Consider the following 57,671-nt stretch of genomic DNA (forward strand, 5'->3'; position numbering starts at 1 on the left):
ACCTGAACTCGACAACCGCCACGCTGAACCTGTTCAACAACCTAGTAGTAAACCTGAGCACGCCCGTCGGAACGGGCGGCGTTGCCACCGCTATCCGCCGCATCAGCGGCACGGCCGGCACGGTACCCAGCAACCTGTTCGGCAACAATAACCTGTACTACGCCGGCACGCCTTCGGCCACGAACCTGATGTATGTGGAAGGCACCACCACGCAGACCAACGCCAAGCAGACGCTGGCCGACTACAAGGCTTTCCTACTGAACCGCGAAGCGAACTCAGTAACGGAAGCGGCCACGCCGTTTGCCAGCACCACCGGCTCGGACGCCAATTTCCTGCACCTGACGCCCGGGGCGCCGACCCAGGCCGAAAGCGCCGGCCAGCCCTATGCCGGCATCACCACCGACTTCGACGGCGACGTGCGCAACACCAGCACGCCCGATATCGGAGCCGACGAGGGCAGCTTCCAGCTGCTTGACCAGACGGGCCCGGTAATCAGCATCCTGGCCTTTAATGGCAGCGCCGCCAGCACCACCAGCCGGACGCTGACGGTAAGCATCACGGACGTCAGCGGCATTGCCACCGGCGCCAACGCCCCCCGCCTCTACTTCCGTAAGGGCTCCGGCGCCTTTGCTGTCGCGGCGGCCCCCACCGTAGCCGGCTCGGTTTACACCTTCACCCTCGACTACTCCCTGATCGGTGGAGTAGCCGCCGGCGACGTCATCAACTACTACGTGGCAGCGCAGGACGTGCTGGGCAACCTGAGCACGAACCCCACCGGCGGCACGGGCACGACGCCTCCCGGTACCACGGCCCCGCCGGTTTTATACACCTTCACCATTCTGCAGACGTTGAGCGGAACCTACTACGTGAGTGCCAACTCGGCTACCTCGCCGGTTCCCGGCCGCACGTACGCCACCCTCACGGCGGCCGTAGCCGCCTACAATACGGCCGGCCTGGGTGGAGCGGTGACCTTCCTGCTGCTTGACCCGACGTACTCGACGGCTGAGACCTTCCCGATTGCCATTCTCAACAATCCGGACGCCTCGGCTACCAACACCCTGACTATCAAGCCCAGCAACGCCACCGGCACCACGAGCTTCGCCATCACCGGCTCGTCTGCCACGGCCATTCTGCAGCTGCTGGCCAGCGACTACGTGACCATTGACGGCTCCCTGGGCAACACCATCTCGGCCACCGACCCGCGCCCGAGCCGCGACCTGACCATTACGAACACGAACACGGGCACCAGCAGCATCGTGGTGCAGCAGTTCGCGCAATTCACGAACGACGGGGCTACCTATAATACCATTAAGAACCTGACGGCAGTCGGAGCTACCACGGCTACCACGGCCGCTACGCTGTATGGCATTACCCTCTCTGGTACAAGCAACGCCACGACGCCCAACCAGTACACCAACAACACGGTTCAGAACTGCGCCGTGCGGGGCACTCAGGTAGGTATTGCTTCCCTGGGCGGCAGCGTCACGCTGAAAAACCAGAACACCGTCATCACCCAGAATGATCTGAATGCTGCCGTTGGTTCCGGCGCCATCACCCGGAACGGGGTTCTGCTGAGCTTTGACAACAACGCCCAGGTTACGCAGAACACCATCGCCAACATCACCAACTCCTCGGACGTGTCCGGCATCAGCCTGGGCTTTACCATCAGCCTGTTCTCGAACTCCAACTTCACGGGCAACGAGGTAACCAACGCGACGGTGGCCAACAACTCCATCAGCGGGGTAACCAGCACCGGCACCTTCTCGGCGGTTGGGATTGGCGTGGCATCTGCCGCTAGCGGCACGAACACCGTGGTCAACAACTTTGTCGGCGGAGTGGCCGGCAACGGCACCGGGGGTGACTTTGCCGCGGGCATCTACGTCAACGGCTCGGCCGGGGGCGGCGCCACGCGCGTGCTGTACAACTCCGTGAGCATGAGCGGCACCAACCCGGGCTCCTCGGCCGCCACCCAGCCCAACTTCGCGCTGGCCGTTGGTGGCTCCTCGCCCACGGTTGAGATTCGCAACAACATCTTGTACAACAGCCTGACCGTGAACGGCGCGCAGAGCTACGCCATCGGCTTCGCCTACGCCGGCACAACCAGCAGCTACGCCGGCCTTACGTCGAGCAACAACGCCTTCGCCGGAACCAACGGCATCGGCCTCACCGGGAACCTGGCTACCGGCACGGTTCGGGCCACGCTGGCCGACCTGTTCGCCGAAACCGGCCAGGACCGCCCGGTTACGGCCACCAACCCGGCCGGTACCTCGCTTATGCTCAGCGGCTCGCCCTTCGTATCGGCCACTGACCTGCACGTGCTGACGACCAGCGCCGCCGGCCTGGCCCTGAACGGAGCCGGTACGCCGGTAGCCGGCATCACGACGGACATCGACAACGAGACCCGTTCGACCACGCGTCCCGATATCGGCGCCGATGAGTTTGCAGCGAACCTCGACGTGAGCGTATCCGCCCTGACGGCACCGGTAGCCACCAGCAGCTGCTTTAGCGCAACGGAAGCCGTAATAGCCAGCATCACTAACTCGGCCTCGGCCGCCCTGAACTTCGCCGTTACGCCCGTAACGGTAACCGTGACCATCACCGGCAGCGGGGGTACGCAGACGTTCTCGACCGTGGTAAACACCGGTACCCTTGGCGCCGGCGCCAGCCAGACGGTAACCCTGCCGGGCACCATTGACCTGAGCGTTCCGGGCACGTATACCGCAACGGTTACTACCTCGGTAGCAGGCGACGACAACCTGGCCAACAACACGCTGACCCCGGCCGTTACCATCACCTCCACGACCCGCTCGGCGGCCTTCACTTTCCCTTCGGGCACCATCTGCGCCGGAGGTTCGGGAACGGTGGCTCCCACGCTGGCGGCCGGTGCCACGGCTGGTACCTTCAGCTCCACTGCGGGCCTGACCATCAATGCTACCACCGGGGTTATTACGCCCGGTACCAGCACCGCCGGTACCTACGTGGTATCCAACACGCTGCCCGCCACGGCTACCTGCCCGGCGCTGGTAGTTACCCAGTCGGTAACCATCACCCCGGCAACGACGGCCACGTTCAGCTACCCGGCCGCTACGTTCTGCGTGAGTGGCACGAACCCCACCGCGACGGTGATGGGTACGGCCGGCGGCACGTTCAGCTCAACGGCTGGTCTGAGTGTTAACGGCACTACGGGCGCCATCAACCTCGCGGCTTCGACGCCCGGCACGTACACCGTGACCTACAGCGTGGCAGGCACCTGCTCCTCGTCGGCCACGCAGACGGTGACCATCACGGCGGCTCCGCTGGCCTCGTTCAGCTACCCGGCCACGGGCACCTGCGCAGGTTCGACGGGCACGATTGCCCCGACGCTGGCAGCCGGCGCTACGGCCGGTACGTTCAGCTCGACGGCAGGCCTGACGCTTAACGCCACAACCGGCGTTATCTCGCTGGCTACGTCGACGGCCGGTACCTACACCGTGACCAACACGGTAGCCGCCGCTGGTGGCTGCGCGGCTACGACGGCGACCTCGACGGTGACCATCAACGCCACGCCGGCTCGTCCGACGGTCTCGGTGGTGTACAACGGCACGACTACCACGCTCACGTCGAGTGCTACGACGGGCAACCAGTGGTACCTGAACGGCACCCTCATTGCCGGTGCTACCGGCCAGAGCTACGTGGTGAACACGCCGGCTCAGTTCGGCGCCTATACCGTGGTGACTACCTCGGCCCAGGGCTGCGCTTCCCAAGCCTCGCTGCCGCTGACGGTGACCTCCAGCGTCAGGCCGCTGGCCGGCGCGTCGCTGAGCGTGTTCCCCAACCCCACCCATGACGGCAACCTGACCGTGAACCTGGACGGCTACCGCCACAACGTGGAGCTGACGGTGTACACCGCGCTGGGCCAGGAAGTGTACAAGGTAACTGTGAAGCCTTCGGCCTCGGGCCAGGTGCAGCAGGCCATTAACCTGAGCAGCCGGCCGGCCGGCGTCTACATCCTCCGCGCCAAAACGGAAGGTGGCCTCGACACCCGCCGCATCGTCCGCGACTAATCCACGGATTACCTGATATGAAAAGCCCCGCCATTCGGCGGGGCTTTTTTGTTTAAATCAGCCTGGCTCTGACCGGCAGCTGACCTGCTTTTCTTTTCCCACTTCACTACGTGTCAGGCTCCCAGGCTGCGCGCAGCTTTTGCCCGAATTCTGAAATTGCCGTAGCTTTAACCCTATGGCAACCTTTGAGGCTCCTTCCCGTCGACCGTTGTACCGCTTTGTGCTGGTGGCGGCGGGGTTTTACCTGGTTTGGTTTTTTGTGTATGAGCTGTGGCTGGCGCTGGACGGCCGGCTTGATGATGCCCTGTGCGCCAACATTGCCGCTGCCAGCGCCGCCACGCTCCGCCTCTTTGGCTTCGACGCCTCCATCCACGGCCTGGATTCCCACCTGCTGCTGATTGCGTCCCAGCCCGTGGTCACGGTGGGCAACCCCTGCAACGGGCTGGTGCTGTATGCGCTGTTCACCGGCTTTATTTTAGCCTTCCCCGGGGCCTGGCGGCACAAGCTCTGGTTTATCCCGGCGGGCGTGGCCAGCATCTACCTGCTCAACATTATCCGGGTGGTCGCCCTGGCCATCAACCACCATTACTCTCATCACACCGTCGAGTTCAACCACCACTACACCTTCACCTTCATTGTGTACGGCTGGATTCTGCTGCTCTGGATGTGGTGGGCTAACCGCCGGGCCGGCCTTTCCGCCGGGGTGCCGCGTTATGAGTGAGCTGCCCCGGACCCGGTTTCTGCCCGTCCGCTGGACCGGCCCCACCTACTGGCGGGCAGCCGGCATTGCCGGGCTCATCGTGCTGGTGTACTGCCTGGGGATCTACGCCGAGGAAGTGTTTGCCGGGCTGACCTCTCTGTGGCAAACCATCCTGCGCGGGCTGGGGCTCGATGAAACGCTGAGCGCCGTGCAGCAGGGCGTGAGCGGGCAGGTCACGACCCGGAGCCTGCCGGCCATGCTCTCCTATGGGCTGCTGTACACCGCCTGCTGCCTGGCCTTGCTCGGGCTGCTGCTGGGCTCGGTGCGCCGCCTGAAGGCAGCGCTGCTTTTGTACGCCGCCGTGTTTGGGGCCTGCACCCTGCTGGTGGTAGGCGGGAAGCTGGGTGGCGACGTGCGCTGGGCCTACCAGCTGGGCCGCCGCCTGATTGACTTTATCGTCTCGCCGCTGCCGGTGATTGTGCTGGCCCCGCTGCTGCGCCTGCTGCTGCCCGAGCCGGTGCCGGCCCTTCCCCACTCGGCGGCTCACCCCGCAGGCGCCGAAACTGTCGGCCGGTCCTGACCGGATAGCTAAGCTAAAGCCTACGCCGCTGCCGTTGTCAACAATGCTTCCCACCGCGGAGCGGCATTGTTCCGGGCGGCGTACTGTAACAGGAGTTCGGAGCTAAGCTCGTACTGCCCCCGTAAACTTGACAAGGCCGCCAGCAGCACCTGGTCCGACGTCGCCGCGGTTAGTTCGGGCAGCGTGCTGACATCCACCAGGAGCTTTTCCAGCCGGGCCGTAGGCACGCCCTGGATGCGCCGGACGGGGGACGCCCGCTGAAACGACCGGAGCACCACGATTTCCCGCCCTCCGGCTGCCAACGGCTCTATGCCCGCTTCGGCCAGGCAAAACCGGGGGGTGGCCTTCACCAGGCGGGAAGCCCACTGCAACTCGGCCCAGTTTACTTCCACCACCAGCCGGGCCGGAAGCTGAGGAAGAATAGCATGCAGCCACTGCGTCGACCACAAACAGCCCATTGGCAGCGACAGGCTGGCCTGCAGGTGCTGCCAGAGCTCCACCCACCCGGGTTCGAGCACGGGCTTGAACAACGTCTGCGCGACTGGTCCCCCGAAGGCCAGAAGCCCGGGCGCGACCTGGTGCAAAAGCTGACTGCGCACCAGACCCTGCCGAACCGAGGGCCACACCTCAGCCGTGACGGCGGGCAGGGCCTGGTCGAAAAAGGCCTGAAGCTCCGCCTCCGTAAACCGGGCCCGGTCGCGGAAGTGGCCTCGCAGCTGGGGCCACGCCCGCAGCACCTGTTCGTACGGGATAAGAAAACGGCTCATTTACCTGCAACTTCGCCATTCCAGTGGAATTACCACTTAACGGCCAGCGTCAGGAAAAAGCTGCGCCCATCGGAGGGCAGAATGCCAGGGCCCGGGTAGCCGGTGGCCCGGCGGGTGAAGTAGCGGGCGTTGCCCAGGTTGTTGACGCTGCCTTCGAGCTTAAACCAGCGCCGTTCCCATGCCACCGAGGCATCCAGAATCTGGTAGGCCGGAATCAGCCCGATTACGGCCGAGGTGGGGTCCGGACGCGCGTCCCGAGGGCTATTTTTGGCGTTGGTGGCTTCCGAATACTGGTCGGACAGGTAGGTAAACTGCACCGATGCCTTAACCGGCCCGAAGCCACCCTGCATCCCGGCCTTCAGGTTGACGTTGGGCACAAACTCCACCTGGTTACCCACCACCTGCACGTTCTGGCTCTGGGTGTAGCGGCTCCGGATCAGCGACACGTTGCCGAACGTGGACCAGCGCCAGCGCCCGGCTTGGGCATTAGGCTGCAGCACCTGTAGAATATCCGCCTCGGCGTAGGACTCCACGCCCAGAATCAGGGCCCGGCCGATGTTGTCGCGGTAGCGGAACGGGCGGTTGCCGGCATCATAGGTTCCGATTTCACCAATGCGGTTGTTGTAGGCCAGGGCAAACAGACTGATGTCGTACGTCAGCCACTGCCCCTGCTCCCCGCGCAGCCCCAGGTCGGCGGAGTAGCCGCGCTCATCTTCCAGATTCGGGTCGATAACCAGGGAGTTGTTCACAATCTGCATGTCGCCGAAGGTGATGGACCGGTAGTTCTGCGACACGTTGGCGTACAGCTCCCGCTCTTCAGTCGGCTTGTAGCTGGCTCCCAGGCCCCCGATAACAAAGGCACGCGGGCTGGTGCGCGTCTCCGGCGTAGTCCGCACGTCGGTGATGTTGCCGGCCAGGTCCCGCGACACGGTCTGGTAGGAGCCGTCGGCCCGGGTACGGATATACTCGACACGCACCCCGGGCGTCAGCGACAGATGCTCGCCGAAGTAGAAGATATTTTCGGCAAAGACGGCTCCGTTGTAGTTTGGAAACCGGTAGTCCGACGAGCCCGTGGGGGCATTGACCCCGGCGGCCGGCGCCTCGAACCGGAACTCGGCGGCGCGGCCGGCCGGGCCGGCGCCCTGAATGCTGTGGTTGTAGCCGCGGTACAAGCGGGTACCCACCAGCAGCACGCCACTTTTGGTTTCGCTCAGGGCGTAGCGGGTCAGGTAGCGCGCTTCGAGGCCCACGTTGCGAAAGTCGCCGGTGATAAGCTCCCGCTGCTGGGTGTCGGCGTCGGGGCGCTCCACGTAGCTGGTCCGGAAGCCGAGGGCATTGCGGGAAGCCAGCAGGCCAAAGGTGGTCAGGTTGAGACTGGAGCGCGGCGTGATCTTCCAGTCGGCCGAAAGGTTGAACAGGTTCCAGTCGACCTCAAACCAGTTGCGGGCCCGGTTGGACTGCCGGGGGTTTTCGGCAAACTGCTTGTCGCTCAGCCCACCCGGCTGCTGGGCCAGGTAGTCCATGTGCGTGACCTGGGCGCCCACCCGGAAGTTCTCGGTGAACTGGTAGCGCAGGTCGGCGTAGGCAGTTTTGCTGTTGAAGCCGGAGTTGGGCCGCCACCCGTCGCCGCGCTTGTACTGGGCAAAGGTGTAGTAGCTCAGCTTTCGTACCGTGCCGCTGACGCTGTTAAAGGAGTTGAAAAAGCCAAAGGAGCCGGCCGTCTGCCGCGACACGACCGATACGGTCTTGTCCGGCTCGGGAGCCCGCAGTTCGAAGTTGAGCAGCCCGCCAAACTGCGTTCCGTACTGCAGCGAGGCGGCCCCGCGCACGAGCTGAATCCGCTTAACGGCTTCCACCGGCGGAGTGTAGTAACTTTCAGGGTAGCCCAGTGCGTCGGCGGAGATGTCGTAGTTGTTCTGCCGCACGTTGAAGTTGCTGGTGCGGTTGGGGTCGAGGCCGCGGCCCCCGATGCTGAGCTGCAGGCCGCCCTGGTCACTTTCCCAGATGTTGAGCCCGGCCACCCGGGAGTACACCTGCCGGGCGTTGTTCGTAGCTAGGTTGGCTACCAGATTGTCGGGCACGATAACCTCGGTTTTCTTGGCCGCGAAAATGGCCGTGCCTTCCACTTCGCGCAGGCGCTGCTGGCCGAACCGGGCCTGGGGCGCGGCCACTACCACCTCCCGGAGCGTGCGTTCCCGCCGGGCGAGGGTAAACTCCAGAACGCCGCTGTCGGAGCTTACTTCGACCTCCGCTTTGGTGGTTTCGTGGCCGATAGAGGAAAACTGCAGCTGCTGCCGGCCGGGCGTCAGCCGGTTCAACGTAAACCGGCCGGCCGAGTCGGAGCGGGCAATCTGGCGGGAGCCGCGCACATACACCTCGCAGCCCGCCACCGGCAGGTTCGTGCCGGCTTCGCGCACCCTCCCCTGCAGGCTGAGCTGCTGGGCCACGGCCGAAAACGAGGCCAGGGCGCTGACGACCAGCGCGGCGCTATAAACCGGTAATTTCATCGTCGAAAGGTAAGATCCAAGGCTTGGGGCGCAGGTCGTCGGACACGCGGGCCAGGTCCACGGTGGGGTCGATAAAGCTTTTGCCCAGGCGCCCGTTCAGGCTCACGTAGGCATCGGCGTATACTTTGGGTGACTGTACGCCGCGCCGGGCGTAATAGTCGCGCAGGTAGTGGGCAAACTGCACCAGCATGTCGGGCTGGGTGCTCATCATCTTTTCCTGCAGCACGGTCAGGTGCTCGTAGTTGTTGACCAGCCGGGCCCGGCCCGTTGCGCCGTCGACCACCTTGAACTGTACCTGCCCCATCTTTTCCATGAGCATCACCCGCCAGGAAAACCGGTAGCCTTCCTCGGTCCAGAACAGCTCCCGCGGATACAGCAGGTACCGAAACGGCACGGCCAGCTGCACCACGAAAAACACGCCCAGCCCGATGAGCAGCAACTGCCGCCGGGCCGGGCTGTACTGAAGCGGAGCGGCTTGCGGAGCGGCCTCGGGGAGGCGCAGCAGGCGGCGCAGGCGGTCAAGGGCCCGCTCGTGCCAGGTTGCGGGAAAAAAGATCAGAGCCGCTACCATCATCACGTAGGGAAACATGCCGATGGGAAACAGCACTGCCGTGAGCACGTGGAAGATGACTACCGTAGCATACGCCCAGGCCCGGGTGCGGCGGTTCAGCAGAAAAAAGGGCACCGTAAGGTCGTAGAAGGCCCCGAACCAGCTGAAGGCATAGGCCACCCACACCTGCCCCAGCAGCGGGCCGATAAGCGGCAGGTCGTTTTTGGCCGGCAGCCAGATGCGCAGGGGCATGGCGTGCACGAGCCAGTCGGAGTTGAGCTTGGCCAGCCCGGCGTAGCAGTACACGATGCCCATGAGCAGGCGCAGCGCGTCCACCGTCCAGCGCGGCACCTGGTTGCGCCGCCGGCTGGGGTTCAGGCTGGAATCCAGGGAGAAGTAGCGCCCGGCCGGCAGCAGCACCAGCAGCAGCGCCACCAGGCTTACAAAATAGTAGTGGTTCAGGTAGGTGCTTTTGTCCATGAGCTCGATGTAGGTGAAGCTCAGGAACAGCCCGGCTGCCGCGGTGCGGTACCAGTAGCCCACGGCTACCAGTACGGCGCACAGCCCGCAAAGCGCGAACAGCCCGTAGGTGTAGGGCCCCAGCGGCCGGACCCACTCAAAGCCGTAGTAGGGAAAGAAGAACTTCGGCTTCAGGTAGAGCTCCTCAATCCAGCCCTTGGCCCAAAAACGCACCACGCTGGCCAGTACCAGCAGGCCAAAGGCCAACCGGAACGTAGCCAGCGGGGCAGCTGGAAGGTAGGAATGGAAATAGCGCCGGAGCCCTTCGCCCATTAGTCGCCGTCGTTGTCCACGTAGGTCACCGTCACGCTTAGGGCCGAGGTCATGTCCACCTTGATCAGGCGCACGGCCTTCTGCATCTCGTTGTAGGAGGCCACGGCGTCCGCGTTACGGCTGGTGATGGTGGCGAACAGGTCGGGGCCGAGGGAGCTGAGCTGCTGGGCCGACACGCCGAACTGGGTGTTGATAAGGCTGGTCAGGCTTTCTCCCGAGCGGCTGTCCTTGGCTCCCACGGCGTCGAGGTAGCTTTTCAGGGAAGGCTGGCCGGGCCGGCCATTGAAGAAGCCCTGCACCGTGGCGTGGGCCGTGGTAGCCAGCAGCAGCGGCAGGCTGCCCCGGTGGTAGTAGGCTTCAATCCGGGTCGGCAGGGGCGTCCCGGTCATAACGCCGGCCGGAATACCGATTTTACCGGCCCGCAGATACCGCTCGTAGTACAGGGAGTACGCGTTGATAACCCGCGAAAGCGAGGAGCTGGCGTCGGTGCCGGAATTGTTGATAAAGGTGTCGCGGTACGAGCCGTTCCACTGCGTGTACACCGTGCCAAAGGTCTGGTCCATCTTGGCCATCACGTCGGTCAGGTAGCGCCGGTGGGCGGCCGAGGAAGCATACTGCTGCACGATGGCGTCGTCGCCGGTGGCAATGCCGTTGAGCAGGTAGTCCAGGGCCGGGAAGCCCTGCTGCGGAATGGCCGTCGACAGCTCGAAGTTATAGGAACCTGAGCTGATGTTGCGGTTAATGCCGGCGGCATCGGCCGGGTAGATGTTGAAGTGGTTGCGCAGGCTTACCGCTTCGGCCGGGCCGAACTCGTACAGCTCCACCTTCTGCCACTCCACGTACGCGGCCTGCCAGGCCTGCCGCACCTCGGCCAGCGTAGCCGTCGTGGGCGTTGTCGTAAAGGCGGCCGTTTTGCTTTTCAGCGTCGTCAGCTTGCCATTAAAGCGCTGGTAGCCTGGCTTGATGAGGCTGTCGGCCCACTGCGTGAGCAAGGCTTTGCGGTCGGGACCGGTGGTGGGCTCTACGGTTTCGCCGCCGGGGTTTTTCTCGCAGCTGAAGATGCCCAGCGTCAGGAGCAGCAGCGTCAGGACAGACAGGAGTGACTTTTTCATGAAGAGCTGATTTCGCGGCGAAGGCCAACAAACCACGCAGCACCGCTACCCGATTTGTTGGCCCTGAGCCCGCCGGTGAGGCGACTACTGAATGTTGAACTTGGCTTTGATGGCGTTGATGGCTACATCGGCCTGGGCGTTGGTCAGGCTCCAGGCGCCGTTGGTACCCGAGGTCAGGCCATTAAGCAGGTTGTCGGAGAAAGCGGCGTCAGCACCATACTTGGTGCAGAAGCGCAGCGAGTAGATAAAGCCCAGCCCTTCAGCCAGCGCATGGGCCTTCACGTCGAGGGCCGGAGCAGCTTTCCAGTTCGTCAGGTACGACACGGCCGATAGGGCAATGGTCTTTTCCAGCTCGGTCCGGATGATAGCAGCCTGGGCCTGTACGCCGGACAGGTCGTTGTTTACAATGGCGGCACGCCCTTTCAGGAAAGCCATGTACACGCCCGGCGAGGCCGGACCGTTTTTCTCGTTCAGGTAGCCGGCCAGAAACCGCTCCCGGGGGGTCAGGGCAATGTCCGTAGTCATGATGGCGTTGCTGGTCATGTAGCCGTAGGCCAGATCCCAGTTGTGCTCCAGCTCCGAGTAGGTTTTGCCGCTAACTACTTTGCTGTTGTCCGCTTTCAGAGCCTGGTCCGTGAGCAGCACGTTGTCGATCTGGTCCAGCAGCAGGGCTCCGATCAGCGCCTTCTGAATGACCTGGTTTACTTCGATGCCGTTGCCATCCACCAGGTAGCGGCCCAGGCGACCGGCCGAGCCGGGCGTAGCGACGCTGTTCACCGACTGGCTGGCTACGGCCAGCTTGGTGATGTTCTGGTCGATATAGCGCCGCACCACATCCGCGTTGGCGCTGCTGAAAGAAGCCGCCGTGGTATTCCGCAGCTGCAGCCCCGACGCGTTCAAAGCCGGGGCCGTGAAGGTAGAGCCGGTATAGAGGCTGTTGAGCCGGTTCACGTCGAGCGTGGAAGGCGTAGCCGGGGGGGCCACTGCCACCTGCGCCATGTAGTTGTTGAATTCCGTGAACATGTCGAGCCGCGTCGTCGACGTGCTCAGGTCCACCGTAGAAGCTCCGCTGGCATCTTTAAACGACTCCGTGTAGCGCGACGTGGCCGTCAGGGAGCTGGCATCCATCTTGGTGCGCAGGGCCGGTACTGCTTCGTTGTCATCATCACAGGAAGTGAAGCCGAAAGCGAGGGTGATCAGTGCGAGCGATGCGAATTTAAGGGACATGAAGCCTGTTGATTAAGGTGATTGATGCGACAAAGGTATAGCTTATTTGGAAAGATTACAGATAAGCGGAAAGAATTTATTTATAGCTGGTCTAAATAAGACCTGCTGCGTTCTTTCATCAGGCTGCCCGTCCATTTTGCTTCCGCTTGACAGGAAGAACCCGCAGGGAGTTCGTACCGCGGCCTGAGCCTGAACCTTTATGGTTTGTCCTGCCCGCAATCTGGTTGGGGTAGGTCCTCGTTATCAGAGCGGGCAGTTCCGGGGACGTTTGCTGCCTGTTGCGCGGCGCCCCGTGGCTTACCCGTAAGCAGCTGCTTTGCCCGTTCCTTGCCTTTTAGGCTTGCCAGCGCACAAAAAAGCCCCTTTACACACGGTAAAGGGGCTTTATCGTACCAGAGACGGGAATCGAACCCGTACGCCTATTCGGCAAGGGATTTTAAGTCCCTCGTGTCTACCAATTCCACCACTCCGGCAAAAACGGGGATGCCACAAAAGTAAAAAGACGTTGCGGGCGGGCAACGTCTTTTTACTTTTTTACTTAACTGAGCGGGAGACGAGGTTCGAACTCGCGACCTCGACCTTGGCAAGGTCGCGCTCTACCAACTGAGCTACTCTCGCTTGAGGTAAGCCACCGTAGTGGCTAATGGTGCGACAAAGGTAAGCACGTTTTTTCTCGTGTCAAGACCCTGCCTGAAAAAAATTTGCTTTTACAGCCTGCTGAAAGCATTTCTACCTCATTTTCAGGGCCTTTTTTTACGCCTTGCCCGCGGCGGCCAGCTTCAGCTCGTTGAGCTTGAGCAGGGCTTCGATGGGTGTCAGCGTGTTCACATCGAGCTGAGTTAGCTGCTCCCGGATGCGTTCCAGGGTGGGATCGGCGGGCTCGAACATACTGAGCTGCAGGGTCGGGCGCGGGGCGGTGGCTACGGCCGCAGCGGGGCGGGCTGCCGGCTTACGCCCTCCCGCCGGGGCAGAATCAGCCTCCAGTGGCGCCGCTTCCAATCCAGCCAGCACTTCGTCGAGCAGGGTGCTGCCTTCGCTGGTGCTGGTGCGCTCCTGCTCGAGATGGTGCATGATTTCGTTGGCCCGCAGCACGACGGCGGTGGGCATGCCGGCCATGCGCGCCACGTGGATGCCGAAGCTGTGCTCCGATCCGCCCGGCGTGAGCTTGCGCATAAACAGGATGCGCCCGTCGGCTTCCTTTACGGCCACGTTGTAGTTGCGCACCCGGGGACACTCGTCGGCCAGCTGGTTGAGCTCGTGGTAGTGGGTAGCAAACAGGGTTTTGGCCCGGGCCTTGGGAGCGTTGTGCAGGTGCTCCACAATAGCCCAGGCAATGCTGATGCCGTCGTAGGTGCTGGTGCCCCGCCCGATTTCATCCATCAGCACCAGGCTGCGGTCCGAAAGGTTGTTGAGAATGGAGGCCGTTTCGGTCATCTCCACCATAAAGGTGCTTTCGCCCTTGCTCAGGTTGTCCGAAGCACCCACTCTGGTAAAGATCTTGTCAATAACCCCGATGGTGGCTGCTTCGGCCGGTACGAACGAGCCGATCTGGGCCAGCAGCACAATCAAAGCCGTCTGCCGCAGCAGGGCCGACTTACCCGCCATGTTCGGGCCCGTGATGATGACGATCTGCTGCTCGTCCTGGTCCAGGCGGATGTCGTTCGGGATGTAGGCCTCACCGGGCGGCAGCTGCCGCTCAATCACCGGGTGGCGGCCCTGGCGGATGTCCAGCACGGTGGAGTCATCCACGACCGGCTTCACGTACCGGTGCTGCCGGGCGGTGGTGGCAAACGACGCCAGGCAGTCGAGCACGGCCACGGCACGGGCATTCTGCTGAATCTGCGGTACGAAGTCCATGGCTGCCAGCACCAGCTCATTATAAAGGCTCTGCTCGATGCCGAACAAACGCTCCTCGGCCGTCAGAATCTTCTCCTCGTAGGTTTTCAGCTCCTCAGTCACGTACCGCTCGGCGTTTACCAGGGTCTGCTTCCGGATCCAGGATTGGGGTACTTTGTCCTTGTGGGCGTTGGTGACTTCGAGGTAGTAGCCGAATACCTTGTTATAGGCCACCTTCAGGGAGCTGATGCCGGTGTTCTGCTGCTCGCGCTGCTGAAGCTGGAGCAGGAAGTCCTTGCCCGAAAAGGCAATGCCGCGCAGCTCGTCCAGCTCGGCATCCACCCCGTCGTTGAGCACGTGGCCCTGGTTGGTGAGCACGCCCGCATCGGGCCGGATCTTGGCCTTGATTTCGTCGCGCAGGGTGGCGCAGGGGTTGAGCTGCTCGGCCAGCTTTTGCAGGGCCCGCAGCTCCGAGCCGGCCAGCAGGTCGCGGATCGGGCTGATGGCCTCCAGGGCGCGGCTTAGCTGCAGCAGCTCCCGGGGGTTGATACGGCGAACGGCCACCTTGGAAATCAGCCGCTCCAGGTCGTTGATCTGCCGCAGCTGCTGGGTGAGCTCCCCGAGCAGGTCGGGGTTGGCCAGCAGTCCTTCTACCGTGTCGAGGCGGCGCTGAATCTGCACCGGCTCCTTGAGGGGCAAAACCACCCACTTACGCAGCAGGCGGGCACCCATGGGCGTAATGGTCTGGTCGAGGATGTCAATGAGTGGCACGCCGCCCGCGTGCTGGGGCTGCACCAGCTCCAGGTTGCGCACCGTAAACCGGTCGAGCCATACGTACTTGTCTTCTTCCAGCCGCCCGATGTTGGCAATGTGCCCGACCTCGCTGTGCTTGGTTTCGTCGAGGTAGTGTAGGATGCAGCCCGCCGCCACGATGCCCTCCCGCAGGCTGTCGATGCCATAGCCCTTGAGCGACGTGGTTTTGAAGTGACGGGTGAGCGTGTCGTGGCAGTAGTCGAAGCCGAAAACCCACTCATCCAGCGCGTAGTGGCAGAAGTCGGGACCAAAGTGCTGCTCGAACTCGGCCCGGCTGCGCTTGCAGAACAGCACCTCGGCCGGGGCAAAGTTCTGCAGCAGCTTGCCCAGGTAGTTCAGGTCGCCCTGAGCCACCAGAAACTCGCCGGTGGAGATGTCCAGAAACGAAATACCGGCTTCGTGCTTGCCGAAGTGAATGGCGGCCAGGTAGTTGTTGCTTTTGCGCTCCAGCACATTGTCGTGGTACGACACGCCGGGCGTTACCAGCTCCGTAATTCCGCGCTTGACTAGGCCCTTGGCCAGCTTGGGGTCCTCAAGCTGGTCGCAGATGGCGACGCGCTGTCCGGCCCGCACCAGTTTGGGCAGGTAGGTGTCGAGGGAGTGGTGCGGAAAGCCGGCCAGGGCTACCTCCGAGGGCGTGCCGGCCCCGCGCTTGGTCAGCACGATGTCGAGGATGCGGCTCGTCGTGACGGCATCCTCGGCAAAGGTTTCGTAGAAGTCGCCCACCCGGAACAGCAATAGCGCCCCGGGGTGCTGCTGCTTGAGGGCGTAGTACTGCTTCATCAGGGGCGTGTCGCCCACCGCTACGGGCGTAGTATGGTCCGGACCGACCGATTTAATGGCAAACTTGGACTTGGGAGCAGCAGTAGACAAAACAGAGGAAATAGCGCGCCGGTAGGCGCCGGGTCGAAATCAGAGAAGCTGGCGACCTGCAAGACACGGGTTGCGCGGCCGCCAGTTCCTACCTTTGGGAATGCGCAAACTCTCGATGGAAGAGCTGAACCGGCTCTCGGTGCCAGACTTCAAAAATACGCAAAAATTCCCCCTTACCCTTGTGCTCGACAACGTCCGCAGCCTGCATAATGTAGGGTCGGCGTTTCGTACGGCCGATGCCTTTGCCATCGAGAAAATCTGGCTGTGCGGCATTACCGGCCGCCCTCCCCAGCGCGAAATCACCAAAACGGCCCTGGGCAGCACCGAGTCGGTAGCCTGGGAGTACGCGGCCTCCACCGTAGAAGCCATCGGGCAGCTTAGGGCCGCCGGCTACGCCATCATTGCCGTGGAGCAAACCACCGGCAGCCAACCCCTGCCAAGCTTCCGGCCCGAGGCCGGCCGGGGCTATGCGCTGGTGCTGGGCAACGAGGTATTCGGCGTGGACGACGAGGTGCTGGCCTTGTGCGATGCGGCCGTTGAAATTCCGCAGTTTGGAACCAAACATTCCCTGAACGTGTCGGTGGCCGCAGGAGTAGTCCTGTGGGACTTCCTCACCAAAATAAATATGCGTCAACCGGTTAACCCGGTGAAATAACATCGGATAATCACTATTTTTACGGTACCCCGACGCAACTCTTCTTCCCCGGCCCGGGTCATTGCAATATCCCCGAAACCTGTGTAAATTTGGAACGGCCAGACGCTTAACCCCTTCTGACCTTCCCCTGATTCTTCTTTTTTCCACTTCCAATTTTATTCTATGAAATCACCCTTTACCGCATCAGGGTGCCGTGCTCTGGCCGTAGCTGCTATGCTAGCTATTCCGGGTCTGGCCTCTGCCCAAACTGCTCCCCTGAGCAGCGCGTTGAGCTACCTTGGCGAACAGCGGACCCGTCTGGGTCTGAGCGCCAACGATGTAGCCAGCCCCGCCGTTACCAGCCAGTACACCGATGACCACAACGGCCTGACACACATTTACCTGCGTCAGCGCTACCAGGGTATTGAAGTGTACGGCGCCGTAGCCGATCTGCACGTGAACCGGGCCGGCCAGGTGATTTCGATGCACAGCAGCTTCCTGCCCAACCTGGCTGCTGCCGTTCGGGGCACTTCCCCGAGCCTCTCGCCCGAGCAGGGCATTGCCGCCGCCGCCCGCAGCCTGAACATGCCCGCTCCCCAGGGACTGCGCGTGGAAAAGGAAGGCACCCCGGCCGAGGGTCTGGTTTACAACGATGGTGGCATCTCGCTGGAGAAAATTCCGGTAAAGCTGATGTACCAGCGCACCGCCGACGGTTCGCTCGTGCTGGCCTGGGACGTAACGCTCTATCCCCAGGACGCCAAAAACTACTGGAATGCCCGCGTTGACGCGCAGTCCGGCAAGCTGCTCGACAAGTATGATTACACCGTAAACGATGCCCTGTCGTTTTCGGCACTGACCCGGCGTGCCCTCGCTACGCCTTCGTGGCCGGAGCCCGTTACCACTACGGCATCCCGCGGCAGCGGCGTATCAGTGCCCAACAGCTACAATGTAGTTCCCCTCACCATTGAAAGCCCCAGCCACGGCGTACGCCGGGTAGTGGCCAACCCCGCCGACGTAGTTGCCTCGCCCTTCGGCTGGCACGACGACAACGGTGTAGCCGGTCCGGAGTTTACTTACACCCGCGGTAACAACGTAAACGCCTACGACGACCGTCTGGGACGTAACCTGTTCCTGGCCAACCGCGGTCAAAGCCCCGACGGCGGCGCTAACCTGGAGTTCGACTTCAACTTCAACCCCGCGGTTCGGCCTGCCAACAACCTCTCTTCAGCCGTTACCAACCTGTTCTACTGGAACAACCAGATGCACGACGTGATGGCCCGCCACGGCTTCACGGAGTCGGCTGGTAGCTTCCAGATCACGAACTACTCGGGCCGCGGCCTCGGCAACGATGCCGTGAACGCAGAAGCCCAGGATGGTGGCGGTACCAACAACGCCAACTTCTCAACTCCCGTTGACGGCAGCCGCCCCCGCATGCAGATGTACCTGTGGTCGGCTCCGGCCGGCAGCGGTAGCCTCACCATCACGGCTCCGGCTTCCGTAGCCGGCACCTACCCCGTTGGTCAGGCTGACTTTGGCAACCCGCTGTCGGTACTTGCCGGTCAGCTGAATAACCTTGTACTGGTTGCCGACCGCTCGACCAAGCCCACCCGCGGCTGCGACGGTCCCCTGCTCAACGCTGCTGCCCTGAACGGCAAAATCGCGCTGATTGAGCGCGGCAAGTGCACGTTCGCTCTTAAGGTTAAATTGGCTCAGGATGCCGGCGCCACGATGGCTATCATCATGGACAGCCTGGTAACGGCGACGCCGAACGGCATGACGGGCTCGGCTCCTGATTCCATCGGAATCCGGATTCCCTCCCTGTTCATCACGAAAGCCCTCGGCGACCAGTTGAAAGCTATTCTGACCGCTGGCGGTACGGTAACGGCTAGCGCCGATGGTGCTCCCGGCCGCGATGGTGACTTCGACAACGGCATTATTGCTCACGAGTACGGCCACGGCATCTCGAACCGCCTGACCGGTGGCCCTGGCAACTCAAGCTGCCTGCCCAACAACACGGGCTACGAAACGATGGGCGAGGGCTGGAGCGACTTCTTCGGTCTGTGGATGACGACCAAGCCTGGTGACGTTGGAACTACGCCCCGCGGTATCGGAACCTACGCCACGGGCGAGCCGATCACCGGCCTTGGCATCCGTCGCTATCCTTACAGCACGGACATGACGATTAACCCCTCGACCTACGCCCTGATCGGTGCTCCCTACACGCAGACCCACGACGTTGGGGAAGTATGGGCCGCAGTGCTGTGGGACCTGAACTGGGCCCTGATTCAGCAGTACGGCTACAACCCGGACCTGAGCGGCACCACGGGTGGCAACAACATTGCTCTGCGCCTGGTACTCGACGGCTGCAAGCTGCAGCCCTGCACCCCGGGCTTCCTCGATGGTCGCGACGCTATCCTGCTGGCTGACCGCCAGGCAAACGGCGGCGCCAACCAGGCCCTGATCTGGCAGGTATTCGCCCGCCGGGGCATGGGTTCCAACGCCGTACAGGGTTCGTCGACCAGCGTAACCGATAACACCGTCGGCTTCTCCATGCCGACCCTGAGCACCAAGAACGCTCTGCCCGAAACTGCGCTGGAGGTATATCCCAACCCGGCTAACAGCCAGCTGACGGTTCGTACCCAGCTGAACAGCAGCACCCCGGTGCAGGTTACGGTTCTGAATGTACTCGGCAAGACCATGATGACCACCTCTATCCCGGTTGCCCGCATGCAGCAGGATGGTGTGAGCCTGAACACGGCTGAGCTGTCGGCTGGTATCTACCTGGTGCGCGTAAGCACTTCGGAAGGTACCGTCACCAAGAAAGTGGTAGTTCAGCATTAAGCTGCGCCGCTTCCCGTTAAAAACCCGTCCGGCCCTGCGCCGGGCGGGTTTTTTCTTGTCCTTGGTTTACTACTCCAGCCCGCCCAGGAAGCTGCCGCCGGGCGCAGCCGGGGCCGGAACTACCCATCGGCGGCCGGTCGTTTTGCGCCGGAGCCGACTGCTGATACCCGATATGGCTGACCGGTCGAAACTTCCGTTTATTCTTTCCGCTTGCTATTCTCCTGATGCCCTGCTATTCTGAGGGGCGCAATTGCCTGCTCTGCCCCTGCCCGCCGCCTGCTGCATGAAAAACTATTACCAGATTCTGGGCATACCGGAGCAAGCCAACGCCGCCGTTATTCGCCAGGCGTACCGGCGCCTGGTTTTGCTTACCCACCCCGACCGCACCCCCGATCCGGCCGCGCACGCCCGCTACCTGGAGGTGAACGAGGCCTACGACACGCTCAGCAACAGCAGCCGCCGGTTTCACTACGACGCCCGCCTGGCGGCCAGCCGGCGGCCCCGGCCCGTAGCTGCTCCTCCCCCACCCGATGTTCCTCCGCCGGCAGCTTACCCGCCCCCGCCCCGCCGGGCAGGACCGAAGCCCGAGCCGTATGCCGAGCACTACCGCCGTCTGCGGCCCTACGGCCGCGCTGTAGGCTGGCTGGGACTTGCAGTGGTTCTGCTACTCACCATCGACGGGTTCTGGACCCGGACCTTTCCGGATGAGCCCATCTTAGCGCTGGAATACTCCCGGCCCCACGGCCGACGGTCGGAGCGTTATTTCACCGTTCACACGCCTAACGCGAAGTTCAGGGTATCCAATATAACCGTGCTGGAGCAGTATGACCGGCTGCGCATCCGGCGGAGCGCCCTGTTGCGGCAGGTCCGGCAGATTGTGGTTTTGTCGGGGCGGGGGGCCGGGCAGAGGGTTGCGTATCCAAACATCTACGACTCGCTCTGGCTGCTGCCCCTGCTGCTGGGTGCCAGCTCGCTCGTCACTATCCGGCCTACCCTGCCCAAGGAGCACGTCTTCAACCTGGCTTTCGTTACCATCATTCTGCTTGTAATTGTAGCATTTTCGCTGACCGGCTGATTGCGGAAAAGCTTAAAAGAAAGCCCCTGCTTTCCCGCTGAGCGGAAAGGCAGGGGCTTTCTGCACGACGGCCCTGCTTAGTCGAAGCGGGAGTCGCGGAGCTGAACGGGCTCGGCCTTCTTGCGCAGGCGCATATTGAGCAGCTCCACCAGCAGGGAAAAGAACATGGCGAAATAGATGTAGCCCTTCTCGATTTCCTTGTGGAAGGCCTCCATCACCAGCATGACCCCGATCATAATCAGAAACGACAGCGCCAGCATCTTGATAGTGGGGTTGCGGTTTACAAACGTGCTGACCAGGCCCGAGAAAGCCAGCATCACGGCCATGGCCAGTACCACGGCCAGAATCATGATAAGCACATTGTCAACCAGTCCCACGGCCGTCAGGATAGAGTCGAAGCTGAAGACAATGTCGATGATGATAATCTGCAGGATAATGCGCGACATAGTACCATACACGGGTGCACCACCCTCTTCTTCGCCTTCGCCCTGGAGCTTGGTGTGAATCTCGGTGGTGCTTTTACCGATCAGGAACAGGCCACCGAACAACAGGATAATGTCGCGCCCGGTCACCCCGAAGTCGTGGTCGGCCCACGGCACGTCGAGGTGGAACAGCGGGGCCTTGAGGCCCACCAGCCAGGAAATACTCAGCAGCAGCGCCACGCGGAACAGCAGGGCCAGGATCAGGCCGATGGTGCGGCCCCGGGCCTGCTGCTCGGGCGGCAGGCGGTTTACCACAATCGAAATGAAGATGATATTATCGATACCCAGCACGATTTCCATGAACGTGAGGGTCAGGAGGCTTACCCAGGTATTGGGGTCGGAGAAAACCGAGAAGTCGAACATTCTTTCTTTTGTAAGCTAATGCGTTTTAAATCGATTGCCGGGCGACCTGCGGGGCGCTGAACGTGAACCGGAGCCGGCAGCCAACCAAGCTGGCTGCCCCGGCGCTGGCCCGGTGGTTTATCAGGACTTCATGTTCACGAACTGCAGGGGCTGGCCGATATCCGCTTTGCGCAGCAGGGCAATAACCTGCTGCAGGTCGTCAATCTTCTTGGCCGTGACCCGCACCTGCTCGTCCTGAATCTGGGCTTCCACCTTCACCTTGCTGTCCTTGATGAGCTTCTGAATCTTGCGGCTGGTATCCTTGTCGATGCCGGCCCGCACCTTCACTGTCTTTTTCACCAGGGCCCCGGCCGCCTGCTCGTCGGCCGAGAAGTCGAGGCAGGTGCCGTCGAGGCCCTGCTTTACGACGCGGCCCAGCAGAATGTCTTCCAGGGCAGTGAGGCGCATGGAGTTTTCCGAGCTGAGCTGAATGGTGTTGGCCTTTTTGTCGAGCTCGATACCACCTTTGGTGTCGCGCAGGTCGTACCGGGTCTGCAGCTCTTTTTTGGCCGTATTCACCGCGTTTTCCAGCGTCTGCGGATCTACTTTGCTTACGATGTCGAAGGATGCCATGGGAGAGAAAGTGGGAAAGTGGAGGCGTAAGGGCAGCCCGGCGCCGGGCGGGGCCAAAGGTAGCCGTTTGCCCGTACCGGTAAACACCCTGGTTTGAAGCTACGCCTCCCTGCTACGGCAGTCCGCCCGGCCAGGGTTGTCCGAATTCACCGTTCCCTTACCTTGCACCACCAGACGTTTCACGCCGATGCCCGTTACCTCTCCCCGCTCCGCTGCCGAGCTTGACGCCTGCTATCAGCTGCGCTACGCCGTGCTGCGCCAGCCCTGGGGCCAGCCCCCCGGCTCGGAGCGCGCCCCCGACGATGAGCTGCCCGAAACGGTGCAGGCCATGTACACAGCCGACGACGGCGCCGTGGTGGGCGTGGCCCGCCTGCACGCCTCCGGCCCGGGCGAGGCCCAGGTACGCTACATGGCCGTTCACCCTGACTGGCAGGGCCGGGGCGTGGGCCAGCAGCTGCTGCACTACCTCGAAAACCAGGCCCGGCAGCAGGGGCTGCATACGTGCGTGCTGCACTCCCGCGAGTCGGCGGTGGGCTTTTACGAACGCCTGGGCTACTCCGTGGTAGAGCCGTCGCACACCCTGTTCGGCACCATTCCGCACTTTCTGATGCGCAAAGCCTTATGAGTTGACCGGCCCGAACCGCTCCCGTCCGCGCCACAGGTCGAAGTACAGCTTAAAGTCGCCGCGCAACGACAGCCAGGGGTGCTGAAAGGTGGCCGGGCGGTTGTGCTCAACGAAAAAATGCCCGACCCAGGCAAACCCGTACGCGGCCATGACCCCGGCCAGGATCAGCCAGGGCTGCCGCAGCACCAGCGTCAGCACCAAAGCCAGCAAAAACAGGGAGGTGCCGATGAAGTGCAGGATGCGGGTGCCGCGCTGCCGGTGGTCGTGCAGGTAGCGCGGGTAGAATTCCTGAAAGCTGAGTGATTCGGAAGAAGCCATGGCGTAGAGACAGAGGAAGGTGGCAGATTCCCGTAAAATAGCAGTTTCCCGGGCAAGTGGTAGGTTTGCGCTGCGCACCTTCGCCCTCACCTTCCCAGCTTGCACCGTATGGAGCAGTTTCCCGACGTGGCTACCCTCGTGGCCATTTACAACCAGATCAACCACTACGGCCGCACCAACGGCATGCAGCTCACGCTGACGACGCCCGGTGAAGTCACCTACACCATGACGGTGCGCGAAGACCACCTTTCCTCGCCCGGCACCTGCCACGGAGGCGTGCTAGCCGGCCTGATGGACTCGGCCCTCGGCGCGGCGGCCCTGTCCCTGGCGTTTAAAGCCGGGGAGCTGGTTTCCACCGTCGAGTTTAAAATCAACTACCTGCACCCGGTTCGCCTGCACGACCGCCTCGTGGCGTATGGCAAAGTGGAGCATTCCGGTAAAACGCTGATTGTAGCCAGTGCCGAGGTTCGCTGCCCGGAGCGGGAGCTGGTCGTGGCCCGGGGCATGGGCACCTTCAACCGCTACCCGGCCGACAAGCGCGACTTCCACCGCCTGCTCTTCCCCGACTCCGAAGCCCCGACGGAAGGCTAAGCGCTTCGTGGCGCTGGAACCCGATAAAAACACCAACGCCGGATGCTCTGCCTGGGGGCAGAATCATCCGGCGTTAATAACGAAGCCCAGGCCCGCGGCCCGGCGGCGAATTAAAGTACGTCCGAGGAGCTGGCCGAGGCGTGCTCGTGGGTTTCGTCTTCGTAGTCGTCGCCCTCGTTGTCGATCTGGGGCGGCTGCACCTTGCGCACCTGACGGGCACAGTCCTCGTCGCGGTGGTTGCGGCCTACAGTAAACTCCACCCAGTCGCCCTCGCGCAGGTCGTTGAAGTCGCCCTCGGCCATGTCGGCGTAGCTGAAAAACAGGTTGTTGGGCGGCATTACCACGAAGCCGAAGCCGTTCTTCAGGTTCTTGATGGTGCTCATGCCGATGGTGCCGACCGGGCCGGCGGCCGTGGGGCCGGTGGGGCGCACGGGCTTCACGCTGGGGAAAGCGGCGGGCTCCGGCTGGTTGACGAACAGGTTTTCCACCACTTCATCGGCATCGGCCAGGCCGCGGTCAATTACGTCGTGCATGGCTACCGGGTAGGTAGCGTGGTCGAGCAGCAGCTGGGAGGCGCGGGTCACGCGGTTCTCGCCTTTAAAGTCGACGTACTTGAAGTCCCAGTTCAGCAGCATCACCCGGGTACCGATGGTGTTGAGCTTTTTGATCAGGGGCACAAAGTCGGAGTCGCCGGCAATCAGCACAATCACGTCGAAGCTCTTGTGCAAAGCCAGCTCCAACGCTTCCAGAGCGAGCCACACGTCGATGCCCTTTTCCTGCAGGCGGCCGTCGCGGGTTTTCAGGGGCATGTAGTGGGTGCTGATACCCATGTTCATGAGCACGTCGTCGAGCAGACGGTCGTGGAACAGGCGGTCTTTGTCGCGGGCTTCGGTGGCGCTGAGGCGGCCCCGGAAAAAGTGCGCGTCGGTAACCTGGCTCAGACGAACGTCTACATCCTCCTCTTCGGCTACCTGGTGGCGGATAAACTCGTGGAGACCTTCGAGGCTGATCCGGGCTTTGCGTTCGTGCTGGAAGTAGTAGTAATCACTGATCTTAAGGAAATAATTGCCGTCGTAAAAGACGCCTATCCTTATCAGAGGGCTATTCATCTGGTTCATACAAAAAGGGCGTTTGTGCGCAAAAGGTGAGGTGAGGATGGGAAGAGCGGGTTGAGAAAACGATTTTGCCTGTCCGGGCGAGGCCGCAGGACGAGGAGGGAGCAAGCAAACTCCGGTGATAGTGGCAGCGGTCGTAGCTGAAACTCGACGGTAAAGGCTAGCCGAAACCTAATAAAATAAAGCAAGTTTCCATTCTATCCAGTTGCATTAATATGTGATTAACCATAGCCACCTAACCCAGCAGCCGCCTGCTGTCCCGGTATTGTGCTTCACCGGGCAAGACTACCAACTTCCGTTTAATGATACAATATACAAAAATAATATATCATAAAATATATTATCAATAAAGCGTGGTAGCAGGCTAACCAACTTCATTTTACCCGGCTGGGCTGCGAAGCTAAACCCTGGGCGCGGCCCAAGCAAATTTTAGGGCTTCATCTTTTTATCCAACTACGGTGATCCTCCCGTTAATCCACGGGCGTAGTGCCATAATCCAGTATAATTATATTTCTGAAAGATTAAAGTAGCACTAATTGGCAGGGAGACTGCCGCTAACTGAACAACCGCCCCCTATGCACTCGACCCTCTCCGGCGAGGCTTCACCCCAGCGCTGACCTGATCTTTGCAACCTGTTAGCAGGCAGCCTCCATTCCGGTGCGGCCAGCAGGTCAGAACTGCATGCGCCCCACCACCAGCCCCAGCACCAGCAGTCCGTAGCCAATGCAGACGACTACTTCCAGCAGGTTGCCCATCCTGGAGCCGGTCGAAATCAGAGGCACCTTAAAGGCATAGTCCGACAATGGCAGAAACCAGCGCACTCCCGATTTGGTGAGCGTATCGGCCAGTAGGTGGGAGACGTAGCCGGCCCCGGCGTAGTGGGCCACCCCATGCCAGCCCAGCGACTTATTGGCCAGAAACCCGATGTAGGTCCACAGGGCCGTAGCCCAGATGGTGTGGGTCCAGGACCGGTGGGTGGTGAAGGGAGCCAGCGCCACGAAGGTACCCAGCAAGCTTACCCACAGAAATCCGAAGTACAGGCCCGCTACCACCGTGCAGCCGCCGGTGAACAGCAGTGCCAGCTTGCGGGCCGAGCCGCCCTGCAATGCCACGCCCAGCAGCCCGAAGGCCAGCGCCGCCGTGAAGCCCATGTTCCGGTCGGGGCCGGGGGGCAGCAGGAAGTGGGTGTACGCCGCCACGCCCGCCCCGGCCGCGGCAAAGGCCCAGCGGACGTAGCCCTGGGAGAAGCCCAGGCGCTTGCTGAGGCGCGACTCGGGATGGTCGAGGTCGGCAGCCAGGGCCGAGAAGCCGGCCAGGGCAATGCCGGGGGCAGAGAAGGGCACGCCGGGCACGAGCCCGCCAATGGCCACGCCGGTAATAAGGCCGATGGCCAGGTGAGAAGAGCCGCGCACGAAAACGAAAAGTTGAGCAGAAAGGCCGGGACGAACACCCGGCTTCCGCAGGAAACCGGCGCGCTGGCCTCCGCGAAGATACGAGCGGGGCGTGGGGCGGCTACAGTCCGGCTTCGCCCGACGGCTCAGGCAGCTGCAGCCACAGCTCCTCGCCGTTGGGCTGCCGGTACCCGTCGTGGCGCTTGGCGGCAACCCGCAGCGCCAAGGCGGGTACTACGCGCTTCGGGCTGACTTTCTGATACGCCATGGTCATGCGCTGCCAGTTGTCCCAGGCTTCAAAGTTAAAGTCGTGGTCAAGAGCAGGATTACGGGTCGGATCCATAGGGAAGCGTTTTTCCAGTTTAACTACACAAAAGTAAAAAACTTCCGGATATAGTCGAGCCTGCCCGGGTTGCCAGAAACCTTCCCGCCGTGGGCTCTGTATTCTTCCTTTCGGGGGCAACGCCGGCGCCGCCTACCTTTGCCCCTCTCCTCTTTTAGCTTTCCGAACCCCGTTGAAGGTCACCGATTTTCTCCAGCTCTACCGCCTCGACCCCACCGTGCTGACGGTGGGTGCCCGGCTGAACCCGGCCACGGCCCGCTCCTTGCGCGCGGGGGCCCCGGCCGAGACCCTGCCCCGCCTGCACCTGCGCGGCCTCGTGGGCAGCCAGGACGCGGTGCTGGCCGCCGCCGTGCACACCCTGTTTCCGGACCAGCACCACCTGTTCGTGCTGCACGACCGCGACGAGGCGGGCTACTTCCTGGCCGACCTGCAGCACCTGTTGCCCGACACCGAGCCGCTGGTATTCCCGAGCTCTTACAAGCGCCCCTACCACTTCGACGAAACCGAAAACGCCAATGTGCTGATGCGGGCCGAGGTGCTCAACCGCCTCAGCAGCAGCCGCACGGCAGCCGAAACCAAGCCGACGACCCGCGGGGAGCTGATCGTGACCTACCCCGAGGCGCTGTTCGAGAAGGTTATCAACCGCAAAAGCCTCGTCGCCAACACCTTTCTGGTAAAGGTGGGCGAGAAGCTCGACGTCAACTTTATCAGCGACATGCTGGCTGAGTACGACTTTGAGCGGACCGACTTCGTGTACGAGGCCGGGCAGTTTGCCGTGCGCGGCGGCATCGTCGACATCTTTTCCTACGCCAACGAGCTGCCCTACCGCATCGAATTGTTCGGCGACGAGGTGGAAAGCATCCGCACGTTCAACCCTGAAACCCAGCTGTCGGTGGAGGCCCGCAGCCTGGTCAGCATTATCCCGAACGTGCAAACCAAGCTGTTGCAGGAAACCCGGGAAGCCTTCCTGGACTTCATGCCCCGCCACACGGCCCTTTGGATGAAGGACGTGCGCCAGACGCTCGACATCGTGGACGAGTCGTTTGACCGGGCCGAGCTGAACTTCAAGGAGATGCTGGAGTCGGCGGCCGGGGTGCAGATCGTGAGCAAGCCGGCGGACCTGTTTGAGTCGGCCAAGACGCTGAAGAAGCTACTCGACAACTTCGCGGTGGTGGAGTTCGGCAAGCGGTTTCACTTCAAGACCGGGTCCGAGGAGTTCCTCTTCACGGCCAAGCCCCAGCCCTCGTTCAACAAGGACTTCAACCGCCTGGTCAAGAACCTCAAGGAAAACCAGCTCAGCGGCCTGACCAACATCATTGCCGCCGACTCGGTGCGGCAGGCTGACCGGCTCCGCACCATCTTCGACGAGCTCGACAACAACGTCAAGTTTCAGCACATGCTGCTGGCTTTGCGCGAAGGGTTCGTGGATGAAACGCTCAAGCTCGTGGTATACACCGACCACCAGCTGTTCGAGCGGTTTTACCGGGCCCAGGAAACCAAGAAGTTTTCGAAGAAAAAGGCCCTCACCCTCAAGGAGCTGCGCACCCTGTCGCCCGGCGACTACGTGACCCACCAGGACTACGGCATTGCCCGCTTTGCCGGCCTGACCCAGGTGGAAATCAACGGCCATTTGCAGGAAGCCATCCGCCTCGTGTACCGCGACGACGACGTGCTGACCGTCAGCATCCACGCCCTGCACAAGATTGCCAAGTACAGCGGGGCCGAGGGCACCCCGCCCACGATGAGCAAGCTGGGCTCCCCGGAGTGGGAAAACAAGAAGAAGTCGGTTAAGAAAAAGGTCAAGGACATTGCCGCCGAGCTGATCCGGCTGTACGCCAAGCGCAAGACCGCGCCCGGCCACGCCTTCGCGCCCGACTCGTTTATGCAGGCCGAGCTGGAGTCGAGCTTCATCTACGAGGACACCCCCGACCAGGCCAAGGCCACCGAGGACGTGAAGCGCGACATGGAGGTGCCCCACCCCATGGACCGCCTCGTGTGCGGGGACGTGGGCTTCGGCAAGACCGAAGTGGCCATCCGGGCGGCGTTCAAGGCCGTGGCCGACGGCAAGCAGGCCGCCGTGCTGGTGCCCACCACCATCCTGGCCATGCAGCACTACAAAACCTTCCGGGAGCGGCTGGCCAACCTGCCCGTGACGGTGGAGTACGTGAACCGCTTCAAGACCACCAAGCAGATCAAGGAAACCCTGGGCCGGGTGGCCGAGGGCAAAACCGACATCCTGATCGGTACCCACCGCCTCACCAACAAGGACATCAAGTTCAAGGACCTGGGCTTGCTCATCATCGACGAAGAGCAGAAGTTCGGGGTGAAAACCAAGGACAAGCTCAAGGAGCTGAAGGTGAACGTGGACACGCTGACCTTGTCGGCCACGCCGATTCCGCGCACGCTGCACTTCTCGCTGATGGGCGCCCGCGACCTGAGCGTGATTGCCACGCCCCCGCCCAACCGCCAGCCGGTGCAGACCGAGCTGCACGTGTTCGACGAAATCCTGATCCGCGACGCGGTAGCCCGGGAGCTGAAGCGGGGCGGACAGGTCTTTTTCGTGCACAACCGCGTCAAGGACCTCGACGAGCAGGCCGCCATGATTCTGCGCATGGTACCCGACGCCCGCATCACCACCATTCACGGGCAGATGGAGGGCGACCAGCTTGAAAAGCGGATGATGAAGTTCGTGGACGGGGAGTACGATGTGCTGGTAAGCACCAACCTGATTGAGTCGGGCCTCGACATTCCCAACGCCAACACCATCATCATCAACCGCGCCCACCTGCACGGCCTTTCCGACCTGCACCAGATGCGGGGCCGGGTGGGGCGCTCCAACAAAAAGGCGTACTGCTACCTGCTCACCCCGCCCGTGGCCGGCCTGCCCTCCGACGCCCGCAAGCGCCTGAGCACGCTCGAAGAGTTTTCGGACCTGGGCGCGGGCTTCAACGTGGCCATGCGCGACCTCGACATCCGCGGGGCCGGCAACCTGCTCGGCGGCGAGCAAAGCGGCTTTATCAACGACCTGGGCTACGAAACCTACCACCAGATCCTGGACGAGGCCGTGACCGAGCTCAAAGAAACCGAGTTCCGGGACCTGTTCCTCGGCGACACCACCCAGCGCCTGCAGGAAGCCGTGGGCAATAAGGGCCCCAAGGAGTGCAACATCGAAACCGACCTGCAGATTTTGATTCCCGACTCCTACGTGAGCAGCGTGTCGGAGCGCCTGCAGCTGTACAGCAAGCTCGACCGGGCCAAAAGTCCCGAGGAGCTGCGCAAGCTGGTAGCCGGCATGGTGGACCGGTTCGGCCCCCTGCCCGCCGAGGTCGAGCAGCTGGCCGACATCGTGAAGCTGCGCTGGCAGGCCTGCCAGGTAGGCTTCGAGAAGCTCACGCTCAAGAAGAACCTGCTGAAAGGCTACATCCCGGCCCTCAACAACGAGGCATACTTCCAGGGCGAGCAGTTCGGCAACATCCTCAACTACGTGCAGACCCACTCCCGCACCGCGAGCATGAAGGAGCGCAAGGAGCAGCTTATCGTCAGCATCGAGGAAGTGAAGAGCGTACAGGCCGCCAAGCGGATTCTAAGCGAGCTGGGGAGCGAGGAAAAGGTGGGGGCGTAGGCTGACTTCCTGACTGAAATCAATAGGCGCTGTTTCCTCGGAAATAGCGCCTATTTTTATTGTCCCCGATTGCTACCGCCTCTATCCTTGGTCTGCTTATGCTCGACTTCTCCCAGCCCGATGCCCCACGCCCGCTTCAAAGGGAGTCATGGCTGAAAAAGCTCGGCGCCGTTGCTGTTCTGGTGGCAAGCTGGGGGATTATTCTGTGCGTCATTGGAGTAGCCGGGCTTGACTTTTTACAAGATCGGGCCAGTTCCTTGGAAATGCCCGGTATCGTGCTGCTGTTTGGCTGGGCCACTGGGATTGTGTTGCTCTACCAGCTTCTCGTTGCGGTACACGAAGGCGGGCACGTCGCCGGGGCCTTGCTGGCGCGCTTTCAGATCCTGACCTTTTCGGCGGGCTGGCTTCGCCTTACCCGGCAAGCAGGTGGCTGGAAAGCCCGCTTCCAGCGGCCCGAAAAAGGATTAGGCGGGATGGTGCAGGCGCTTGCGCCGGATGCGCGGAATCTGCGTGGCCGCTATAGCCTGTTTGTTGCCGGTGGTCCCGCCGCTACCTTGCTCACCGGAGCAGCCGCCCTCTGCCTGGGTCAGAAGCTGCTCGGGCATTACGGACCGGAATACGCTGTTCAGCTATCTGCCTACCTGCTGGTCAATGCCCTGCGCGCGTTTGGCTGGCTTTCCCTGATCGTGGGCGGGCTGAACCTGATTCCGATGGTATCCAAGTCGGGGTATAGCCTGGACGGCAAGCACCTTTGGGAGCTGCTACGGGGTGGCCCGGCCATGCACCAAACGCTTGGCATGCTGCAGCTGCAAACCCTCTCCTACGCCGGTATCCGCCCGCGCGACTGGGACCCGGCCCTGCTGCAGCATTTGCTGAGCAATTCCAGCGGCGGACAACTGGACTGCTACGGTCACTACTACGCCTATGCCTATTACTACGACCGCAATGAGCTTGAGCTTATCCGGGAGCACCTCAACGAGGCACTGGACCGCCGCCACCTGACCCCGGTTACCATGCAGCAGCACGTGCTGTGCGAAGCTGCCTCTGTGGCAGCCTTGCTCACGCGCAACACCGAGCAGGCCCGCTACTGGCTCGACAAAGCCCAGCAGGCAAAACCTTTTACCAAGGAGGAAGGCCTATTTGCCCGCGCAGCCGTGGCGTACGCCGAAGGCCATCTGCAGGAAGCCGAAAAGTGGCTGATAGCCGTTCGCAAGCAGGTAGATGAGCTGCCGGAGGCCAGCATGCGCAGTTTGTCGACGGAGCGACTTAATGAGTTTGCAGACCTGCTTCGGCAGGCCAATGAACAGCTTCAAACGGCTTAGCTTCTTCTTTCTGCCGCCAGGAATGCTTTTTCCGGTTTCGGCCTTAGCCGACGCCCGGCTCTCCAGCGCGGGGGTGAGGCGCAAATCCGTAGGTTTGGGCCTTACGATTCAAGCCTCTTATGCCCGCCTTTCGTTATCTTACCTTCCTGCTCTTAAACGTCGCTTTGCTGCCGGCCTGCAACAAGGCTACTCCACTCACCACCCAGGCCCGCCCGCAAACCGGGTTTGACCCGCGCCTCCGGCGGGAGCTGGACAGCATCGACGTGGAGGACCAGAAGTACCGCATCCTGCTGATGGAGGCCATGGGCTCCGACGACAGCCCCGGCCTTGACTCGCTGAAGAAGGCCGCTGGTATTGCCGACGCCCAGGTAGGCCCTTATCTGGCGGAGCAGATGGTGAAGATTGACTCGGCCAACATCAAGCGGGTAGGCGAGATGATCCGCCAGGGCGGCTACCCCGGCAAAACCCGGGTGGGCGAGCCGACCAACGAGGTGGCGCTGCTGGTAATTCAGCACTCGACCCGTATTCCGCGCTACCTGGGCCTGATCGAGCAGGAAGCCGCCAAGGGTGAGGTGCCGTACTACCTGTACGCCCGGATGCTGGACCGCCACCTGATGCAGCAGGGCAAGCCCCAGCGCTACGGCACCCAGGGCCGCAGCTACCACGTGCGCAACGCCCAGGGCCAGCCCGAAACCATTAGCCTGATCTGGCCCATCGAGGATGCCGCCCACGTGAATGAGCGCCGCAAAAAAGCCGGCTTCGACTCCACCGTGGAAGCCAATGCCGAGCGGCTGCGCATCCCCTACCGCCCCGTCACGATGGCCGAGGTCCAGGAGATAGAGCGCCGGGCGGCCGCAGCCGCGCACCCGTAGCACCAAAGCTTCGTGGCGGTTTTAGCTGGGGCTGATGCCCGCAAGCTCAACCGTGAAAACCGCTTTACTGCTCGTCGGTTCGTAACTTGCCCATGCAAACGGCGCCTGCAAGGCTGTCCGATCTTTTATGCATGTACCCAAAGCGCGCGGGCAGGGGCGCTTGTTACCAGATGAATCACATCGTTTATATGAGTCGGGCCGTGCGGCCGCTTTCCGACTACGACCTGCAGGATCTGCTGGCCCAGTGCCGCCGCGACAATTCCCTGCACCAAGTGACGGGCGTGCTTTTTTACAGCCACGGCAGCATCGCCCAGCTGATCGAGGGCGACCCAGCCGTCATCGAGCCCCTGTACGACAAGATCTCCCGGGACGGGCGCCACTCCAACGTGATGCAGCTGGTGAACAAGCCCATTGCCGCCCGCAGCTTCCCCGACTGGTCGATGGCCTTTCATCCGCTCGAAGCCAAGGGCTTTGCCACGCTCGAAGGCTTTTTCATGCCCAGCCACCTGCCGCCCACGCCCGACACCCTGAGCATTGCCGACGCTATGCTGATCGACCTCGTGCGGCAGGCCGTGTTTGGCGCCGACGAGCCGGCTGCTGCCAACCTGACTGCCTGATTGCCTTTCCATGCGCGAACAGCAGCTTCAAACCATTCTGCGGCACATGCCGGCGGGTATCGCCACCTTGCTGGGCCCCGAGCTGCGCTTTGGCTTCGTGAACGAGGCAATGCAGAGCCTGCTTGGCGGCGACACGCCCGAAGGGCAGCCTCTGGCCGACCACCTCGGCGTATTAGCAGCCGACCTGCTGGAGGTGATGCAGCAGGTGTATAGCTCGGGCCGGCCCTACGTGGCCAAGGCCTACGCCCTGCCCGTAGCCGGCAGCGACCCTACGTCCCGACGCTACCTCGACGTGGCGCTGGAGCCGCTGCAGGACGACGAAGGCCAGCCCCAGGGCCTGCTGCTGTTTGCCGTGGACGTAACCGGACAGGAAGAAGCCCGGCAGCGGGCCCACGAGCTGGCTCTGGAAACCCGCCGACTGGACGCCCGCCTGCGCGTGCTCACCGAAACCGCGCCCCAGATTACCTTTTCCATCGACGCCGCCGGCCAGTTTGAGTACGTGAGCCCGCAGTGGTACTATTTTACCGGCCAGCCGCCCACGGCCGATGTAAATGCCATCTGGCCCCTGCTCATTCATCCTGACGACCGGCTGCGGGTGTTGTACCAGTCGGATATGGCCCGGAGCAGCGGCATCGGCTGGAACTTCGAGTACCGCCTGCGTCGCCACGACGGGCAGTACCGCTGGGTGCTGAGCCGGGCCCTGCCCGAGCACCATGCCCCCGACAAGCCCGTGTTCTGGCACGGGGCCGTAACCGAGGTCCACGACCAGCGGGAACTGGCCGAAGCTCTCCGCCAGGGCGAGGCTGAGCTGCGCTTCCTGGCCGACAGCATTCCCCAGCTGATCTGGACGGCATCGGCCGAGGGCTTTATCGACTACTACAACCAGCACACCGCTCAGTACACCGGCCTCTCCACCCAGGAGCTGGGCCCCACCGGCTGGGTCAACTTGCTGGACCCGTCCGAGCAGGCCGGGGCCGCCCGGCGCTGGGTGCAGTGCGTAGCGTCGGGCGAGGATTATGAAGGCCTGTACCGGATGCGCCGCCACGACGGACAGTACCGCTGGCACATCATCCGGGCCCGGCAGCTGGCCGATGCCCGGGGCCCGCGCTGGTTTGGGGCCTGTACCGACGTGGACGACCAGCACCGCCTGCGCGAAGTGCTGCAGACCCAGTACGACGAGCTGGCCCGCACCAACCGCGACCTGGACACCTTCGTCTACACGGCCTCCCACGACCTCAAGCAGCCCTTGTTTAACCTGCGCGGACTGTTTGAGGAGCTGCGTAGCTCCGCTACCTTCCACGACCCCGAGCAGGCCACCCTGCTGGAAATGGTGGACGACGCCCTGCTCCAGCTCGACGGCACCCTGCAGGAGCTGGCCGCCACCGTACAGGACCAGCGGGAGCTGGCCGCCCCCACCGAAGAGCTGGACCTGCAAAGCGTAGCCCAGGAAGTGCTGCTCGGCCTACGGGCTCAGGTAGAAGAAGCGCAGGCCACCATCGACCTCGACGTGGCCGCTGCCCCGACCCTGGTGTATGGCCGGGCCAACCTGCGCAGCGTGCTGCACAACCTGCTCAGCAATGCCCTTAAGTTTGCCCACCCCGACCGGCCCGCTCACATCACCATCAGCAGCTCCTTGTCGGAAAGCGGGCAGCCCCGGCTAACGGTGCAGGACAACGGTCTGGGCATGACGCTGGTGGGGAGTGCCGGGCCTTCCTTTCTGCTCTTTGACCGGCAGCACCCCGGCGTGGCCGGGGCCGGCGTGGGCCTCTACCTCGTGCAGCGCATCATTGACAGCCGGGGCGGGCACCTGGAAGTTGGCAGCACCGTGGACCAGGGTACCACCTTTACCGTGTACTGGTTTGAATAAAATGCCCCGGCTGCACCCCACGAAGGGCACGGCCGGGGCATTTGCGCTGCGTTTAAACGGTTACTGCTTTACCACCCGCAGCGTCTGCGACTGGCTGCCGGCCTGGTACTGCACCAGATACAGCCCGGCCGGCAGACTTTCGCAGCGGAACGACGCCCGCCCGCCCTGCACCGTTTGCACCTGCAGCAGGCGGCCGTCCAGGTCGAGCAGCCGGACCCAGGCCGGTCCAGCGGCCGGCTGCTGGGCACGGACGGTCAGCACGTCGGTGGCGGGACTGGGGTAGGCGTGCAGCCCGAAGTCGGCGCGGGCGGGGCGGGTACTGAGCGGCACGGCGTTGATGGTAGCGGCCATTACGTTGAGCACGCCCGTAGCTACCGTTTTGTTGATGGTAATGGTCCGAATCGTCTTGACCTGGCTGGTCAGGGGCAAGATCAGGCGCAGCTGGTAGAGGCGGGGGTCGGACGTACTGTTGGTAATGGCGTTGTTGTCGCGGTTTACCCGGCCGATGCCCTGAATAGCGAAGCCGCTGCCCCCAAACCAGTCAGCCGCCGACTGGCCCGCGAATACGTCGGAGCTGTTGTCGGTGTAGCCGACGGTGACGGTGAACGTGCTGGCTCCGTTGCCCGAGGTGACGAGCAGGTACAGTTCCCGGGCAGGCTGGGGTGCGGTTACGGTCAGCACCCCGGAGTTGATGTCGGCCAGGCGCAGGGTGTTGCTGGCCGTATAGGGCGCGAGCTGGAAGGTGAGGCCGGGGGTAGCCGCGCTGCTGATCAGGCCGGAGGCGGGCAGAAAGGTCGTGGGCACGGCTCCGGTCGGGCTCACGAAGCTGGGCGCCATAAAGGTAAACCGGTTGTTGAGCGCGCCCCCATCGACGTCGGCGGTGGTGGAAGCCGTGACGGCGCCGGCGCCGTTGGCTACTACATCCTGGTTGAAGCCGGTAACGGCGAGCGGCAGGTAGTTGGCGGTCTGGGCCCGGGCGGAGGTGGCGCTAGCCAGCCCGAGGGCAGCGAGAAATAAGGAAGCAACGAGCGTAGAGGTTTTTTTCATACCGGATGTCAGGTGTAAATGGCCGGCTAAATATATCCACGCAACCGAATAAAGCTGATACTCAAATCTTTTTCAACGAAAAACTTTCAAATCCCGCCCGGCGCGGGCGGCTGCTGGCCTTTCCGCGTCGGAGTCCGGCGGCCGGCTGCTTAGCGGTTGCGGTGGTAACGGCAATGGTCGTATTTTCGCGGTTGGTCTTTTTCCGCTGCGGCTGCATTATGTCACTTCTTCGTACGCTTTGCCTGCTTTCTGCCCTGCTGACGGCCTTTGCCGGCGCGGCTTCTCCCCCACCCCGGGCGGAAGACAAGGCTGGCTGGCACCTGGAGACGGACAAGGACGGTATCCGGGTGTATTCACGCTTTCTGCCCAACAGTCGGCTCAAGGAAATCAGGGTGCACTGCGAAATGCCCGGCACCCTCAGCCAGCTGGTGGCGCTGTACTCCGACGTCGACAACTACCCCCAAGTAATCAGCCGCACCAGAACGGCCCGGCTGCTGCGCCGCCCGAGCGAAACCGAGCTGTACTACTACCTCGAAACCGACATGCCCCCGCCCGTGGCCGACCGTGACCTGGTGATGCACCTGCAGTTTGCCTACGACGCCGGGCAGCAGGTGCTGGTGATGAATACCACGGCGGCCAACGGTCTGGTGGCCCCTCAGGCCGGGCTGGTCCGGATTCCGTACTGGTCGGGGAAGTGGCAGGTGCGGCCGGTGGGCTCCAACCGCCTGCAGATCGACTATACCTTTCTGGTGGACCCGGGCGGGGAGCTGCCCGCGTGGCTGGTGAACATGGTGGCCCCGGTGGCACCCTACCAGTCGTTTGTACAGCTCCGCGACGCCCTGCAGCTGCCCCGCTACCAGGGCCGCTCGTTCAGCTTTATCAGTCCGGCGGCCCGCCGCTAGCCGGGGGTAGCGGCAAGTTGCGGTAGTTGCAGACGCGTGCTGTAGCTTTGCCGGCGAATATCAACCCCGCGCTTTTTATGTCTGCTTCCTCTATCACGGCCGTCATCTTTGATCTGGGCGGAGTGCTCATCGACTGGAACCCGCGCTACCTCTACCGCAAGCTGATTGCCGATGAGGCGGAGATGACGCGCTTTCTCGACACCATCACCACGCCCGACTGGAACGAGGAACAGGATGCCGGCCGCTCCCTGGCCGAGGGCACGGCCCTGCTGGCCGCTCAGCACCCCGAGCACCGGGAGCTGATCGAGCATTTCTACGGCCGCTGGCCCGAAATGCTGGGCGGCGCCATCCAGGGTACCGTCGACATCCTGGCCGAGCTGCGCGACGCGGGCAATTACACGCTCTACGCCCTCACGAACTGGTCGGCCGAGACGTTTCCGGTAGCCCAGCAGCAGTTCGGGTTTCTAAGCTGGTTTGAGGGTATCGTGGTGTCGGGCACCGAGAAGATGCGCAAGCCCGCGCCGGCGTTCTACCAGCTGCTGCTTACGCGCTACGACCTGGAGCCCGGGCAGGCGGTGTTTATCGATGACAACGAGCGGAACATCCGGGCCGCTGAAGCCCTGGGGTTGCACGCGCTGCTGTTTCAGACGCCGGAGCAGCTGCGCCAGGACCTGCTGGCCCTGGGCGTGCTGGCGTAAAACCGTCGTTGCCCGGTTTCCCGTATAGCTTCGGACCTGCCCTTCTACCGCCCCTCCCCCTTTCTCCATGCAAAAGCTAGGCTGTACCCTGTTGGTTGATGACGACCAGACCACCAACTTTCTGAATCAGCTGCTGCTCCGAAACCTGGCTGTTACCGACAAGCTCCTGGTAGCCCGCAACGGGCAGGAGGCGCTGGACATGCTGCAGGACTCCAGCAAGCAGGGCGAGTGCCCTCAGCTGATTCTGCTCGACGTGAACATGCCGGTCATGAATGGCTTCGAGTTTCTGGAAGCCTACGAGCAGCTGAGTTTGCCCCAGCGGCAGTCGGTCGTTATTATCATGCTGACGACGTCCTTGCACCCGCGCGACGTGCAGCGCGTGCAGGAAGCCAGCATTGCCGGCTACCTCAGCAAGCCCCTCACCAAAGAGAAAGTCAACGACATCCTGAAAACCCACTTCCAGCGGGAGCTGCCGTAAGGCAGGAGCCAGGAGCTAGAATAAAAGGCAGTAGTAGCGCAGGAACAGCAACATCGTTCCGCAACACGCGAATCTGGCTGCCTAAATCAAACCGCCCGGCCGGCCTTCTTTCCGAAGGACCCGACCGGGCGGTTTGATTTACGCAGCTCCGAACCTACTGCTTGTCCGGCTCCTCGTTGCGGTCGGCGGCGCGGCGGGGGGCCGGGCCATAGTCGGCATCGTCGTCCTGCTTGGGGGTCTGCTGCGCGGTTTGGTCCTGCCGGTCGCGGCGGTAGTCGTCCTTGGTTGGCGAGGCGGCGCCGGCGGCCGGGTTCATGGTATCGACGGGGTCGTTGTAGGAGCCGCCGCGGGAGCCCACGCCGGCAGTCTCACTCCCCTGGAAGCTGGCCTCCCCGGCTGATTTGGTGTAGCCCGTGCGGGAGCCGGCGGCTTCCTGCCGGTCGGCTGCGGGACCGGTGGCCGGGCGCCCCGCCTCGTTTAAACCGTTCAGCCCTTCTCCCGAGCCGTGCCGCGTGGGCTCCGGGGTATAGGATACGCCGGGGTTCAGGCCGCTGCCGTCGGGCTGGGCCGGAATGTAGTCTTCGGTCTGGTTGCGTACCGGCTCCCCGGCTTTATCGGCCGCCGGACGGGCACCAGCAGCCCCACCCAGGGACGTGCGGCCGTAGTCTTCGCTGAAGCCCGAGCTGGGAGCCTGGGGGGAGGCGTTGTCGTTGCGGTAGTGCGGGTCCACGGTAGTGCCGGCCTGGGGGCTGCCGGGCTGGTGCCCGAACGTGCTGCCCTGAGGGTCCTGCTCTTCCGAGCCGGTGTTGTTGATTGGGTGGCCGCCGTCGTAGCCCCCGCGGGTAGCGCCCTGCCGGCCCAGCTCACCGTTGTAGGTTTCGTCGCCGCGAAACTGGTCGCCGTAGCCGCCCTGGGTGCTGCCCGGCCCCTGGGGCCCGAACTCGCCCCGGCCGGGGCTGCTGAGCTGATTCTCGATCCGGTCGGAGTCGCGGTAGCTGCCCTGGGTGCTGTTGCTCATGTTGCCCCCGTAGCTCTCGCCTTTGGCGCCAGAGTCCTGGCCGGAGTCAAGGCCCTTTTGCGGCACCTGGCGTTGGGTGAGGGCTTCGGCCTCGGGGGCTGGCTGCTGGTCGTCGGTGCCGGGCAGGCGGCCGGGGCCATCGGAAGGCGGGCCAACCAGCGGGTTGGTCTGCGGGGCGTCGTCGGCGGGAGAAGCGGAGTTCTGAGGGTCAGTGGTCATGGCAGGGGGTGTGTTGGGCAGAAAGCAGCTGCTTCTTCCCCGGCATACGGGGCCCCGGAAACAGGGTTTTTCGGCCTGATTGGCAACCAGACCCTGCATCAATAAAACTTGCGACTGACAGCCGGCCATAACCTTCGGCTGCCCGGCGGGGTTAACCCAGTTCGTCGCCGGCCCGGGAGCCGGCTTTATCATCTACTAAAACACCGTATTCAGATGGAGTATATTGAGCTGGGCTCGTCGGGCCTTACCGTTTCGCGCATCACCTTCGGCTCCTGGGCGGCCGGGGGCTGGATGTGGGGCGGCACCGAGCAGAACGATGCCGTCGGCGCCATTCACGCCTCGTTCGACCTGGGCGTCACGAGCATCGATACTGCCCCGATCTACGGGCAGGGGCTGAGCGAGGAAATCGTGGGCGAGGCCATCAAAAGCCTGCCGCGCGACCAGGTGCAGATCCTGACCAAGTTCGGCATGCGCTGGGATCTGGCGAAGGGCACCCTGTCCATGAAAAGCAGGAACAACGAGGGCCAGGACATCGACGTGTACAAGTACGCCGGCCGTGAAAGCATCATCAGGGAGTGCGAAGACTCGCTGCGCCGCCTGGGCACCGACTATATCGACCTCTACCAGATTCACTGGCCCGACGTGACCACGCCCATTGCCGAAACGATGGAAGCCGTGCAGCGCCTGATCGAGCAGGGCAAGGTCCGGGCCGCCGGCGTCAGCAACTACAGCGTGGCCCAGATGCAGGAAGCCGAGCAGGTCCTGAACCTGGCTTCCAACCAGGTGCCCTACAGCATGGTGCGACGCGACATCGAAAAGGACGTAGTGCCCTACTGTGTGGAGCACGGCAAGGCTATTCTGGCTTACAGCCCCCTACAGCTCGGGTTGCTGACCGGTAAGATCAGGCCGGGCCAGCCTTTCGACGAAGGCGACCTGCGCGCTACCCACCCGCTGTTCAAGCCCGAGTTCGTGACCCGCGTCAACCGGTTCCTGGACAAGATCCGGCCGATGGCCGAAAGCAAGAGCGCCACGCTGGGGCAGCTGGTGCTGCGCTGGACGCTGGCGCAGCCGGGCATTTCGGTAGCCCTCGTCGGAGCCCGCAACGCCGAGCAGGCCGTGCAGAACGCCCGCGCCATCGACCTCACCCTCTCCCCCCAGGAAGTGGACTTCATCACGCGGGAGCTGGAGGAGGGCTTAGGGGCTTAGGGGCTTAGGGGCTTAGGGTGGGTACTGCCCTGCTAATGTCAGGTTAGAAAAAGGGCCCGCAACTTCCGTTACGGGCCCTTTTCTTTTGAACGACCTAAGCGCCCTAACAACCTTCCGGGCCGCAGGCGGGGCCGTCGGTGGCTACGTGCTGGAGCGGCTTGGTTTCTTCCCACACCTTTCCCAGCACTTCCTGGAACAGCTCACTGGGCTGGGCGCCGGATACGGCGTACTTGTCGTTGAACACGAAGAAGGGCACACCGCGGACGTTGATCTGCCGGGCCTGGTACTCGTCGTGGCGCACGGCTTCGGCGTAGGTGCCGTTGCTCAGCGCGGTGCGGGTTTCGGCTTCGTCCAGACCGATTTCCGCGCCCAGCCTGACCAGCGTTTCCAGGTCGCCGAGGTTCTGACCCTCGGTGTAGTAGGCGGCAAACAGCCGCTCCTTGGCCGCGCCCTGCAGGCCGTGCTCAGCGGCCAGGTGAATAAGCTGATGACCGAGAAAGGTGTTGGTCGGCACTACGCGGTCGAAGTCGTACTGCAGGCCAACTTCCCGGGCTACCTGCGCCATGTGGTCGTTCATCTGCCGGCCCTGGGCCACCGATATGCCCTTGCGCTCGGCCAGCAGCTCATGAATGCTCTGCCCGGGCTTGTTCTGCATGGACGGGTCCAGTTCGAAGCTGCGCCACACAATATCAACTTCTTCGGAGTGGGAAAACTGCTGCAGGGCAGCTTCAAAGCGCCGCTTGCCGATGTAGCAGAACGGACACATGATATCAGACCAGATTTCGACTTTCATAGTGGGGAGGGGAAAAAGGAATACGCAGAAACCAGCCCTGTAGCAAAAGGTTTCATCAGGTGTGGTTGTTGGTTGTTGGTTGTTGGTTGTTGGTTGTTGGTTGTTGGTTGTTGGTTGTTGGTTGTTTAGAGAAGATACTGACCGATGCCGCAGAATCAATTCTTAATTCCTGATTCTTAATTACTAATTAATCATAGCTGCCTCAGGATGCCTCCTCCGCGCCGGGGTTGATTCTCGCCCGGCCCTGCTACCTTTCCGGCTATGGAAATGCCCTCCGTCACGATGCCGACCCGCCTGGAAAAGGGCGGCCCGAGCTTTATGCCCACCCAGATTGTGGTGGTGCCCGCGTCGGTGGTCGAAGAGCTGGGCGGCAAAGCCGTGAAGCGCGTGCTCGTGACCGTGGACGGCCAGACCCTGCGCCTGGGCTTGCTGCCGATGGGCGCCGGGCAGCGGTACCTGATGCTCAACAAAGACCTCTGCCAGCGCCTGGGCCTCCGCCCCGGTCAGGAGCTGGTCCTCACCCTGTCTCCCGACCCCAACCCCGAGCACGTGGAGCTGCCGGCGGAGCTGAGCGAAGCCCTCGACGCCTGGCCGGAAGCGGAAACCGCCTTTCAGCGTCAGAGCGGGGCCATGAAGCGGGCCATGGCCCGGCATGTAAACGAGGCCCGGCAGGCGGACACCCGTGCCCGGCGGGCCGTGGAGTTGGCCGGGCGCCTGGCCCGGGGCGGGCATCCGTTCCGGAGCAGCTGACGGCTGTGGCGGAAGGTTCCGGGTTAGTTAGTATAGCTTGCTTTCAGCAACTCCGGCTGAGCTTCTCCGTTCGAACAAGCTGGCAGCGGCCAAGAGCCAAAAGCAACCTTCACCATCATGCAAACCTACTTTCAGCAGTTTCAGCGCATTGCCGAGGCTGGCAGCTACCAGGAGCTTGATGAGCTGCCGGTGCCTAAGATTCAGCACTTCAATTGGACCACCGATATCTTCGAAGGCCTGCACGTGGCCCGGCACCCCGAAAAAGCCGCCCTGCTCCTGGTCGATGACGAAAGCACCCGGGAAATAAGCTACGCGGAGCTGGCCGCCCGGGCCAACCGCCTGCTTTGCTACTGGCAGGACCAGGGCGTGGCTTCCCAGGACGCGGTGCTGCTGATGGTGCCGGTGTGCGCCGAGCTGTGGGACACCTACGTGGCGGGCATCAAAGGCGGGCAGGTTTTGATTCCCACGGCTACTATCATGACGGTCAAGGACCTAAAATACCGCTTTGGCCGTTTGCTACCGACGGTGGTTGTTGCCGACGCCGAAAATGCCGCCAAGATTGACGAGGCCGAGCAACGTATCGGCAAGCCTATTCTGCTCAAGATGCTGGTGGGTGATGCAACCCGGCCGGGCTGGGTGAGCTTCAGCGAAACGGCGGGCTATGATGGTACCGCCCAAGCGGCCCGCACCCGCCCCGACGACCCGTTGTTTCTGTTCTTCACCTCCGGCACCACGGGCCTGCCCAAAGTCGTTACCCACACGCATTTCTCCTACCCCGTCGGCCACCTGAGCACGGCAGCCTGGATTGGCCTGCGCCCTTCCGACCGGCACTGCAACATCGCCCAGGCGGGCTGGGCCAAGTTTGCGTGGAGCAGCTTTTTTGCCCCGCTCAACGTGGGCGCGACCTTGGTGGTGTACCAGAATGCCGGCCGGTTTGCGGCTCCTCCCCTGCTGGCCGCTTTGGAGAAGCACGGAGTTACCAGCTTCTGCGCCCCGCCCACCGTGCTGCGGCTGCTTATCCTCGAAGACCTGACCCGGTACCGGTTCAGCTTCCGGGAGTGCGTCAGCGCCGGGGAGCCGCTCAACCCCGAGGTGATTGACGCCTGGCAGCGGGGCACCGGCATTCAGATCCGCGACGGGTACGGGCAAACCGAAAGCACCGCCATGATCTACAACCTGCCCGGCTCCGAGGTGCGACCGGGCTCCATGGGCCGGCCGTCGTTTATGTACGACATCGTTATTGCCGACGAGGAAGGCAACATGCTCCCGCCGCTGGAAGAAGGCCATATTGCCGTGCGCACTGATACGGCCCGGCCCAACGGCATCTTCAAGGAATACTTCGGGGAGCCGGAGCGCCGGGCCAGCGTGTTTCACCACCGCCTCTACTACACCGGCGACAAAGCCTACGCCGACCGGGACGGCTACCTCTGGTTTGTAGGCCGCGACGACGACGTTATCAAGTCCAGCGACTACCGGGTGGGTCCGTTTGAAGTGGAAAGCGTGCTGGTAGAGCACCCGGCCGTGGTGGAAGCGGCCGTAGTCGGCTCTCCCCATCCTATCAAGGGGCACGAAATCAAAGCGTTTGTGATTCTGCGACCAGGAACGGAGGCTACTGCCGGGCTGGCCGCCGAGCTGTTCGCTTACAGCCAGGAACACCTGGCACCGTATAAGATGCCCCGCATCCTGGAATTCGTGCCCGAGCTGCCCAAGACCATCAGCGGCAAGATCCGGCGGGTGGAACTCCGGGCCCTGGAAGAAGAGCGGCGCCGCACCGGCAAGCAGGGAAAGTCCGAGTTTCTCTACGAGCGGTAGGGCTTAATTCTTAGGACCTTAGAATGGTACTGCCCTCCTGACGTCAGGTTACAAAAAGGGTCCGCAACCGAAGTTAAGGTCCCTTTTATTATTGGGCGTTTGCACTAAGACCTAAGTCCCTAAGCCCTAAAACCGAATATTAAACGCCAGCGGCTCGACTACCCAGGTTTTGCGGTAGGTGTTGTAGACGACCCGGACGCCGCCTTCGAGCGGGGTGCGCAGGCGCAGCACGTTGAACAGGACCAGCGCGTCGAGGCCCACGTTGCGGTAGTTGGTTTGCCGGCTCTGGGTTTCACCGCGGGCCATATCGAGGAAGGCAGTGGCCCGCAGGCGCTGGATGTAGAGCAGGCGGCCCAGGTTCCAGTGCGTGTAGGCCAGGGGCAGGTAGTAGTCGGCGCTGCTGGTACGAAGGCGGTCGAAGCTCACGTAGCTTTCGCCCCGCGGAAACGACACGGCCGGCGCAAACTGGTACTGGCGCTGGTCCTGCCACTGGTAGCCGGCCCGCAGGCGCAGGGCATGGTGCCGACCCAGGCCGGGCAGAAACAGGCTGGCCTGGGCTGCCCGCTGCCCGGCCTTCAGGCCGGTCCCGAACGGCGTCGTGCGCCAGGTTGCCAGCAGGTTTCCCCCGGCCCGGGGAGCCACGTCCCGGGCGCTCTGCCTGAGCTGACTGGCGTAGAAAAGGGTCGTCTGCACGGCATGCAACGGGCGGGTGGCGCTGACTTCGGTACGGCGCCGTACCGGCAGGTCGTAGTCGTACACCCGTTCGTGCAGGTAGTACGACCCCAGGCTCAGGCCCTGCAGAAATCGGGAGCGTGTGAGCGTGAGCGGTACCCGCATCCCGGCCGTCACCCGGGCGTAGCGCCACTGGTCCCGCACCAGCGTATCGAGCGGCTGCACCCGGTCGGTGTACAGCGCGGCGTTGCGCCCCCCGTAGGTTACGTCGACGTCGAGCACCGGGAATTGGCCCTGGTAGCTGATGCCCCCCGAAACGCTGCCGGTGCGTTCCACCTGGTCGTAGCCGATGCCGGCAAAGGCCTGGGTGGTGCTGAGCAGGTCCTGGGACCGGACGCCAAGCGTCACGCCATTACCGGTCGGGCTTTGCACCAGTCCCCAGCTGAACACATTAAAGGCGTGGCGCAGGGGCGAGTAGCGCTGCACGCCGTAGCGCACCGTGCTGGTATCGGGTTGGGCCAGCAGCGCCGCAATGCCCGCCCCGGCCGGCTCCTGGGCCGACAGCTCCGCCGCGTAAATGCCGGGGGCATCGGCCGTGGCGGTTGGTACCGGCGTCCAGGCGGCGGGGTCGAGGGGCATTTCCACAACCCGGCTGCCCGTGGCGCGGTAGTCGTGGAACGCCAGGTGGCGGCCGTCGGGAGCAACGGCCGCTTGGTAGGCGCCGAACGGCCGGGACGTGACGCGGTAGGTCTGGCCCGAACTGATGTTTACGGCAAAGATGTTGTCGATACCGGCCTGGGGCGAGTTATAGAGCACAAAGTCGTCCCAGGGCTGGGGGTTGGTCAGGTTCACGTTGGCCACCGGCAGCAGGGCCCGGACCGAGCCGTTGGCCGGGTCCAGCACCTCAATAGTCTTCCCGGCCTTTTTGAGCGTGACGGCCACGATGCGGCGGCCGTCGGGGTGCCAGCGGGGCTGCAGGTAGAAGTCGTTCTGCGGGTTGGGCAGCACCTGCTCCACGGCTCCGGTGCTGGTATTCAGAACGACCAGGGAATGATGGTAGCCGGGGTCGGTCTGCACGGCCACGAGGCGGCTGCCGTCGGGCGAGAGGGCCGCGGCCGAGTAGCGTCCTTCTTTGCCGATGCGCGTCAGCTTACCCGAGGCCAGGTCCAGCACCTTCAGCTCCGACCAGATCTTCTGCCCCCAGCGTGGGTGCACCCGAAACTCCGGCCACACCGCCCTGCCCCCGTTTACCGACAGCATCTCGGGCAGATTCAGCAGGCCGGGCACAAACACCTTTTCCTCCCGGCCGCGGCGGCTAAGCTTTACCAGCTGCGGAATATGGCCCAGGCCGCTCTTGAAGGCCAGCACCGTACTGTCGGAGACATACTGCGGGTATTCGTACTGCGTGAACACCCGCTCCGATTCCCGCACGACAAACTCCCGTACCGGCGTTTCGGCCGGCTGAGCCCGCTGCTGGGCCCGCCAGACCGAGTCCAGCTCGTGCATGGTGCGGTTGTACAGCTGCTCTACCCGCAGGCCGGTGGTGCGGCGGACGGCGTGGGAAAAGGAGAACGGGTAAAACGGAAACCGGTAGTACCTATCGAACACCGACGACCACACCCCCGGGCCGTGGTGCACCTTCAGGTACGACGTCATGAAGTAGCCCAGCACGTACCAGTTGGGCACGTTGTCGCGCAACGAGCCGTTCACCGACTTCGGATACGCGTACCGCCGGCCGCTGAGCAGGTTGGCGCGCAGGCCTACCCCGAAGCTGGGTACCCGGCCCCGGCCGCTGCGGGTCAGGGCGGTTTCGGTGCCCACGGCGTCGCCCTCGAAAAACCACTGCGGCACGCCCACCGCGGCAATGCCCAGGGCGCCGTCGCCAAACAGCGGCCCCAGGATGCGGCCCACGCCCTGCCGGGCCTTTTCAAACTGCCCCACGTGCCGGTATTCGTGAATGACCAGCCCGTCGAGCCAGTCTACCGTGCCCAGGTCCATGGCCTGCTGAGGCGTGATGAAAAACTCGGAATGCCGAGGCAGAAAGGTGACGAAACCGTTGCTGACGGTGGTCTGGTTCTGAAGCACCACGGCAATCGGGCGGGGCTTTACGCCCAGGGTGGCGGTGCCCGGCTCCCGCACCTGCTCCAGGCGGCGGGCAGTGCGCTGAGCGGTCGAGTCGAGCCCGGCGGGGTAGAGCACCCGGAAGTGGGGAGTGCGTACTTCCCGCCATGGCAGCGAAGGCGGGTTCTGCTCGAGCAGCGGCAGGCTTTGAGCACTTCCGGTCAGGGCCGCAAACAGACTCAGCACCCCCGGAGCAAACAGTTTTAAATGTTGAAGGCTAAGTTTTCCGTGTAGTACGCCCATCCGATTCATTCAGCATTCAACAATTAGCATTCAACATTTTCCACGTTACCTGTCCCGCACCAGCACCGTGCCGGTACCCCGGCCCGGCTGCCCGTTTGAAGTCAGGCCCTCAGCGGTAGCCTGAAAGGTACCCCCGGCATCGGCCGTGTAAAACGTAAGCTGGGTGCGGCCGGTAGCATCGGTCTGTACGTTGGGCGCCCAGAAGAGTGTGGTCCGGCGCGGGTCGGGCCGGGGAGCTTTGGCCGAAGCCTCGTACCGGGGCGCGTAAAACTCCCGGGCCCGGTAGTAGCCCGGCATGCGCAGGGTCAGCAGGCCCGGGGTAGCCTCCTTGCGGTAGTTGTAGCTGGGGTTGCCGCGGCGGGTGAGAATGGCAATTACGCCGTTGGCCCCGTTGCCGCCGAAGGAAGCCGCCGACCCGCCCTTCAGGATTTCCACCGATTCCACGTCGGCAGCGGGGTAGTAGGCAATGGCATCAAGCGTAACGGGCACGCCGTCGAGCAGGATAACGGGGCTGTTGTCGCCCTCAATGGACGAGGCGCCGCGAATCTGAATGCTCATGTTGGGCTCCTGCCCCGTAATGGCCACGCCCGGCACCCGGCCCTGAAGCAGCTGCAGAATGGAAAACGTCGAGGACTGCGGAAAGTCGGCGGGCTTTACTACGGTGGCGTTGGCCAGGGAATAGATGCGGCGCGGGTCGGTGGGTTCCTCCTGCTTTTTACCCTGAATGGTAACGCCCTTGAGCAGGGTGCTTTTGGTGGTATCGAGGCGGAAGCTGCGCTCGGCGCTCTGCTGCTGCTGGCTGCGGCGCACGTAGTCGGTTACCGCTGCGGGAGGCGTGGGCGGCAGCGGCGCCAGCACCACACCCGCGGCGCCGGGGGCGTCGGTAAGGCGGATGACGAGGTTGCGCCCGCCCTTGGCGGTGCGGGCCTGCAGGGTAATGCGGGCCGTGTCGCGCCCGGTGAAGCCCCGAAACAGAAACCGCCCCTCCGCGTCGGTGGTAGCAGTCAGGAACAGCTTTTCGGGCCGGTCCTGCAAAAAGGTGAGCTGGCTGCCGCCGGCGGGCTTCTGGTTGGGAGTGGTGACCTGCCCGCCCAGGTTCAGGGCCTGCTCCAGCACGAAGTCGCGCGGGGGCTGCTGCCCGGCCAGCACCTGCTTCCACACAAACCGCCGCCAGCCCTGGGTTAGCAGCAGGTCGTTGAGGGCCTGCCGCACGTCGGGCGTATTTTCCTGGAAGTAATAGTCGGGGCTTTCCACCCGGCCACCCAGGTCGGAGGTCAGCAGCAGGTTCGAGGCAATAGACTCGCCCGCACTGCCCGCGCCGGCATCGGCCACGGCCACCGACAGCCGGGCGGCCACGGGCTTACCGGCCGCATCCGTCGCGCTGACGGTGAGTTGCACCGCTTCCCGGGGGCCGTAGCTGGGCTTATCAGGCGTGAGCGTGACGCGCACGGGCTGCTCGGTCAGGGCAAACGCCAGTCGCTCACACTGGGGCTGGCCCTGCTCGTCGAACACGGTGAAGTGCACCACGCCGGCCGGAAACCGGCTTTTCGGCACCCGGGCCACGAACGGGTCGGCCCCGCTGACGGCTCCCTGCCCCACGAAGGCCAGCTGCCCCCGCACGTGCGACACCAGCAGGATGTTGCCGCCCGCAGCGGCTCCGGCCGGAACCCGGCGGCGCACAATCACCGTGAAGAAGTCGTTGGTTTCCACTACCCGCAGGGCGTAGCCGCTGGGCTGACCAGCCGGCAGCGGGTACTCGGCCGTGGTGCCGCCCGGCAGCGTGACGCTGGCCCGGTAGCGCTGCCCCGGCGCGGGCGTAAACCGGAACGAGCCCATGCCCAGGTGGTGGCTGCTGAAGGTGGTAACCGCTTTGCCCTGGGCATCGAGCAGGGTTCCTTTCACGTCCACGCCCCGGCCGTAGGCGTCGGTGGCCTTAAAGCCGACCACGCTTTCCAGCTCATCCACCAGGGTACCACCTTCGGGAAAGAACTGCACGTTGGTGCGGGCCGCTACTGCGGGTACGGCGGCGCTGCGCTTGCCGGCTTTGCCGACCGGAGTGCCCGTACCGGCCGGTGCGGTACCGGCCGGCCAGATGGCAAGCTGCCGGGAATAGAAGAAGTCGGGACTGGCATTGCGCATCCAGTTGGTATAGGCCCGGATCAGGTAGCTGCCGGCCGGCAGCGTATCGGGCAAAGCCAGGTCACCATGAGTTAATCCATTCTGCAGCCGCAGCGTCCGGCGAGCCACTACCTGCTTCCCGGCCGAAACCAGGTCCACGTACAGCACCTTGCTCAGGGTATCGGGGCGGTGCTGGCCGGCGTCCACCACATACGCCTTAAACCAGATGGTTTCGCCGGTGGCATAAAAGGCTTTGTCGAGGTGCAGATACGCCTTTTCGGGCAGGGCTGCCTGGTAAAACCCCACGACGCTTTTCAGGATTCGTTCCACTACCTCATCGGCGGCGGGACGGAACGCGGCGGTGCCCCCGACCATGGGCAGCAACAGCAGAAGCAGGAATTGGCGAAAGACCCGGGAGCGGCCCGGCGCAGAGGGTAGCGGCATAGCAGTAGCGGTAAGTCCCGAAGGTAGCAGCCCGGGCGGACTAGCTCCGGCGACAGCTGTCTGAATAGAGCCCAGCCAGTGCCTTTGGAGGAAGCTTAACCGTAGCTTTTCGCAAGCTAAATTCTTTTAACTCAGTAATAAACACTCTGAACTAACCCTCGTACACGTCACTGCTTTGCCTTTCCGGCAGGCTGCCAGTCAACCACCCTAACCAACCACCACTATGAAAAAGACTTTCCTCCTTGTTGCGGCCCTGACGGCCGGCCTCACCGCCGCTTCGGCCCAATCGACATCCGGCACGGGTGGTACTACGTCGGGCGGCTCCACATCCGGCCGCACCACCGCGGGCTCAACGTCGGGCACCACCTCCGGAAGCTCGACCAGCGGGACGATGGGCTCCACCACTGGCCGCAGCGGCGGTTCGATGGGCACCACTTCCGGCTCGACCGCAGGCTCTACCAGCGGCTCCACGAGCGGCTCGGGTGGCGGCCGGAACGGCTCCATGACGACGTCGGGTTCGGGCGGCTCTACCAGCGGCAGCGGCTCGATGGGTACGACCTCCGGCTCGGGCTCCGGCAGCGGCTCGATGGGCTCGACGTCGGGCACCAGGGGCAGCTCCACTTCGGGTTCGATGGGTACGACTTCCGGTTCGCGCTCCGGCTCCGGCAACACCCGGGGCTCGATGACCAGCGGCTCCCGGACCAAATCCTCGACCACGAGCGGCACCCGTGGCACCAAGCGTAAAACCACCTCTTCCGGCACTACCAGCGGCACGCGGTAAGTCGCTGTCCATCCCAATAAAACCGCCAACCCAGATCCGGGTCGGCGGTTTTGCGTTTTAGGCCTAAGCGGTTACGCCGGTACGGTTACTTCCGAAACCCACTGCCGGGCAGCTACGGCATCCGGGAAGAACTGCATATCGATACCCAAAGGGCAGCGGGCGAGAATGCTCTTGATACCCATCCGGTTGAGCGCATCGTCGGAGCTGACGATACCGATGCGCAGCAGGCCCAACTGCCGCAGCGAGGGCATGATGTGCTCGGCAATCCAGTCCTGGTCCGTAGGCCGGATCGTGCGCATATTTTTCTGGTTCGCAACCCAGCCCCGGACTCCGTGCTGCCGTGCCAGGCGAATCGCCTCGCTGTAGCCACTGCGCAACACTTCGCCCTGCGCAAAATCCAGCCATTCCGTTTCCAGAATCGACTGATCCGGGTAAAGGTGGATCCGCAACGTGGAAGAGTTATATACAGCGGGCATCGGGCAGTAGGTCGGGCATTCAAAGATAAGCTCCGCAGTGAACGGCCGGCTAGGTATATCACGCGGCATTTGATACGTATTTATCACATTTCTTTCAGGCACCATCCGCTCTTTTAGCCCCTTTGAGGCCGAAGACGAAATATCAGCTGCTCGTTTCCACCAACAGAGTATTTTAGTGTTACAGTAGTAGTTTACATAAAATCAGTGCAACTTTTCAGCAACTTGCACCCGCACTCGTTTTGCGTTTTACTGCTTTCCCACACTTCCCATGATCCGCTCTTCCCGTTCCTCATTCCGGCCTGCCGCGCGTCGTCTGCTGACGGCTGCTATTGTCGGGGCTCTGCCCCTGGCGGCCTCCGCGGCCCCGGCCGTACCTTATTTCTCCGAGCCCGCCGTGTCGCCCGACCGGAGCGAGCTGGCTTTCGTGTCGGGGGGCGACATCTGGACCACACCCATTACCGGCGGGGAGGCCCGCCTGCTCGTCGCTCACCCGGCCACCGAAAGCCGACCCCTGTACTCGCCCGACGGCCGCTACCTCGCCTTCAGCTCCAACCGCTCCGGCAACGGCGACGTGTACGTGCTGACCCTGGAAACCGGGGACCTGCGCCGCCTCACCTTCGACGATGGCCTCGACCAGCTCGACGCCTGGTCGCCCGACGGCCGCTACCTGTACTTCTCCTCGACCAGCCGCGACATCGCGGGCATGAACGACATCTACCGGGTGCCGGCCACGGGCGGTACACCCACTGCCGTCAGTGCCGACCGCTACGCCAACGAGTTCTTCGCCGCACCCAGCCCCGACGGGCGCACCCTGGCTTTCTCGGCCCGGGGCGTGGCTTCCAACCAGTGGTGGCGGCACGGGCACAGCCACCTCGACGAAGCCGAAATCTGGCTGCGCCGCGAAGGTAGCGGCCCCACCGCCTACGAGGCCCTGACCAAGCGCGGCGCCAAGGACCTGTGGCCGATGTGGGGCAGCGGCGGTCAGCGCCTGTTCTATGTTTCGGACCGGAACGGGGCCGAAAACCTCTGGGTGCTGGGCGTGGGCGGCGGCGCCGCTGAGCCCCGGCAGGTAACCTCGTTTAAAGACGGGCGGGTGCTGTGGCCCAGCATCTCGGCCGACGGCAAGCTGATTGCCTTCGAGCGCAACTTCAAGCTCTGGACGATGGACACCGACAACGGGCAGGTCAAGGAAGTCGCGGTGCGGCGGCGGGGAGCCCCGGCCGGTACGGCCATTGAGCGAGTGCGCTTCACCGACCGCCTGCAGGAGCTGGCCGTCTCGCCCGACGGCAAGAAAGTGGCCTTTGTGGTGCACGGTGAGGTATTTGCCGCTTCGGCCACCGACGGGGGTGACGCCACCCGCTTGTCGCTGACGCCCGCCGCGGAGTCGGACATCACCTGGGCTCCCGACTCCCGCCGCCTGCTCTACCTCTCCGAGCGCGACGGAGCCACCCACGTGTACAGCTATGACTTTGGCAGCGGCAAGGAAACCCGCCTGACCAACGACCGCCTTAACGACGCGGCTCCCCGCCTGTCGCCCGACGGCAAGGAACTGGCCTTTGAGCGCGACGCCCGGGAGCTGCGGGTACTCGACCTGGCCTCGAAGCAGGAGCGCGTGGTGGCTACCGGCATCTTCGACCGCCCGCCCCTGCACGCCGAGCGGTCCATTGCCTGGTCGCCGGACGGGCGCTGGCTGGCGTTTATGCCCTCCGGCAACCGGTTTTTCACCAACGTGATGGTAGCTCCCGCCAACGGCGGAGCCGCGCGGCCGATCAGCTTCGTAGCCAACTCCAACAGCAACGCCGTGTCGTGGAGCCCCGATGGGAAGTACGTGCTGTTCGACACCGGGCAGCGCACGGAAGACGCTCAGGTGGCCCGTATCGATTTGCTGCCCCGCACGCCGCGCTTCCGCGAAGACCAGTTCCGGGACCTGTTCCGGGAGCAGCCCGCACCCAGCCCCACCGCGCCCGACAAGAACACGGCCCCGCCCGTGAAGCCCGCTACCAGTACGCCCCGCCCCAACGCCCTGCCGGCCGCGGCTGCGGATACAACTCGGACCAAAGCACCGAAAGCCAAGCGCGGCAAGAATTCGTCGGTCGCGGCCTCTTCCGGCAAGCCGCCGGTCCATATTGTGTTTGAGGACATCCGCCGCCGGCTGAGCTTGCTGCCGATTGGCGTAAACGTTGGCTCCCACGCCATCAGCCCCGACGGCAAGTGGCTGCTGCTGGTAGGCTTTGCGGCCAACCAAACCAACCTGTACGTATACCCGCTGGATGAGCTGAGCAAGGAAGCCCCGGTGGTGCGGCAGCTGACGTCGACCACTGGCCTGAAGCGAGAAGCCCAGTTCTCGCCCGACAGCAAGGAAGTTTACTACCTCGACCAGGGCCGCATTCAGGTGGTGCCGGTGGAAGCCGGAAAAGGCACGCCCCGCACCCTGGCCGTTTCGGCGGAGATGGATGTGGACTTCGAGCAGGAAAAGCAGGCCGTGTTTGAGCAGGCCTGGAGCTACCTGCGCGACCATTTTGCCGACCCCAAGTTCAACGGGGTGGACTGGCAGGCCAAGCACGACGAGTTTGCACCCCTCGTAGCCGGGGCCCGCACCGTGGACGAGTCCCGCCGCCTAATTAACCTGATGATCGGAGAGCTGAACGCCTCCCACACCGGCCTGGGCCCGGCCCCGGCCGCCGGCACCAGCGTGGCTCCTTCCACCGGCCGCCTGGGCCTGCGCTTTGATGCGGCCGAGTACGAGCAGCACGGCCGCCTGCGCATCACCAGCGTGCTGCCCCTGAGTGCCGCCGCCCTGGCCGGCCTGCAGCCCGGCTCCTACCTGCTGGCCGTCGATGGCACGCCCATCACGCCGACCACCAACCTCGACGAGCTGCTGCAGTACAAAGTAGGCCGCCGGGTGCTGCTGCGCGTGGCTTCTGCCCCGGCCGGTGCTGACACCAAAAAAGGCCGGTCGGCAGCTCCCTCGGCGGCCCGCGACGTAGTGGTGCGGCCTATCAGCCGCGAAACCGAGAAAGCCCTCGACTACCGGCAATGGGTAGAGGAGCGTCGGGCCTACGTGGCCCGCGTGAGCGGGGGCCGACTGGGCTACGTGCACATGTACGACATGTCGGCGGGCTCCCTGGCGCAGCTTTACCTTGACCTCGACACCGAAAACATGGGTCGGGACGGCGTGGTGGTGGACGTGCGTAACAACAACGGCGGCTTCGTGAACGTGTACGCCATCGACGTGCTCGCCCGCCGCAGCTACCTGTCCATGACCGGCCGCAACCAGGCGCAGTCGGGGCCGGCGCGGGGGGCGCTGGGCCAGCGGGCCCTGGAGCTGCCCACGGTGCTCGTCACCAACCAGCACTCCCTGTCCGACGCCGAGGACTTCAGCGAAGGGTACCGGGCGCTAAACCTGGGCAAAATCGTGGGGGAACCCACCGGGGGCTGGATTATCTTTACGTCCAACGTGTCGCTGCTCGACGGCTCCAGCCTGCGCCTGCCGTCTACGACCATCACCGCCACCCGCGACGGCAAGATCATGGAAATGAACCCTCGCCCGGTAGATGTGCCCTCGGTGCGCCCGATCGGGGAAAGCTACGGCGACCGGGACGTGCAGCTCGACACAGCCGTGAAGGAGCTGCTGGCCCAGCTCGGCGCCAAATCCGGCACGAAAGCAGCCGGCGGCAACTAGTACAGGCTGGTTGTTCGTTGTCCGTTGTTAGGCTCGTGAATGCCCTAACAACGGACAACGGACAACTAAAGCCCCCCTACATCTGCTTCAGCCAGGCAATGGCGGTGGGCAGGTCATCAAAGGCAACGACGACCGGCTTGGTCGCCATCTGCAGGGTGAGGTCGGTGGAGAGGCGGCTGTACACGTCGGGCGAATACACCCAGGCAATGTACTCGAGGCCGGCGTCGGCTACCTGGGGCAGAAACTCGCGGCCGACCCACTCGGCGGCATCCGACCACATGCCCGTGACGTGGCTGGTATCGTTGATGGCGCGGCGGCACTGCTCGTTCTGGAACAACAGCCAGACTTGCTCACAGCCCTGCTGCACCGAAGCCAGGTCCTGCTCGCCCTTCCAGTCGAGGTAAAACCACTCATTCAGATAGTCAAAGGAGACCGTCAGGTATTCGGCTTCGAATAAGGTGCGCAGGGTCATAGCAGGTAGCTCAGGAGAACAGGCAATACGCCGGTTAAATAACGCACGCTTCGCGGTGAAGGTGCAAGTTGCGTCATTTTACCGCTGCCGCAGTCACGCCCGGGGCTGTTGCCGTGTGGCTTAACGTGGCAATACTGAGGGGCTGGAATAGGACAAGGCCGGTAAAAAAAGCAGCCGCATACGCTCTCTGCTAGAATAGCTGCGCAAACCAAGGGCTTTTGTCTGTCTCAGCCGGCAGATAAAAAACCGGTCGGCAGCTACCCGACAACTAAACCGGGTGGGGTTGTGTTACCATGCCAGCCGGATTTCCGGCCGTGGCCGGCAGTCCGGCCCGTCCAACGCCCCTTCTATTTCGTAGGTCTGCCCATTATGAAACTACCCATCAAAAACCTTCGACTTTCCCTGCTCAGCCTGCTCCTGCTGGTGGCCGCCTGCGCCCAGAACAACTCCGATGCCCAGACACTGAAACGCTCCACCGCGGGCAAGGCGCCGACCAATCTGCAGGACCTGGCCGTGGCCACCTTTGCCGGCGGCTGCTTCTGGTGCACCGAGGAAATCTTCGAGGAGCTGCGCGGCGTGCGCGAAGTCGTGTCGGGCTACGCCGGCGGCAAAGAGCAGAAGCCCACCTACGAGCAGGTTGGCAGCGGCGCCACCAGCCACGCCGAAGCCATTGAGGTGTACTACGACCCCAAGCAGATCAGCTACCAGGAGCTGCTCGACGTTTTCTTCCTGGCTGCTCACGACCCGACCACGCTTAACCGCCAGGGCCCCGACGTCGGCCCCCAGTACCGCTCGGTTGCTTTTTACCGCACGCCCCAGGAAAAGCAGCTGATCGAGGCCACCATCAAGCTGGTGAATGCCGCCAAGCACTACAGCAACCCCATCGTAACCCAGGTAACGGCCTTCACGCAGTTCTGGCCCGCTGAGGACTACCACCAGGGCTACTACCGCATTCACCCCGAAAACCCTTATGTGCAGAGCGTATCGACGCCCAAGATCGAGAAGTTCCGCAAGGCGTTTGCCGCTAAGCTCAAGCCCGTAGCGCAACGGTAGATACCGCTCAACTTGCCCGACAAGCCCCGCCCACGGATGTGCGCGGGGCTTGTCGATTTCGGACCAGTCGGGCGAAACAGCCGGCGAAACCATAGCATCGTCGTTTATGGGTCTATATTTAGCCTACCTTCCCGCCCGCCCTGCCGCTGTTTTATGCCCGACGCTGCCCTTCCGTTTACCCTGCGCCCCGAGCAACTGCTTGACGCGCTGCCGTATCCGGCCTGGCTGACGCCTGCCGACGGCTCGGCGGAGCATTGCAACCCGGCCTGGCTGGCCCTGACCGGCACTACGGCGGAGGCGCTGTGCGAACGGGGCGTTGCCGCCTGCTGGCACCCCGACGACCAGGGCCGGGTGCAGAACAGCCCAGAGCAGACGCTGACCGCGGAAGCCCGTATCGGGCGGGCCGGCGGCACCTTCCGCTGGCACCGCTGCCAGACCCGCCCCCTGCGGGACGAAACCGGCCGGCTACTGGGCTGGCTGGGCACGGCTACCGACATCGACGATCAGAAACAGGCCGAGCAGCAAACCCGGCGGGCAGATTTCAAGCTCCTGGCCCGGGCAACCAACGACGTTATCTGGGACTGGAACCTGAGCACCAACGAGCTATGGCGCAACGCCCGGTTTGGGGAGCAGTTCGGCTACCCCGCCGCGCAAGCCCCGGAAACCATTGACTTCTGGCGCACCCTGCTCCACCCCGACGACCGGGCCGAGCTGCTTAGCCGCCTGGAGGACTTTCTGCAGGGCCCGCAGGAGCTGCTGCGGGCCGAGTACCGCCTGCGCTGCGCCGATGGCTCCTACGCCGACATCGTGGACCGCATCATTGCCGTGCGCGACGAGGCCGGCCACGCCCGGCGGCTCGTGGGGGCAATGCAGAACGTAACCCGGGCCCGGCACCAGGAGCAGCTGATGCAGCAGCAGCAGGAGCAGTTCCGGTTTCTCGCCGACACGATTCCGCAGTTTATCTGGACGGCCCGGCCCGACGGGGTTCTCGACTACGCCAACCAGCGCTGGGAAGACTATACGGGCCAGCACCCGCAGGAGGCCACGTTCGAGAACTGGGCGCCGTTGGTACACCCCGAGGACGGCCCCCGCAGCCTGGAGCAGTGGCAGTATTCCCTGGAAACCGGCCGGTTCTACGAAAACGAGCTGCGCTTCCGGGGCCGCGACGGGCAGTACCGCTGGTTTCTGGTGCAGGCCCAGCCCCAGCGCAACGCCCAGGGCGAGATTGTGAAGTGGTTTGGCTCCTGCACCGACATCGACGAGCGGCGCCAGGCCCAGCGCAAGCTGCTGCGGCGCGAGCAGTACGTGCAGCGCATGCTCAGCCAAGCGCCCATCCTGTTTGCCGTGATGCGGGGCCCCGAGCACCGGTTTGAATTTGCCTCCCCCCTGTTCGAGCAGCTGCTGGGCTCCCACCGCGGCGACATTCTGGGCCGACGGCTAGCTGAGGCCGTACCGGAGCTTATCGACCAGGGCTATATCAGCATTATGGACCAGGTGTACGCGACCGGTCAGCCCTACGTGGGCACCGAGGTGCCGGTACAGCTGCTGCGGCCCCACGGCCAGGTCGAGCTGGGCTACCTGAACTTCACCTATCAGCCCCAGCTCGATGCCCAGGGGCACACCGAAGGCCTGGTCGTTATTGCCGTGGACGTAACGGCCCAGGTACTGGCCAAGCAGCAGGCCGAGCGCCTTACGGCCGAAGTGGCCCAGCGCGAAGAGCAGTTCCGGTTTCTGGCTGAAAGCATCCCCCAGCTGATCTGGACCAACAACCCGGCCGGCGTGGCCGACTACTTCAACCAGCGCTGGTCGGACTACACGGGGCTGACCACGACCAACGAAACCCTGCCCCACTACTGGCAGGAGCTGTTCCACCCCGACGACCAGCAGCCGGCCGTGCAGCGCTGGCAACAGTCGCTCGATACGGGCATCTTCTTCGAGCAGGAAGTGCGCCTGCGGGCCCGCGGCGGCGAGTACCGCTGGTTTCTGGCCCAGGCCCTGCCCATGCGCGATGCCGCCGGCCAGGTGCAGCGCTGGTTTGGGTCCTATACCGACATCGACGACGTGAAAAGCGCCCAGCAGCGCCTGCTGACCCAGAACCAGGAGCTGACCCGCATCAACCAGGAGCTCGACAGCTTCGTGTACACCGCCTCCCACGACCTGATTCAGCCGATCAACAACATGGCCGGTATCTTCGAG

At 63.5% G+C, this 57,671-nt stretch carries 42 protein-coding genes and 2 tRNA genes (2 of these 44 cut by a window edge); 23 read left to right on the plus strand and 21 right to left on the minus strand.

Going from position 1 to position 57,671, the window contains the following annotated elements; translation table 11 throughout:
- The 3 genes from LJY25_RS12350 to LJY25_RS12360 all read left to right on the plus strand — a co-directional run.
- Positions 1 to 4,043 carry the 3' portion of a T9SS type A sorting domain-containing protein gene (locus LJY25_RS12350; protein WP_227608656.1) on the plus strand. It extends 2,614 nt beyond the left edge of the window, so 4,043 of the gene's 6,657 nt are visible here — the last part of the coding sequence; its start codon lies off the left edge, out of view; it ends in the stop codon at positions 4,041 to 4,043.
- A 175-nt stretch (positions 4,044 to 4,218) separates the two neighbouring features.
- The gene (gene xrtX, locus LJY25_RS12355) at positions 4,219 to 4,764 is read left to right on the plus strand and encodes an exosortase X (RefSeq protein ID WP_227608657.1); all 546 of its coding nucleotides are present in this window, start codon (positions 4,219 to 4,221) and stop codon (positions 4,762 to 4,764) included.
- Positions 4,757 to 5,323 (plus strand): XrtX-associated membrane protein, encoded by a 567-nt coding sequence (locus LJY25_RS12360; protein ID WP_227608658.1) that lies wholly within the window; start codon positions 4,757 to 4,759, stop codon positions 5,321 to 5,323. The genes xrtX and LJY25_RS12360 overlap by 8 nt, the downstream gene beginning before the upstream one ends.
- 20 nt (positions 5,324 to 5,343) lie before the next feature.
- Here LJY25_RS12360 and LJY25_RS12365 read toward each other — a convergent pair whose 3' ends face one another.
- The 8 genes from LJY25_RS12365 to mutS form a co-directional block, all read right to left on the minus strand.
- Positions 5,344 to 6,090: a DUF6577 family protein gene (locus LJY25_RS12365; RefSeq protein WP_227608659.1), complete on the minus strand. Its 747-nt coding sequence runs from the start codon at positions 6,088 to 6,090 to the stop codon at positions 5,344 to 5,346.
- Positions 6,091 to 6,119: 29 nt separating this feature from the next.
- Positions 6,120 to 8,597, minus strand: a complete 2,478-nt coding sequence (locus LJY25_RS12370) for a TonB-dependent receptor (RefSeq protein WP_227608660.1) — start codon at positions 8,595 to 8,597, stop codon at positions 6,120 to 6,122.
- Positions 8,578 to 9,939 (minus strand): HTTM domain-containing protein, encoded by a 1,362-nt coding sequence (locus LJY25_RS12375; protein ID WP_227608661.1) that lies wholly within the window; start codon positions 9,937 to 9,939, stop codon positions 8,578 to 8,580. The genes LJY25_RS12370 and LJY25_RS12375 overlap by 20 nt, the downstream gene beginning before the upstream one ends.
- A complete protein-coding gene (locus LJY25_RS12380; protein WP_227608662.1) occupies positions 9,939 to 11,051 on the minus strand; it encodes an imelysin family protein in 1,113 nt (370 codons plus the stop codon). The genes LJY25_RS12375 and LJY25_RS12380 overlap by 1 nt, the downstream gene beginning before the upstream one ends.
- An 84-nt stretch (positions 11,052 to 11,135) precedes the next feature.
- The gene (locus tag LJY25_RS12385) at positions 11,136 to 12,278 is read right to left on the minus strand and encodes a DUF4856 domain-containing protein (protein ID WP_227608663.1); all 1,143 of its coding nucleotides are present in this window, start codon (positions 12,276 to 12,278) and stop codon (positions 11,136 to 11,138) included.
- A gap of 390 nt (positions 12,279 to 12,668) precedes the next feature.
- Positions 12,669 to 12,751: transfer RNA gene (locus tag LJY25_RS12390), tRNA-Leu, on the minus strand.
- A 72-nt stretch (positions 12,752 to 12,823) separates the two neighbouring features.
- A tRNA-Gly gene (locus LJY25_RS12395) sits at positions 12,824 to 12,896 on the minus strand.
- A gap of 135 nt (positions 12,897 to 13,031) precedes the next feature.
- Positions 13,032 to 15,710 carry a DNA mismatch repair protein MutS gene (gene mutS, locus LJY25_RS12400; protein ID WP_227608899.1) on the minus strand — a complete coding sequence of 893 codons (2,679 nt, stop codon included), beginning with the start codon at positions 15,708 to 15,710 and terminating at the stop codon, positions 13,032 to 13,034.
- A 190-nt stretch (positions 15,711 to 15,900) separates the two neighbouring features.
- Here mutS and LJY25_RS12405 point away from each other — a divergent pair, with 190 nt between their 5' ends.
- The 3 genes from LJY25_RS12405 to LJY25_RS12415 all read left to right on the plus strand — a co-directional run bounded on the left by LJY25_RS12405 (position 15,901) and on the right by LJY25_RS12415 (position 20,350).
- Positions 15,901 to 16,455: an RNA methyltransferase gene (locus LJY25_RS12405; protein WP_227608664.1), complete on the plus strand. Its 555-nt coding sequence runs from the start codon at positions 15,901 to 15,903 to the stop codon at positions 16,453 to 16,455.
- A 213-nt stretch (positions 16,456 to 16,668) separates the two neighbouring features.
- Positions 16,669 to 19,275: a T9SS-dependent M36 family metallopeptidase gene (locus LJY25_RS12410; RefSeq protein WP_227608665.1), complete on the plus strand. Its 2,607-nt coding sequence runs from the start codon at positions 16,669 to 16,671 to the stop codon at positions 19,273 to 19,275.
- 283 nt (positions 19,276 to 19,558) lie between these two features.
- The gene (locus LJY25_RS12415) at positions 19,559 to 20,350 is read left to right on the plus strand and encodes a J domain-containing protein (RefSeq protein WP_227608666.1); all 792 of its coding nucleotides are present in this window, start codon (positions 19,559 to 19,561) and stop codon (positions 20,348 to 20,350) included.
- Between the two features lie 77 nt (positions 20,351 to 20,427).
- Here the strand turns inward: LJY25_RS12415 and LJY25_RS12420 are convergent, their stop codons facing one another.
- Positions 20,428 to 21,195 carry a TerC family protein gene (locus tag LJY25_RS12420; protein WP_227608667.1) on the minus strand — a complete coding sequence of 256 codons (768 nt, stop codon included), beginning with the start codon at positions 21,193 to 21,195 and terminating at the stop codon, positions 20,428 to 20,430.
- A 120-nt stretch (positions 21,196 to 21,315) separates the two neighbouring features.
- Positions 21,316 to 21,807, minus strand: coding sequence for a YajQ family cyclic di-GMP-binding protein (locus tag LJY25_RS12425; protein ID WP_227608668.1), 492 nt, complete (start codon positions 21,805 to 21,807; stop codon positions 21,316 to 21,318).
- A gap of 187 nt (positions 21,808 to 21,994) precedes the next feature.
- Between LJY25_RS12425 and LJY25_RS12430 the strand changes: the two genes are divergently transcribed.
- Positions 21,995 to 22,432 (plus strand): GNAT family N-acetyltransferase, encoded by a 438-nt coding sequence (locus LJY25_RS12430; RefSeq protein WP_227608669.1) that lies wholly within the window; start codon positions 21,995 to 21,997, stop codon positions 22,430 to 22,432.
- Here the strand turns inward: LJY25_RS12430 and LJY25_RS12435 are convergent.
- Positions 22,427 to 22,750, minus strand: a complete 324-nt coding sequence (locus LJY25_RS12435) for a DUF962 domain-containing protein (protein WP_227608670.1) — start codon at positions 22,748 to 22,750, stop codon at positions 22,427 to 22,429. The genes LJY25_RS12430 and LJY25_RS12435 overlap by 6 nt on opposite strands.
- Before the next feature lie 108 nt (positions 22,751 to 22,858).
- Here LJY25_RS12435 and LJY25_RS12440 point away from each other — a divergent pair, with 108 nt between their 5' ends.
- Positions 22,859 to 23,341 carry a PaaI family thioesterase gene (locus LJY25_RS12440; RefSeq protein WP_227608671.1) on the plus strand — a complete coding sequence of 161 codons (483 nt, stop codon included), beginning with the start codon at positions 22,859 to 22,861 and terminating at the stop codon, positions 23,339 to 23,341.
- Between the two features lie 110 nt (positions 23,342 to 23,451).
- Here LJY25_RS12440 and LJY25_RS12445 read toward each other — a convergent pair whose 3' ends face one another.
- The 3 genes from LJY25_RS12445 to LJY25_RS12455 form a co-directional block, all read right to left on the minus strand.
- Entirely contained in the window at positions 23,452 to 24,450 is a 999-nt protein-coding gene (locus tag LJY25_RS12445) for an NYN domain-containing protein (RefSeq protein ID WP_317206597.1), read from the minus strand.
- 677 nt (positions 24,451 to 25,127) lie between these two features.
- A complete protein-coding gene (locus LJY25_RS12450; RefSeq protein ID WP_227608673.1) occupies positions 25,128 to 25,868 on the minus strand; it encodes a metal-dependent hydrolase in 741 nt (246 codons plus the stop codon).
- A 100-nt stretch (positions 25,869 to 25,968) separates the two neighbouring features.
- On the minus strand, positions 25,969 to 26,190 hold the full coding sequence (locus LJY25_RS12455; protein WP_227608674.1) for a hypothetical protein: 222 nt from the start codon (positions 26,188 to 26,190) through the stop codon (positions 25,969 to 25,971).
- A 172-nt stretch (positions 26,191 to 26,362) separates the two neighbouring features.
- Here LJY25_RS12455 and mfd point away from each other — a divergent pair, with 172 nt between their 5' ends.
- From mfd to LJY25_RS12480, 5 genes are all read left to right on the plus strand, one after another.
- Positions 26,363 to 29,812: a transcription-repair coupling factor gene (mfd, locus tag LJY25_RS12460; RefSeq protein WP_227608675.1), complete on the plus strand. Its 3,450-nt coding sequence runs from the start codon at positions 26,363 to 26,365 to the stop codon at positions 29,810 to 29,812.
- Between the two features lie 263 nt (positions 29,813 to 30,075).
- Positions 30,076 to 31,134 (plus strand): hypothetical protein, encoded by a 1,059-nt coding sequence (locus tag LJY25_RS12465; protein WP_227608676.1) that lies wholly within the window; start codon positions 30,076 to 30,078, stop codon positions 31,132 to 31,134.
- Positions 31,135 to 31,253: 119 nt separating this feature from the next.
- Positions 31,254 to 32,006: a DUF6624 domain-containing protein gene (locus LJY25_RS12470; protein WP_227608677.1), complete on the plus strand. Its 753-nt coding sequence runs from the start codon at positions 31,254 to 31,256 to the stop codon at positions 32,004 to 32,006.
- Between the two features lie 170 nt (positions 32,007 to 32,176).
- Complete coding sequence (locus LJY25_RS12475; protein WP_227608678.1) at positions 32,177 to 32,623, plus strand: BLUF domain-containing protein; 447 nt, start codon at positions 32,177 to 32,179, stop codon at positions 32,621 to 32,623.
- Positions 32,624 to 32,633: 10 nt separating this feature from the next.
- Positions 32,634 to 34,490 (plus strand): PAS domain-containing sensor histidine kinase, encoded by a 1,857-nt coding sequence (locus LJY25_RS12480; protein ID WP_227608679.1) that lies wholly within the window; start codon positions 32,634 to 32,636, stop codon positions 34,488 to 34,490.
- A gap of 60 nt (positions 34,491 to 34,550) precedes the next feature.
- On the opposite strand, the gene LJY25_RS12485 is transcribed toward LJY25_RS12480, so the two are convergent.
- Positions 34,551 to 35,537 (minus strand): T9SS type A sorting domain-containing protein, encoded by a 987-nt coding sequence (locus LJY25_RS12485; RefSeq protein WP_227608680.1) that lies wholly within the window; start codon positions 35,535 to 35,537, stop codon positions 34,551 to 34,553.
- A 218-nt stretch (positions 35,538 to 35,755) separates the two neighbouring features.
- Here LJY25_RS12485 and LJY25_RS12490 point away from each other — a divergent pair, with 218 nt between their 5' ends.
- The 3 genes from LJY25_RS12490 to LJY25_RS12500 all read left to right on the plus strand — a co-directional run bounded on the left by LJY25_RS12490 (position 35,756) and on the right by LJY25_RS12500 (position 37,615).
- Positions 35,756 to 36,439 (plus strand): SRPBCC family protein, encoded by a 684-nt coding sequence (locus LJY25_RS12490; RefSeq protein WP_227608681.1) that lies wholly within the window; start codon positions 35,756 to 35,758, stop codon positions 36,437 to 36,439.
- A gap of 77 nt (positions 36,440 to 36,516) precedes the next feature.
- Positions 36,517 to 37,137 carry an HAD family hydrolase gene (locus LJY25_RS12495; protein WP_227608682.1) on the plus strand — a complete coding sequence of 207 codons (621 nt, stop codon included), beginning with the start codon at positions 36,517 to 36,519 and terminating at the stop codon, positions 37,135 to 37,137.
- A 67-nt stretch (positions 37,138 to 37,204) separates the two neighbouring features.
- Positions 37,205 to 37,615 (plus strand): response regulator, encoded by a 411-nt coding sequence (locus LJY25_RS12500; protein ID WP_227608683.1) that lies wholly within the window; start codon positions 37,205 to 37,207, stop codon positions 37,613 to 37,615.
- A 154-nt stretch (positions 37,616 to 37,769) separates the two neighbouring features.
- On the opposite strand, the gene LJY25_RS12505 is transcribed toward LJY25_RS12500, so the two are convergent.
- Positions 37,770 to 38,852: a hypothetical protein gene (locus LJY25_RS12505; protein ID WP_227608684.1), complete on the minus strand. Its 1,083-nt coding sequence runs from the start codon at positions 38,850 to 38,852 to the stop codon at positions 37,770 to 37,772.
- Positions 38,853 to 39,065: 213 nt separating this feature from the next.
- Here LJY25_RS12505 and LJY25_RS12510 point away from each other — a divergent pair, with 213 nt between their 5' ends.
- Entirely contained in the window at positions 39,066 to 40,058 is a 993-nt protein-coding gene (locus LJY25_RS12510) for an aldo/keto reductase (protein ID WP_227608685.1), read from the plus strand.
- A 103-nt stretch (positions 40,059 to 40,161) separates the two neighbouring features.
- Here LJY25_RS12510 and LJY25_RS12515 read toward each other — a convergent pair whose 3' ends face one another.
- Positions 40,162 to 40,851 (minus strand): DsbA family oxidoreductase, encoded by a 690-nt coding sequence (locus tag LJY25_RS12515; RefSeq protein ID WP_227608686.1) that lies wholly within the window; start codon positions 40,849 to 40,851, stop codon positions 40,162 to 40,164.
- 261 nt (positions 40,852 to 41,112) lie between these two features.
- Between LJY25_RS12515 and LJY25_RS12520 the strand changes: the two genes are divergently transcribed.
- Positions 41,113 to 41,601, plus strand: coding sequence for a YdeI/OmpD-associated family protein (locus tag LJY25_RS12520; RefSeq protein WP_227608687.1), 489 nt, complete (start codon positions 41,113 to 41,115; stop codon positions 41,599 to 41,601).
- Positions 41,602 to 41,718: 117 nt separating this feature from the next.
- Entirely contained in the window at positions 41,719 to 43,413 is a 1,695-nt protein-coding gene (locus tag LJY25_RS12525) for an acyl-CoA synthetase (protein WP_227608688.1), read from the plus strand.
- Between the two features lie 126 nt (positions 43,414 to 43,539).
- On the opposite strand, the gene LJY25_RS12530 is transcribed toward LJY25_RS12525, so the two are convergent.
- A complete protein-coding gene (locus LJY25_RS12530; protein ID WP_227608689.1) occupies positions 43,540 to 46,392 on the minus strand; it encodes a TolB family protein in 2,853 nt (950 codons plus the stop codon).
- A 102-nt stretch (positions 46,393 to 46,494) separates the two neighbouring features.
- Positions 46,495 to 49,011, minus strand: a complete 2,517-nt coding sequence (locus LJY25_RS12535) for a TonB-dependent receptor plug domain-containing protein (RefSeq protein ID WP_227608690.1) — start codon at positions 49,009 to 49,011, stop codon at positions 46,495 to 46,497.
- Positions 49,012 to 49,234: 223 nt separating this feature from the next.
- Between LJY25_RS12535 and LJY25_RS12540 the strand changes: the two genes are divergently transcribed.
- Complete coding sequence (locus tag LJY25_RS12540; RefSeq protein WP_227608691.1) at positions 49,235 to 49,792, plus strand: hypothetical protein; 558 nt, start codon at positions 49,235 to 49,237, stop codon at positions 49,790 to 49,792.
- Between the two features lie 71 nt (positions 49,793 to 49,863).
- Here LJY25_RS12540 and LJY25_RS12545 read toward each other — a convergent pair whose 3' ends face one another.
- Positions 49,864 to 50,268, minus strand: coding sequence for a hypothetical protein (locus LJY25_RS12545; protein WP_227608692.1), 405 nt, complete (start codon positions 50,266 to 50,268; stop codon positions 49,864 to 49,866).
- A gap of 268 nt (positions 50,269 to 50,536) precedes the next feature.
- Between LJY25_RS12545 and LJY25_RS12550 the strand changes: the two genes are divergently transcribed.
- Entirely contained in the window at positions 50,537 to 53,950 is a 3,414-nt protein-coding gene (locus LJY25_RS12550; protein WP_227608693.1) for a S41 family peptidase, read from the plus strand.
- Between the two features lie 76 nt (positions 53,951 to 54,026).
- Here LJY25_RS12550 and LJY25_RS12555 read toward each other — a convergent pair whose 3' ends face one another.
- The gene (locus tag LJY25_RS12555) at positions 54,027 to 54,422 is read right to left on the minus strand and encodes a hypothetical protein (RefSeq protein WP_227608694.1); all 396 of its coding nucleotides are present in this window, start codon (positions 54,420 to 54,422) and stop codon (positions 54,027 to 54,029) included.
- 369 nt (positions 54,423 to 54,791) lie between these two features.
- Here LJY25_RS12555 and msrA point away from each other — a divergent pair, with 369 nt between their 5' ends.
- On the plus strand, positions 54,792 to 55,475 hold the full coding sequence (gene msrA, locus LJY25_RS12560; protein ID WP_227608695.1) for a peptide-methionine (S)-S-oxide reductase MsrA: 684 nt from the start codon (positions 54,792 to 54,794) through the stop codon (positions 55,473 to 55,475).
- A 153-nt stretch (positions 55,476 to 55,628) separates the two neighbouring features.
- Positions 55,629 to 57,671 carry the 5' portion of a PAS domain-containing sensor histidine kinase gene (locus LJY25_RS12565; protein ID WP_227608696.1) on the plus strand. The gene runs 666 nt beyond the window's last position, so only the first 2,043 of its 2,709 coding nucleotides appear in the window; the start codon lies at positions 55,629 to 55,631; its stop codon lies off the right edge, out of view.

Source organism: Hymenobacter translucens, assembly GCF_020685205.1.
Classification (GTDB): domain Bacteria; phylum Bacteroidota; class Bacteroidia; order Cytophagales; family Hymenobacteraceae; genus Hymenobacter; species Hymenobacter translucens.

What these genes read in the sequence shown, in the direction of transcription:
- xrtX (WP_227608657.1), top strand. Translation starts at nt 4,219, where the DNA reads ATGGCAACCTTTGAGGCTCCTTCCCGTCGACCGTTGTACCGCTTTGTG.
- LJY25_RS12360 (WP_227608658.1), top strand. Translation starts at nt 4,757, where the DNA reads ATGAGTGAGCTGCCCCGGACCCGGTTTCTGCCCGTCCGCTGGACCGGC.
- LJY25_RS12365 (WP_227608659.1), bottom strand. Translation starts at nt 6,090, where the DNA reads ATGAGCCGTTTTCTTATCCCGTACGAACAGGTGCTGCGGGCGTGGCCC.
- LJY25_RS12370 (WP_227608660.1), bottom strand. Translation starts at nt 8,597, where the DNA reads ATGAAATTACCGGTTTATAGCGCCGCGCTGGTCGTCAGCGCCCTGGCC.
- LJY25_RS12375 (WP_227608661.1), bottom strand. Translation starts at nt 9,939, where the DNA reads ATGGGCGAAGGGCTCCGGCGCTATTTCCATTCCTACCTTCCAGCTGCC.
- LJY25_RS12380 (WP_227608662.1), bottom strand. Translation starts at nt 11,051, where the DNA reads ATGAAAAAGTCACTCCTGTCTGTCCTGACGCTGCTGCTCCTGACGCTG.
- LJY25_RS12385 (WP_227608663.1), bottom strand. Translation starts at nt 12,278, where the DNA reads ATGTCCCTTAAATTCGCATCGCTCGCACTGATCACCCTCGCTTTCGGC.
- mutS (WP_227608899.1), bottom strand. Translation starts at nt 15,710, where the DNA reads ATGAAGCAGTACTACGCCCTCAAGCAGCAGCACCCCGGGGCGCTATTG.
- LJY25_RS12405 (WP_227608664.1), top strand. Translation starts at nt 15,901, where the DNA reads ATGCGCAAACTCTCGATGGAAGAGCTGAACCGGCTCTCGGTGCCAGAC.
- LJY25_RS12410 (WP_227608665.1), top strand. Translation starts at nt 16,669, where the DNA reads ATGCTAGCTATTCCGGGTCTGGCCTCTGCCCAAACTGCTCCCCTGAGC.
- LJY25_RS12415 (WP_227608666.1), top strand. Translation starts at nt 19,559, where the DNA reads ATGAAAAACTATTACCAGATTCTGGGCATACCGGAGCAAGCCAACGCC.
- LJY25_RS12420 (WP_227608667.1), bottom strand. Translation starts at nt 21,195, where the DNA reads ATGTTCGACTTCTCGGTTTTCTCCGACCCCAATACCTGGGTAAGCCTC.
- LJY25_RS12425 (WP_227608668.1), bottom strand. Translation starts at nt 21,807, where the DNA reads ATGGCATCCTTCGACATCGTAAGCAAAGTAGATCCGCAGACGCTGGAA.
- LJY25_RS12430 (WP_227608669.1), top strand. Translation starts at nt 21,995, where the DNA reads ATGCCCGTTACCTCTCCCCGCTCCGCTGCCGAGCTTGACGCCTGCTAT.
- LJY25_RS12435 (WP_227608670.1), bottom strand. Translation starts at nt 22,750, where the DNA reads ATGGCTTCTTCCGAATCACTCAGCTTTCAGGAATTCTACCCGCGCTAC.
- LJY25_RS12440 (WP_227608671.1), top strand. Translation starts at nt 22,859, where the DNA reads ATGGAGCAGTTTCCCGACGTGGCTACCCTCGTGGCCATTTACAACCAG.
- LJY25_RS12445 (WP_317206597.1), bottom strand. Translation starts at nt 24,450, where the DNA reads ATGAATAGCCCTCTGATAAGGATAGGCGTCTTTTACGACGGCAATTAT.
- LJY25_RS12455 (WP_227608674.1), bottom strand. Translation starts at nt 26,190, where the DNA reads ATGGATCCGACCCGTAATCCTGCTCTTGACCACGACTTTAACTTTGAA.
- LJY25_RS12465 (WP_227608676.1), top strand. Translation starts at nt 30,076, where the DNA reads ATGCCCGGTATCGTGCTGCTGTTTGGCTGGGCCACTGGGATTGTGTTG.
- LJY25_RS12470 (WP_227608677.1), top strand. Translation starts at nt 31,254, where the DNA reads ATGCCCGCCTTTCGTTATCTTACCTTCCTGCTCTTAAACGTCGCTTTG.
- LJY25_RS12475 (WP_227608678.1), top strand. Translation starts at nt 32,177, where the DNA reads ATGAATCACATCGTTTATATGAGTCGGGCCGTGCGGCCGCTTTCCGAC.
- LJY25_RS12480 (WP_227608679.1), top strand. Translation starts at nt 32,634, where the DNA reads ATGCGCGAACAGCAGCTTCAAACCATTCTGCGGCACATGCCGGCGGGT.
- LJY25_RS12485 (WP_227608680.1), bottom strand. Translation starts at nt 35,537, where the DNA reads ATGAAAAAAACCTCTACGCTCGTTGCTTCCTTATTTCTCGCTGCCCTC.
- LJY25_RS12490 (WP_227608681.1), top strand. Translation starts at nt 35,756, where the DNA reads ATGTCACTTCTTCGTACGCTTTGCCTGCTTTCTGCCCTGCTGACGGCC.
- LJY25_RS12495 (WP_227608682.1), top strand. Translation starts at nt 36,517, where the DNA reads ATGTCTGCTTCCTCTATCACGGCCGTCATCTTTGATCTGGGCGGAGTG.
- LJY25_RS12500 (WP_227608683.1), top strand. Translation starts at nt 37,205, where the DNA reads ATGCAAAAGCTAGGCTGTACCCTGTTGGTTGATGACGACCAGACCACC.
- LJY25_RS12505 (WP_227608684.1), bottom strand. Translation starts at nt 38,852, where the DNA reads ATGACCACTGACCCTCAGAACTCCGCTTCTCCCGCCGACGACGCCCCG.
- LJY25_RS12510 (WP_227608685.1), top strand. Translation starts at nt 39,066, where the DNA reads ATGGAGTATATTGAGCTGGGCTCGTCGGGCCTTACCGTTTCGCGCATC.
- LJY25_RS12515 (WP_227608686.1), bottom strand. Translation starts at nt 40,851, where the DNA reads ATGAAAGTCGAAATCTGGTCTGATATCATGTGTCCGTTCTGCTACATC.
- LJY25_RS12520 (WP_227608687.1), top strand. Translation starts at nt 41,113, where the DNA reads ATGGAAATGCCCTCCGTCACGATGCCGACCCGCCTGGAAAAGGGCGGC.
- LJY25_RS12525 (WP_227608688.1), top strand. Translation starts at nt 41,719, where the DNA reads ATGCAAACCTACTTTCAGCAGTTTCAGCGCATTGCCGAGGCTGGCAGC.
- LJY25_RS12535 (WP_227608690.1), bottom strand. Translation starts at nt 49,011, where the DNA reads ATGCCGCTACCCTCTGCGCCGGGCCGCTCCCGGGTCTTTCGCCAATTC.
- LJY25_RS12540 (WP_227608691.1), top strand. Translation starts at nt 49,235, where the DNA reads ATGAAAAAGACTTTCCTCCTTGTTGCGGCCCTGACGGCCGGCCTCACC.
- LJY25_RS12545 (WP_227608692.1), bottom strand. Translation starts at nt 50,268, where the DNA reads ATGCCCGCTGTATATAACTCTTCCACGTTGCGGATCCACCTTTACCCG.
- LJY25_RS12550 (WP_227608693.1), top strand. Translation starts at nt 50,537, where the DNA reads ATGATCCGCTCTTCCCGTTCCTCATTCCGGCCTGCCGCGCGTCGTCTG.
- LJY25_RS12555 (WP_227608694.1), bottom strand. Translation starts at nt 54,422, where the DNA reads ATGACCCTGCGCACCTTATTCGAAGCCGAATACCTGACGGTCTCCTTT.
- msrA (WP_227608695.1), top strand. Translation starts at nt 54,792, where the DNA reads ATGAAACTACCCATCAAAAACCTTCGACTTTCCCTGCTCAGCCTGCTC.